General features: G+C 63.3%; 48 protein-coding genes and 6 pseudogenes (1 of these 54 running past the window's edge). 35 read left to right on the top strand and 19 right to left on the bottom strand.

Annotated features, from left to right (window positions below):
* The 6 genes from XANALMUS060_RS17515 to XANALMUS060_RS09845 all read right to left on the bottom strand — a co-directional run.
* On the bottom strand, positions 1-269 hold the 5' end (the start) of the coding sequence (locus XANALMUS060_RS17515) for a hypothetical protein (protein ID WP_052688141.1). 334 nt of this gene lie to the left of the window's left edge; 269 of the gene's 603 nt are visible here — the first part of the coding sequence; its start codon is at positions 267-269; the stop codon falls past the left edge of the window.
* Positions 262-720 carry a hypothetical protein gene (locus XANALMUS060_RS09865; RefSeq protein WP_045738251.1) on the bottom strand — a complete coding sequence of 153 codons (459 nt, stop codon included), beginning with the start codon at positions 718-720 and terminating at the stop codon, positions 262-264. The genes XANALMUS060_RS17515 and XANALMUS060_RS09865 overlap by 8 nt, the downstream gene beginning before the upstream one ends.
* Positions 720-980, bottom strand: a complete 261-nt coding sequence (locus XANALMUS060_RS09860; RefSeq protein ID WP_045738250.1) for a hypothetical protein — start codon at positions 978-980, stop codon at positions 720-722. Before XANALMUS060_RS09860 ends, XANALMUS060_RS09865 begins: the two co-directional genes overlap by 1 nt.
* A 46-nt stretch (positions 981-1,026) precedes the next feature.
* Positions 1,027-1,656 carry a DUF2589 domain-containing protein gene (locus XANALMUS060_RS09855; RefSeq protein WP_045738249.1) on the bottom strand — a complete coding sequence of 210 codons (630 nt, stop codon included), beginning with the start codon at positions 1,654-1,656 and terminating at the stop codon, positions 1,027-1,029.
* Positions 1,657-1,673: 17 nt separating this feature from the next.
* Entirely contained in the window at positions 1,674-2,252 is a 579-nt protein-coding gene (locus tag XANALMUS060_RS09850; protein WP_200894032.1) for a DUF2589 domain-containing protein, read from the bottom strand.
* 109 nt (positions 2,253-2,361) lie between these two features.
* Positions 2,362-2,901, bottom strand: a complete 540-nt coding sequence (locus XANALMUS060_RS09845; RefSeq protein WP_045738248.1) for a glycosyl hydrolase 108 family protein — start codon at positions 2,899-2,901, stop codon at positions 2,362-2,364.
* Between the two features lie 218 nt (positions 2,902-3,119).
* On the opposite strand from XANALMUS060_RS09845, the gene can reads away from it, so the two are divergent.
* From can to XANALMUS060_RS09790, 11 genes and pseudogenes are all read left to right on the top strand, one after another.
* Positions 3,120-3,782 (top strand): carbonate dehydratase, encoded by a 663-nt coding sequence (gene can, locus XANALMUS060_RS09840; RefSeq protein ID WP_045738247.1) that lies wholly within the window; start codon positions 3,120-3,122, stop codon positions 3,780-3,782.
* A 37-nt stretch (positions 3,783-3,819) separates the two neighbouring features.
* Positions 3,820-4,347: a 3-hydroxyanthranilate 3,4-dioxygenase gene (locus XANALMUS060_RS09835; RefSeq protein ID WP_045738246.1), complete on the top strand. Its 528-nt coding sequence runs from the start codon at positions 3,820-3,822 to the stop codon at positions 4,345-4,347.
* Between the two features lie 30 nt (positions 4,348-4,377).
* Entirely contained in the window at positions 4,378-6,513 is a 2,136-nt protein-coding gene (locus XANALMUS060_RS09830; protein WP_045738245.1) for an FUSC family protein, read from the top strand.
* Positions 6,514-6,544: 31 nt separating this feature from the next.
* Positions 6,545-7,159, top strand: a pseudogene (locus XANALMUS060_RS09825) (kynureninase); the annotation flags it as partial.
* Positions 7,159-7,485: pseudogene (locus tag XANALMUS060_RS09820) on the top strand (3-hydroxyanthranilate 3,4-dioxygenase); the annotation flags it as partial. The pseudogenes XANALMUS060_RS09825 and XANALMUS060_RS09820, both read left to right, overlap by 1 nt.
* A gap of 30 nt (positions 7,486-7,515) precedes the next feature.
* Positions 7,516-9,651 (top strand): FUSC family protein, encoded by a 2,136-nt coding sequence (locus XANALMUS060_RS09815; protein ID WP_045738245.1) that lies wholly within the window; start codon positions 7,516-7,518, stop codon positions 9,649-9,651.
* Positions 9,652-9,682: 31 nt separating this feature from the next.
* The gene (gene kynU / locus XANALMUS060_RS09810) at positions 9,683-10,954 is read left to right on the top strand and encodes a kynureninase (RefSeq protein WP_045738244.1); all 1,272 of its coding nucleotides are present in this window, start codon (positions 9,683-9,685) and stop codon (positions 10,952-10,954) included.
* 49 nt (positions 10,955-11,003) lie between these two features.
* Complete coding sequence (locus XANALMUS060_RS09805; protein WP_045738243.1) at positions 11,004-12,368, top strand: NAD(P)/FAD-dependent oxidoreductase; 1,365 nt, start codon at positions 11,004-11,006, stop codon at positions 12,366-12,368.
* A 174-nt stretch (positions 12,369-12,542) separates the two neighbouring features.
* Complete coding sequence (gene sbcB / locus XANALMUS060_RS09800; protein ID WP_045738242.1) at positions 12,543-13,982, top strand: exodeoxyribonuclease I; 1,440 nt, start codon at positions 12,543-12,545, stop codon at positions 13,980-13,982.
* Positions 13,979-14,665, top strand: a complete 687-nt coding sequence (locus tag XANALMUS060_RS09795; RefSeq protein WP_045738241.1) for a DUF2461 domain-containing protein — start codon at positions 13,979-13,981, stop codon at positions 14,663-14,665. The genes sbcB and XANALMUS060_RS09795 overlap by 4 nt, the downstream gene beginning before the upstream one ends.
* Positions 14,666-14,708: 43 nt before the next feature.
* Positions 14,709-15,245: a DUF2939 domain-containing protein gene (locus XANALMUS060_RS09790; RefSeq protein ID WP_045738240.1), complete on the top strand. Its 537-nt coding sequence runs from the start codon at positions 14,709-14,711 to the stop codon at positions 15,243-15,245.
* An 86-nt stretch (positions 15,246-15,331) separates the two neighbouring features.
* Here the strand turns inward: XANALMUS060_RS09790 and XANALMUS060_RS09785 are convergent, their stop codons facing one another.
* The 3 genes from XANALMUS060_RS09785 to XANALMUS060_RS09775 all read right to left on the bottom strand — a co-directional run bounded on the left by XANALMUS060_RS09785 (position 15,332) and on the right by XANALMUS060_RS09775 (position 22,461).
* On the bottom strand, positions 15,332-16,297 hold the full coding sequence (locus XANALMUS060_RS09785) for a 5'-nucleotidase (protein WP_045738239.1): 966 nt from the start codon (positions 16,295-16,297) through the stop codon (positions 15,332-15,334).
* A 122-nt stretch (positions 16,298-16,419) separates the two neighbouring features.
* On the bottom strand, positions 16,420-17,190 hold the full coding sequence (locus XANALMUS060_RS09780; RefSeq protein ID WP_152640463.1) for an NAD kinase: 771 nt from the start codon (positions 17,188-17,190) through the stop codon (positions 16,420-16,422).
* 336 nt (positions 17,191-17,526) lie between these two features.
* The gene (locus tag XANALMUS060_RS09775; protein WP_235430441.1) at positions 17,527-22,461 is read right to left on the bottom strand and encodes an NAD-glutamate dehydrogenase domain-containing protein; all 4,935 of its coding nucleotides are present in this window, start codon (positions 22,459-22,461) and stop codon (positions 17,527-17,529) included.
* Between the two features lie 543 nt (positions 22,462-23,004).
* Here XANALMUS060_RS09775 and XANALMUS060_RS09770 point away from each other — a divergent pair.
* Complete coding sequence (locus XANALMUS060_RS09770; protein ID WP_045738237.1) at positions 23,005-24,258, top strand: efflux RND transporter periplasmic adaptor subunit; 1,254 nt, start codon at positions 23,005-23,007, stop codon at positions 24,256-24,258.
* 12 nt (positions 24,259-24,270) lie between these two features.
* The gene (locus tag XANALMUS060_RS09765; RefSeq protein WP_045738236.1) at positions 24,271-27,447 is read left to right on the top strand and encodes a multidrug efflux RND transporter permease subunit; all 3,177 of its coding nucleotides are present in this window, start codon (positions 24,271-24,273) and stop codon (positions 27,445-27,447) included.
* Between the two features lie 104 nt (positions 27,448-27,551).
* On the opposite strand, the gene XANALMUS060_RS09760 is transcribed toward XANALMUS060_RS09765, so the two are convergent.
* Positions 27,552-28,700: an acyl-CoA dehydrogenase family protein gene (locus tag XANALMUS060_RS09760; RefSeq protein WP_045738235.1), complete on the bottom strand. Its 1,149-nt coding sequence runs from the start codon at positions 28,698-28,700 to the stop codon at positions 27,552-27,554.
* 124 nt (positions 28,701-28,824) lie between these two features.
* Between XANALMUS060_RS09760 and XANALMUS060_RS09755 the strand changes: the two genes are divergently transcribed.
* From XANALMUS060_RS09755 to XANALMUS060_RS09680, 16 genes are all read left to right on the top strand, one after another.
* Entirely contained in the window at positions 28,825-29,823 is a 999-nt protein-coding gene (locus tag XANALMUS060_RS09755) for a metalloregulator ArsR/SmtB family transcription factor (protein WP_045738234.1), read from the top strand.
* Positions 29,820-30,962 carry a homocysteine S-methyltransferase family protein gene (locus XANALMUS060_RS09750; RefSeq protein WP_045738233.1) on the top strand — a complete coding sequence of 381 codons (1,143 nt, stop codon included), beginning with the start codon at positions 29,820-29,822 and terminating at the stop codon, positions 30,960-30,962. The genes XANALMUS060_RS09755 and XANALMUS060_RS09750 overlap by 4 nt, the downstream gene beginning before the upstream one ends.
* 110 nt (positions 30,963-31,072) lie before the next feature.
* Positions 31,073-33,859: a methionine synthase gene (metH, locus tag XANALMUS060_RS09745; RefSeq protein ID WP_045738232.1), complete on the top strand. Its 2,787-nt coding sequence runs from the start codon at positions 31,073-31,075 to the stop codon at positions 33,857-33,859.
* Positions 33,860-34,285: 426 nt separating this feature from the next.
* Complete coding sequence (locus XANALMUS060_RS09740; protein ID WP_045738231.1) at positions 34,286-34,990, top strand: response regulator transcription factor; 705 nt, start codon at positions 34,286-34,288, stop codon at positions 34,988-34,990.
* Positions 34,987-36,405 carry a sensor histidine kinase gene (locus tag XANALMUS060_RS09735; protein WP_045738230.1) on the top strand — a complete coding sequence of 473 codons (1,419 nt, stop codon included), beginning with the start codon at positions 34,987-34,989 and terminating at the stop codon, positions 36,403-36,405. Before XANALMUS060_RS09740 ends, XANALMUS060_RS09735 begins: the two co-directional genes overlap by 4 nt.
* A complete protein-coding gene (locus XANALMUS060_RS09730) occupies positions 36,402-37,811 on the top strand; it encodes a TolC family protein (protein ID WP_045738229.1) in 1,410 nt (469 codons plus the stop codon). Before XANALMUS060_RS09735 ends, XANALMUS060_RS09730 begins: the two co-directional genes overlap by 4 nt.
* A complete protein-coding gene (locus XANALMUS060_RS09725; protein ID WP_045738228.1) occupies positions 37,811-38,944 on the top strand; it encodes an ABC transporter permease in 1,134 nt (377 codons plus the stop codon). Before XANALMUS060_RS09730 ends, XANALMUS060_RS09725 begins: the two co-directional genes overlap by 1 nt.
* Complete coding sequence (locus XANALMUS060_RS09720; RefSeq protein WP_045738227.1) at positions 38,941-39,705, top strand: ABC transporter ATP-binding protein; 765 nt, start codon at positions 38,941-38,943, stop codon at positions 39,703-39,705. The genes XANALMUS060_RS09725 and XANALMUS060_RS09720 overlap by 4 nt, the downstream gene beginning before the upstream one ends.
* Complete coding sequence (locus XANALMUS060_RS09715) at positions 39,702-40,610, top strand: HlyD family efflux transporter periplasmic adaptor subunit (RefSeq protein ID WP_045738226.1); 909 nt, start codon at positions 39,702-39,704, stop codon at positions 40,608-40,610. Before XANALMUS060_RS09720 ends, XANALMUS060_RS09715 begins: the two co-directional genes overlap by 4 nt.
* Positions 40,611-40,818: 208 nt before the next feature.
* Positions 40,819-41,646, top strand: a complete 828-nt coding sequence (locus tag XANALMUS060_RS09710) for an alpha/beta fold hydrolase (RefSeq protein WP_045738225.1) — start codon at positions 40,819-40,821, stop codon at positions 41,644-41,646.
* Entirely contained in the window at positions 41,646-42,008 is a 363-nt protein-coding gene (locus tag XANALMUS060_RS09705; protein WP_045738224.1) for an EamA family transporter, read from the top strand. Before XANALMUS060_RS09710 ends, XANALMUS060_RS09705 begins: the two co-directional genes overlap by 1 nt.
* Positions 42,005-42,403: a DMT family transporter gene (locus XANALMUS060_RS09700; protein WP_045738223.1), complete on the top strand. Its 399-nt coding sequence runs from the start codon at positions 42,005-42,007 to the stop codon at positions 42,401-42,403. The genes XANALMUS060_RS09705 and XANALMUS060_RS09700 overlap by 4 nt, the downstream gene beginning before the upstream one ends.
* Positions 42,393-43,721 carry a DegT/DnrJ/EryC1/StrS family aminotransferase gene (locus tag XANALMUS060_RS09695; protein ID WP_082065040.1) on the top strand — a complete coding sequence of 443 codons (1,329 nt, stop codon included), beginning with the start codon at positions 42,393-42,395 and terminating at the stop codon, positions 43,719-43,721. Before XANALMUS060_RS09700 ends, XANALMUS060_RS09695 begins: the two co-directional genes overlap by 11 nt.
* Complete coding sequence (locus XANALMUS060_RS09690) at positions 43,645-44,007, top strand: EamA family transporter (RefSeq protein WP_045738224.1); 363 nt, start codon at positions 43,645-43,647, stop codon at positions 44,005-44,007. Before XANALMUS060_RS09695 ends, XANALMUS060_RS09690 begins: the two co-directional genes overlap by 77 nt.
* The gene (locus tag XANALMUS060_RS09685; RefSeq protein WP_045738223.1) at positions 44,004-44,402 is read left to right on the top strand and encodes a DMT family transporter; all 399 of its coding nucleotides are present in this window, start codon (positions 44,004-44,006) and stop codon (positions 44,400-44,402) included. The genes XANALMUS060_RS09690 and XANALMUS060_RS09685 overlap by 4 nt, the downstream gene beginning before the upstream one ends.
* A complete protein-coding gene (locus tag XANALMUS060_RS09680) occupies positions 44,392-45,654 on the top strand; it encodes a DegT/DnrJ/EryC1/StrS family aminotransferase (RefSeq protein WP_045738222.1) in 1,263 nt (420 codons plus the stop codon). Before XANALMUS060_RS09685 ends, XANALMUS060_RS09680 begins: the two co-directional genes overlap by 11 nt.
* 128 nt (positions 45,655-45,782) lie before the next feature.
* Here XANALMUS060_RS09680 and XANALMUS060_RS09675 read toward each other — a convergent pair whose 3' ends face one another.
* Together XANALMUS060_RS09675 and XANALMUS060_RS09670 are read right to left on the bottom strand one after the other, a co-directional pair.
* Complete coding sequence (locus XANALMUS060_RS09675) at positions 45,783-46,670, bottom strand: arginase family protein (protein WP_045738221.1); 888 nt, start codon at positions 46,668-46,670, stop codon at positions 45,783-45,785.
* Position 46,671: 1 nt separating this feature from the next.
* Positions 46,672-47,739, bottom strand: coding sequence for a GNAT family N-acetyltransferase (locus XANALMUS060_RS09670; protein WP_045738220.1), 1,068 nt, complete (start codon positions 47,737-47,739; stop codon positions 46,672-46,674).
* A gap of 82 nt (positions 47,740-47,821) precedes the next feature.
* On the opposite strand from XANALMUS060_RS09670, the gene XANALMUS060_RS09665 reads away from it, so the two are divergent.
* Positions 47,822-48,085 carry an acyl carrier protein gene (locus XANALMUS060_RS09665; RefSeq protein WP_045738219.1) on the top strand — a complete coding sequence of 88 codons (264 nt, stop codon included), beginning with the start codon at positions 47,822-47,824 and terminating at the stop codon, positions 48,083-48,085.
* A gap of 7 nt (positions 48,086-48,092) precedes the next feature.
* Complete coding sequence (locus XANALMUS060_RS09660) at positions 48,093-49,331, top strand: beta-ketoacyl-[acyl-carrier-protein] synthase family protein (protein WP_045738218.1); 1,239 nt, start codon at positions 48,093-48,095, stop codon at positions 49,329-49,331.
* A gap of 69 nt (positions 49,332-49,400) precedes the next feature.
* On the opposite strand, the gene XANALMUS060_RS09655 is transcribed toward XANALMUS060_RS09660, so the two are convergent.
* Both XANALMUS060_RS09655 and XANALMUS060_RS09650 read right to left on the bottom strand, forming a co-directional pair.
* Complete coding sequence (locus XANALMUS060_RS09655) at positions 49,401-50,756, bottom strand: aminotransferase class III-fold pyridoxal phosphate-dependent enzyme (RefSeq protein ID WP_045738293.1); 1,356 nt, start codon at positions 50,754-50,756, stop codon at positions 49,401-49,403.
* Between the two features lie 86 nt (positions 50,757-50,842).
* Positions 50,843-51,535, bottom strand: coding sequence for an MtnX-like HAD-IB family phosphatase (locus XANALMUS060_RS09650; RefSeq protein ID WP_082065034.1), 693 nt, complete (start codon positions 51,533-51,535; stop codon positions 50,843-50,845).
* Between the two features lie 236 nt (positions 51,536-51,771).
* Here XANALMUS060_RS09650 and XANALMUS060_RS18560 point away from each other — a divergent pair.
* The 4 genes and pseudogenes from XANALMUS060_RS18560 to XANALMUS060_RS21975 all read left to right on the top strand — a co-directional run.
* A pseudogene (locus XANALMUS060_RS18560) lies at positions 51,772-51,948 on the top strand (IS3 family transposase); the annotation flags it as partial.
* Between the two features lie 124 nt (positions 51,949-52,072).
* Complete coding sequence (locus XANALMUS060_RS09645) at positions 52,073-52,561, top strand: hypothetical protein (protein ID WP_045738216.1); 489 nt, start codon at positions 52,073-52,075, stop codon at positions 52,559-52,561.
* A 22-nt stretch (positions 52,562-52,583) separates the two neighbouring features.
* Positions 52,584-52,730, top strand: coding sequence for a hypothetical protein (locus XANALMUS060_RS20545; protein WP_161795402.1), 147 nt, complete (start codon positions 52,584-52,586; stop codon positions 52,728-52,730).
* On the top strand, positions 52,727-53,368 hold the full coding sequence (locus XANALMUS060_RS21975) for a hypothetical protein (protein ID WP_052688140.1): 642 nt from the start codon (positions 52,727-52,729) through the stop codon (positions 53,366-53,368). Before XANALMUS060_RS20545 ends, XANALMUS060_RS21975 begins: the two co-directional genes overlap by 4 nt.
* Positions 53,369-53,758: 390 nt before the next feature.
* Here XANALMUS060_RS21975 and XANALMUS060_RS22655 read toward each other — a convergent pair.
* From XANALMUS060_RS22655 to XANALMUS060_RS23030, 5 genes and pseudogenes are all read right to left on the bottom strand, one after another.
* Positions 53,759-53,965, bottom strand: a pseudogene (locus XANALMUS060_RS22655) (AlpA family phage regulatory protein); the annotation flags it as partial.
* Positions 53,966-54,133: 168 nt separating this feature from the next.
* Entirely contained in the window at positions 54,134-54,325 is a 192-nt protein-coding gene (locus XANALMUS060_RS09630) for a hypothetical protein (RefSeq protein ID WP_045738215.1), read from the bottom strand.
* Positions 54,326-55,133: 808 nt separating this feature from the next.
* Positions 55,134-56,254: pseudogene (locus tag XANALMUS060_RS09625) on the bottom strand (integrase arm-type DNA-binding domain-containing protein).
* Complete coding sequence (locus XANALMUS060_RS21250) at positions 56,245-56,532, bottom strand: hypothetical protein (protein ID WP_200894031.1); 288 nt, start codon at positions 56,530-56,532, stop codon at positions 56,245-56,247. Before XANALMUS060_RS21250 ends, XANALMUS060_RS09625 begins: the two are co-directional and overlap by 10 nt.
* 30 nt (positions 56,533-56,562) lie before the next feature.
* Positions 56,563-56,816 (bottom strand): annotated as a pseudogene (locus XANALMUS060_RS23030) (Arm DNA-binding domain-containing protein); the annotation flags it as partial.
* Positions 56,817-57,671 lie beyond the last annotated feature (855 nt).

Raw genomic sequence — 57,671 nt, 5'->3', positions numbered from 1 at the left:
TCATCGCTACCGAAGCAGGCACGTAGCGCTTGCGCATGACGGACACGGCAACGGCACTGCGCATCCAATAATGCAGCCGATAGACCCTGCAACAACAAAACCAGTGCCAACAATGCCGCCATCGCCAACAGCGCGGCAACCCAACAGCCAAGCCGACGTCGAAATCGGCGCTGGCGCTGTGTCCGCGCCAGCGACAACACATCGATGTGTAATGTTCGGCACCAGTGGTCGGTCTCCTTGCGCGAGAGCATGAACACGTGTTTACGCATGTTCTGACTCCGCTGAGCGATCATCCGGGTTTGAATCGGCGGATAGATTCCATAACTTGACGCATTGTCCATCGAACAGCACCTCACCCACCGGCGCTTGGGTGCCATGAAACAGAACCTGCAGGCGATGACCTGGCCGCCGTGGCCGCTGGGAGAGTACATGAAGCAGCAAACGTGGAGCCTCTCCGGGAATCTCCAGCACGTCCAACTCCACATCGAACGACAACGCCAGTTGACCGATCTGCGGCAACTGCCAGACGCGCAATTCCCATAACGGGATCTGCAGTGGCGGTGCTCCAGGCTCGACCGCCGCGACCTGCAATACGTCATCGCTACCGAAGCAGGCACGTAGCGCTTGCGCATGACGGACACGGCAACGGCACTGCGCATCCAATAATGCAGCCGATAGACCCTGCAACAACAAATCGAAATCGCAGCGCAACTTGCGCATCATTCGCCCTTCATCCAGCCAGGCTTGCGCGGAAATCCCACGTGGTAGCACAGCCACTGCATCACCACCTGATGTTCACCGACTTGCAACACGGCGAAATTCTTTTCGGTACCGATGATCGCTCCTTTCGGCGAATCGCTCAGGCAACGATTGAGCAAGGCCCGCGCGGCCTCAATCTGTTCGGGCGTTTGCATCTGCGTCGGGTTGTCGCTACCGACCACGACCCGTTTGACGAACTTGACTTCAGTAAGATCGAACATCGTTGACGAGTTCCCCGACGAGATGGTTCAACAGACCGCTACGCCCTTAAGCGGCGACTGACACTGGCGCGCCGACCTTGCGCGGCGCCACCGAGCTTTGCAGGATGTCCATCACCCGCGCCAGGCCTTCGGGCATGCCCTTGTCCTCGGCGTGTACCGACACGTGGTACTTGGCCGAGTTGTCGGAGCTGCGCGTGTTCTCCTTGTGCGTGGCGACCGACCCCTGGATGTTGACCTTGGCCTTGAACATGCCCCAGCCGAATTCCATTTCCGCCGATAACGATGCCTGGGCGTCGGTGGAAGACTTCTCGGAAAAGGACGACTTCACTTCCATGTCGAAGGTGATGTCCACCGTCTGAATACTCAAACTCGGCACGTTGACGATGGCCAGCAGCGGCACCTCCAGCTCCACCTCTTCTTCGGCGATGCCGCCAGGGTGAGCCGGGTCGTCGACTGGTCGTTTGAAACGGAAGCTGGCGGTGCGCGTGCCGCCTTGCGCTTGTGGATCGGTGCTGCCGGCAGGCGGCGGCAGAAAGCCAATGACACGGATGAAATCGGCAGTGGCACGGGCCAGTTTGACCTGTGCTTCGCAGGCCGCATCCAGTGGACCGCCGATCAGGTCGCCCATCGGCAGACCCTTGAACTGGCTGGACATATTGACGAGTTCGTCAGGCATAGCAGTGACTCCTTAACTTAGGTAGTGGAATTGGTGACATCGTCCGTGCCCGCGACGTCTGGCTTGTCGGCCATGACCGTCTTGAACACGCCCTGCGTCTGCGCCAGATGGTTCAGCAATCTGGCCGCTCCGTCAGTGGGTTCGGTTCCTTCCACGCGCAGCACGACATGGACGGAACTCTGGCGCTGGCTCTTGGCGCTGGCGGAGGTATCCACGCGCACACTGGATTTCGTGGCGGTGCGCTTGGCCTGCCAGGCGCCGCGCGGAGTGGCCGGCTCCGGCGCGAAGAATCCATCGGCCGACTGCAGCCCACCCAGATCGCCGAGTTGCGCGTCGAAACTGATCTCCACATCCTTGATCCGCAACACGTTGGTCGAAACCAGCGGCAGCAACGGTGCGCGGTAATAGTCCTCGTCGCCCTCGGCGGCCTGCGGATGCTGCGACGGCAGCCGAATGATGACGCTCTTGGGCCGGTGATACTCGTCGAAGTAATCACCGAGATTGGCCATCTGGTGCTGTGCGATGCGGTCCTGCGCCTCGATCACCGCGCCGGCCAGCGCTTCGATCAAGTCGTTCAATGCGGTCGGTCCAGCCATATTCGCTCCTGGAAAAAAAAGGCCGCCATCGGCGACGACAACGGATCGGCAACACTCGCGGCACAGGGATGCGCGCGGATGTTGCGATCGGCAGTGACACTGCCGACACTCAACTCAGATCGACAAACGCATCCACCCTGGCCAACCAACCCTTGAGAAACTTGCCAAGTGGCGGTCTCGCCGCGACCAGATGCTGGTAGTAATCACGGCGTCCCCGCTTGTAACGCATGTACAGATCACGCTGATCGGCCGCCATCACCGCTGCCAGCGTGGCTGGGCCGAGCTTGCCGTCGTCGATGAGTTGCAGTGCCGGTTTCTGCTCTTTGAGCACGCGCTGTAGCAATTTGATGGCGTGATTGCCCGCATTGACATAGAAGTCGAACACGATGTCGGCCAGCGGCTGCAGCACGATTGCGTCGCCATGTATCGCGTCCCAGTAGCACGTCTTATAGATCCGTCCCGCCTGCGCATCGGTGAGTGCACGCAGATTCTCCAGCGTGGGTTCCACCTGCAACAGATTCTTGGCGTAGAGGCGGAAGGTGGCGAGCGTGATGCCCTTGTTGGTGGCGCCACCGGGATCCTGCGGATCGTTGACGAAGCCGCCCTCGTGCCTGAGCAAGGTGGGAAAAAACGCGTTGAAGTCGGCCATGTGATCCTCCTGGAGTGCGCCGTGACAGGGCGTGGAGGAAGTCTGGTGAGCGGCCACGCGCAAGGGGATCGGCAAATATCCGATCCGGTGGTGCGCTGAGGCTGAGGCCGCGCTGCGGCGGAGGCGAGCAACGGCGCTCCATACGCCGGCGTGTCTGTGAAAATATGCAAACGCCGCCGCCGCACATTCGCGACGAGGTTCTGGGATAATGCCCAGCCATGAGCAAAATCGACCAGCTACTGCAAAACAACCGTAACTGGTCCGAGCGCATCAACCGTGAGGATCCCGAGTTCTTCAGCCGCCTGTCCAAGCAACAAACGCCACAATACCTGTGGATAGGCTGCTCCGACTCGCGTGTGCCAGCGAATCAGATCATCGACATGGCGCCGGGCGATGTATTCGTCCACCGCAATATCGCCAACGTAGTCGTGCATACCGACCTCAATTGCTTGTCGGTCATCCAGTTCGCGGTCGATGTATTGAAAGTACGACACATTCTGGTCGTCGGCCATTACGGCTGCGGCGGCGTGCATGCCGCCCTGACCCAGGCGCGCCTGGGCCTGGTCGATAACTGGATCCGCCACGTCACCGATGTGGCCGAGAAACACGAAAACTGCCTGCAACAAGCCGGCGACCTCGGCATGCAGCACGCACGCTTGTGCGAACTCAATGTCGTCGAGCAAGTGGTCAACGTCAGCCGCACCTCGATCGTGCGCGATGCTTGGTCACGTGGACAGGAGTTGACCGTGCACGGCTGGGTTTACAGCCTGCGCGACGGCCGCGTCAACGACCTGGGCATGGAGCTGGACTGCATCGAAGAGCTGGAACAGCGCTACACCGCCGCGCTAGCACGCATCAGCCAAGACCACCAAGAGCACTGAACCGCTCGCCGAACCTCGCCACCCAGGAATCCCCCGCATGCTGCCTGCCCCGCTGAACCTACACGCATGGATCGACGAACACCGGCATCTGCTCAAGCCACCGGTCGGCAACAAGTGCATCCATGCCGAGGACTTCATCGTGATGGTGGTGGGCGGGCCCAATGTGCGCACGGAGTTTCACTACGACGAAGGTCCGGAGTGGTTCTACCAGCTCGAAGGCGAGATGGTGCTAAAGAAGATCCAGGAAAACGATGCGGTACGCGAGATCCCGATCCGCGCCGGCGAAACCTTCCTGTTGCCACCGAAAGTGCCGCATTCGCCGCAGCGGCGACCCGACTCGGTGGGCCTGGTGATCGAACGTCGGCGCCTTCCGCACGAGAAAGATGGGCTGCTATGGTTCTGCCAGCAGTGCAACCACTTGCTGTACGAGGAATACTTCCCGCTGCAGAACATCGAGACCGATTTCCCACCGGTGTTCGCACGATTCTACGCCTCCGAGACCCTGCGCACCTGCGCACGCTGCGGGCACGTGCACCCGCTACCGGCGCCCGCTGCCGCGCCGTGAATCTTCTGCGCCAACCGCTCTCGGGCAACGATGCTACGTAGCCTGATCGCACTGAAGCCGCGCGACGTCCCGATGCGGGTCGCGTTGCGCAATACCGTCGCGGTGGTGGCACCGCTGGCACTGGGCGTGGCCAGCGGGCATGCCGCAATCGGCCTGGCTGTGGCCACCGGTGCGCTCAATACCATGTTCTCCGATTTGCCTGGTCCATACCGGGCCCGCATGCAGCGCATGTTGATGGCCGCGCTGGCGGCAGGCGTGGCTGCCCTGCTGGGCATGCTGATCGGTACGCAGACCCTGACGCTAGCGCTGGCCGCACTGGTGATGGGCTTGGGCGGCGGCCTGTTGGTCGCGCTGGGGCCGGTCGCGGCCAGGGCCGGGCTGACCAGCATGATCCTGCTGGTGGTCAGCGCCGACGTACACCTGCCTGCGATGCAAAGCCTGGGCGTGGCCGCACTGATCTTCGCCGGTGGCGTGGTGCAGATGCTGATGGCGCTCGCGGCATGGCCCCTGCAACGGTATCGCCCCGAGCGCTTCGCCCTGGCGGACCTGATGCGGCAAATCGCCGGCATTGCGCGTCAACGGCCCAATGCGAGCACAGTGGCACCGGCAACCGAAGCCGTGCTCGAAGCAATGGTGATGCTGCACGGAGAGCACCGTTCGCGCGGACTGGCAGTGCAGTCGTTACGCATCATCGCCGAACTCTGCGAACGCACGCGGCAAGAACTACTGACCCTGTCCGACCTGCACGGGCGTCTGGAGACGACCTCCCCGGCGCGAGTACCGATCGAGCGCGTGCTCGAGCGCAGCGCGGTCGTGCTGGACCAACTGGCCTATGCCATGGATAACGCCGCCGATCCCAAAGCCGCAGCCGACGCGATGACCGGCTTCGACGATCTTGTCGCAACGCTGGCACAGGTGCAGGCGCAAACCGAAGACACCCGCGAGCGCCGCCTGCTGCGTATCGCGGTGGCCCGCGTACAAGGACTCGGCGGGCAGTTACGCGCACTGGTCCGCAACGGCCACTGGGCCAGCAGCCGCGGCGAGATCCAGGCTGAACTGGCCGAGGCACGCCTGCCGGCCGCGCTGCGGCCAAGGGCGCCACTGCAAACCTTGCGCGCCAACCTGCGCATGTCCTCGGTCGCGTTCCGGCATGCGTTGCGCTGTGGTGTGTGCCTGGCGCTGGCGGTGCTGTTCGCGCGCTGGCAGGCGATCCCGCACGGCTACTGGATCCCGATGACCACCGCGATCGTGCTCAAGCCGGATTTCGGTGGCACCCTGCGCTTCGGCGCACTCCGCGTGGCAGGCACCCTCGTCGGGCTGCTGCTGGCCACCGTCCTGACCCACGCCGTGATGGACGGGACGGTGGTGCGTCTGCTGTTACTCACCCTCTTTTGCCTGGGCTTCCGTCTGCTGACCCAGGTCAACTACGGCCTCGGCGTGGCCTCGCTGACCGGCATGCTGGTGCTGCTGCTGTCCTTCGAGGGGATGGCCCCAGGCCAGGCCATCGGCGAACGCATCCAGGCCACCCTGCTCGGCAGCGCCCTGGCGCTGGTCGCTTACGCACTGTGGCCGACCTGGGAACGCCAACATCTGCGCGCCACGCTGGCGCAATTGCTGCTGACCTATCGCGATCATTTGGTCGCAGTGCTGGAAGGCCGCCTGCAGGCCCTGCCGGAAACCCGCGCCGCCGCACGCACCGCGCGCACCAATGTGCAAGCCTCGATCGAGCGGCTGCGTGGCGAACCGCGGCGCAAGCGCAACCTGCGCGAACTCACCCTGGCCGAATCGGTACTGGCCAACGGCAACCGTCTGATCCGCGCCTCACTGATGTTGGAAGCCGTACTGCGGGAAGCACCAGCGCAACCGGCACTACCGGAGTTGCAGCACTTCCACGAACAGGCCCACAGCGCCTTGACCCAACTGGCCGACAGCCTGCACGAGGGCACCCCACCAGCGCCGGCGACGCTGCGTGCCGACGAACGTCGCCTGGCCGAAGCGCTGGCCGCACATGCACACGAGGGGGCCGAGAACAGCGTGCTATCGGCCCTGGCCGATACCAGCGACCGTATCGCCGACAGCATCGGCACCCTGACCCACGTGCTGCGCAGCGCGCTCTTGCCGGGTGCGCCCAGCGGCCTCGACAAAGCCGCACTGCGCCAGCGTTAAACTCTTGCCCTGTTCCCGGAAACCACCGCCGATGCACGCGCCCCTGTCCCGCCAGCACGCCATCGCCCTCGACGCCGCCGACCCACTGCGTGCGCTACGGCAGCAATTTCTGTTCCCACAGCATCAAGGTGCCGACCAGGCCTATTTCGTCGGCAACTCCCTGGGCCTACAGCCACGCGGCGCAGGCGCCGCCGTGCAGGAAGTGCTGGACACATGGTCGACCCTGGCCGTGGAAGGCCATTTCAACGGTGCGACGCAGTGGATGAGCTACCACGAATTACTCGCCGCGCCACTGGCGCGCCTGGTCGGTGCGCAACCGCACGAAGTGGTGGCGATGAACACGCTGACGGTGAACCTGCACCTGCTGATGGTCAGCTTCTACCGCCCGACCCGCGAGCGCCCGGCGATCTTGATCGAAGCCGGTGCATTCCCCTCCGACCGGCATGCGGTCGTCTCGCAGATCCGCTTCCATGGCTTCGATCCGGCGACCGACCTGATCGAAGTGCAGCCCGACAGCGCCGACGGCACGGTGTCGCTGGAGGCGATCGCGCGCACCATCGACGAACACGCACCGCGCCTGGCGCTGGTGCTATGGCCCGGCGTGCAGTACCGCACCGGTCAGGCCTTCGATCTGGCCGCAGTGGCATCCAGGAAAACGATGCGGTACGCGAGATCCCGATCCGCGCCGGCGAAACCTTCCTGTTGCCACCGAAAGTGCCGCATTCGCCGCAGCGGCGACCCGACTCGGTGGGCCTGGTGATCGAACGTCGGCGCCTTCCGCACGAGAAAGATGGGCTGCTATGGTTCTGCCAGCAGTGCAACCACTTGCTGTACGAGGAATACTTCCCGCTGCAGAACATCGAGACCGATTTCCCACCGGTGTTCGCACGATTCTACGCCTCCGAGACCCTGCGCACCTGCGCACGCTGCGGGCACGTGCACCCGCTACCGGCGCCCGCTGCCGCGCCGTGAATCTTCTGCGCCAACCGCTCTCGGGCAACGATGCTACGTAGCCTGATCGCACTGAAGCCGCGCGACGTCCCGATGCGGGTCGCGTTGCGCAATACCGTCGCGGTGGTGGCACCGCTGGCACTGGGCGTGGCCAGCGGGCATGCCGCAATCGGCCTGGCTGTGGCCACCGGTGCGCTCAATACCATGTTCTCCGATTTGCCTGGTCCATACCGGGCCCGCATGCAGCGCATGTTGATGGCCGCGCTGGCGGCAGGCGTGGCTGCCCTGCTGGGCATGCTGATCGGTACGCAGACCCTGACGCTAGCGCTGGCCGCACTGGTGATGGGCTTGGGCGGCGGCCTGTTGGTCGCGCTGGGGCCGGTCGCGGCCAGGGCCGGGCTGACCAGCATGATCCTGCTGGTGGTCAGCGCCGACGTACACCTGCCTGCGATGCAAAGCCTGGGCGTGGCCGCACTGATCTTCGCCGGTGGCGTGGTGCAGATGCTGATGGCGCTCGCGGCATGGCCCCTGCAACGGTATCGCCCCGAGCGCTTCGCCCTGGCGGACCTGATGCGGCAAATCGCCGGCATTGCGCGTCAACGGCCCAATGCGAGCACAGTGGCACCGGCAACCGAAGCCGTGCTCGAAGCAATGGTGATGCTGCACGGAGAGCACCGTTCGCGCGGACTGGCAGTGCAGTCGTTACGCATCATCGCCGAACTCTGCGAACGCACGCGGCAAGAACTACTGACCCTGTCCGACCTGCACGGGCGTCTGGAGACGACCTCCCCGGCGCGAGTACCGATCGAGCGCGTGCTCGAGCGCAGCGCGGTCGTGCTGGACCAACTGGCCTATGCCATGGATAACGCCGCCGATCCCAAAGCCGCAGCCGACGCGATGACCGGCTTCGACGATCTTGTCGCAACGCTGGCACAGGTGCAGGCGCAAACCGAAGACACCCGCGAGCGCCGCCTGCTGCGTATCGCGGTGGCCCGCGTACAAGGACTCGGCGGGCAGTTACGCGCACTGGTCCGCAACGGCCACTGGGCCAGCAGCCGCGGCGAGATCCAGGCTGAACTGGCCGAGGCACGCCTGCCGGCCGCGCTGCGGCCAAGGGCGCCACTGCAAACCTTGCGCGCCAACCTGCGCATGTCCTCGGTCGCGTTCCGGCATGCGTTGCGCTGTGGTGTGTGCCTGGCGCTGGCGGTGCTGTTCGCGCGCTGGCAGGCGATCCCGCACGGCTACTGGATCCCGATGACCACCGCGATCGTGCTCAAGCCGGATTTCGGTGGCACCCTGCGCTTCGGCGCACTCCGCGTGGCAGGCACCCTCGTCGGGCTGCTGCTGGCCACCGTCCTGACCCACGCCGTGATGGACGGGACGGTGGTGCGTCTGCTGTTACTCACCCTCTTTTGCCTGGGCTTCCGTCTGCTGACCCAGGTCAACTACGGCCTCGGCGTGGCCTCGCTGACCGGCATGCTGGTGCTGCTGCTGTCCTTCGAGGGGATGGCCCCAGGCCAGGCCATCGGCGAACGCATCCAGGCCACCCTGCTCGGCAGCGCCCTGGCGCTGGTCGCTTACGCACTGTGGCCGACCTGGGAACGCCAACATCTGCGCGCCACGCTGGCGCAATTGCTGCTGACCTATCGCGATCATTTGGTCGCAGTGCTGGAAGGCCGCCTGCAGGCCCTGCCGGAAACCCGCGCCGCCGCACGCACCGCGCGCACCAATGTGCAAGCCTCGATCGAGCGGCTGCGTGGCGAACCGCGGCGCAAGCGCAACCTGCGCGAACTCACCCTGGCCGAATCGGTACTGGCCAACGGCAACCGTCTGATCCGCGCCTCACTGATGTTGGAAGCCGTACTGCGGGAAGCACCAGCGCAACCGGCACTACCGGAGTTGCAGCACTTCCACGAACAGGCCCACAGCGCCTTGACCCAACTGGCCGACAGCCTGCACGAGGGCACCCCACCAGCGCCGGCGACGCTGCGTGCCGACGAACGTCGCCTGGCCGAAGCGCTGGCCGCACATGCACACGAGGGGGCCGAGAACAGCGTGCTATCGGCCCTGGCCGATACCAGCGACCGTATCGCCGACAGCATCGGCACCCTGACCCACGTGCTGCGCAGCGCGCTCTTGCCGGGTGCGCCCAGCGGCCTCGACAAAGCCGCACTGCGCCAGCGTTAAACTCTTGCCCTGTTCCCGGAAACCACCGCCGATGCACGCGCCCCTGTCCCGCCAGCACGCCATCGCCCTCGACGCCGCCGACCCACTGCGTGCGCTACGGCAGCAATTTCTGTTCCCACAGCATCAAGGTGCCGACCAGGCCTATTTCGTCGGCAACTCCCTGGGCCTACAGCCACGCGGCGCAGGCGCCGCCGTGCAGGAAGTGCTGGACACATGGTCGACCCTGGCCGTGGAAGGCCATTTCAACGGTGCGACGCAGTGGATGAGCTACCACGAATTACTCGCCGCGCCACTGGCGCGCCTGGTCGGTGCGCAACCGCACGAAGTGGTGGCGATGAACACGCTGACGGTGAACCTGCACCTGCTGATGGTCAGCTTCTACCGCCCGACCCGCGAGCGCCCGGCGATCTTGATCGAAGCCGGTGCATTCCCCTCCGACCGGCATGCGGTCGTCTCGCAGATCCGCTTCCATGGCTTCGATCCGGCGACCGACCTGATCGAAGTGCAGCCCGACAGCGCCGACGGCACGGTGTCGCTGGAGGCGATCGCGCGCACCATCGACGAACACGCACCGCGCCTGGCGCTGGTGCTATGGCCCGGCGTGCAGTACCGCACCGGTCAGGCCTTCGATCTGGCCGCAGTGGCGCAGTTGGCGCGCAAGGCCGGCGCGGCGCTGGGCTTCGACCTGGCCCACGCGATCGGCAACCTCCCACTGCATCTGCACGACATCGGCGCGGATTTTGCAGTGTGGTGCCATTACAAGTATCTCAACGCCGGCCCTGGTGCGATCGCCGGTGCCTTCGTGCATGAGCGGCACGGGCATGGCGATACGCCGCGTTTTGCCGGCTGGTGGGGCCACGACAAGCGCAGTCGGTTTCAAATGCAGCCCGACTTCGTCGCCGCGCCCGGTGCCGACGGCTGGCAACTCAGCAACCCGCCGATCCTGAGCATGGCGCCGCTACGCGCCTCGTTGGAATTGTTCGAACGCGCCGGCATGCCCGCATTGCGGCACAAATCGCAACAACTCACCGGTTACCTGGAAACGCTGATCCACGCACGACTGGCCAACACCTTGCAGATCCTCACCCCCTCCGATCCGGCGCAACGCGGCTGCCAACTGTCGTTACGCGTGGCCGGCGGTCGCGCGCGTGGCCGCTCGCTGTTCGAATACCTGCAATCGGTCGGCGTCCTCGGCGACTGGCGCGAGCCGGACGTCATCCGCATCAGCCCGGTCCCACTGTACAACCAGTATCACGATGTCTACCGCTTCGTCGAAGCCGTGGAAACCTGGGCAGGCCGCTGAGCCGCGCCTTCCTGCGCGGCACCTCGCCGCGTCTCTGTCGGACACCGAATTGAATCACTCTTCTCGCAACATCACTCTGATCGGCGCCGGCCTGGCCGGCTCCCTGCTTGCCATCCTGCTCTCGCGCCAAGGCTGGCAGGTCACCGTGTACGAACGCCGTGGCGATCCGCGCATCCACGATTACGAGCGTGGTCGCTCGATCAACATGGCCCTGGCCGAGCGCGGCCTGCATGCTTTACGCCAAGCCGGCGCGGACACCGCGGTGATGGCCAAGGCGGTGATGATGCGCGGGCGCATGGTGCACCTTGCCGATGGGCAAGCGCAGTTGCAGCGCTACGGGCGCGACGACAGCGAAGTGATCTGGTCGGTGCACCGCAAGGATCTCAACATCACCCTGCTGCAGTTGGCCGAGCAGGCCGGTGCGCGCATCCATTTCTACCACCGCCTGCACACGGTGGATTTCGACGCTGGCTACGCGCGCTTCATCGACGACCGTAACGACCAGCCGCACGACATCCATTTCGATAGCATGATCGGCGCCGATGGCGCCGGCTCGGCGCTGCGCAGGGCGATGCAACGTCAGGCGCCGATGGCCGAGCACATCGAATTCCTCGACCATTCCTACAAGGAACTGGAAATCCCTCCCGCCGCCGATGGCAGCTTCCGCATCGAGCCCAACGTCTTGCACGTGTGGCCGCGCGGCCATTACATGTGCATCGCCCTGCCCAATCACGAAGGTACCTTCACCGTTACCTTGTTTCTGCCCAACAAGGGCGAGCCAAGCTTCGCCAACATCCGTAGCGGCAAAGAGGCAGTGGCGCTGTTCGCGCACGACTTCGCCGATGCGCTGCCGCTGATGCCGCAACTGGCCGAACACTGGGAACAGCATCCGCCTGGTCTGCTCGGCACGCTGTGCCTGGAGCGCTGGCACCTGGGCGCACGCGCGGTGCTGCTCGGCGATGCAGCGCACGCGATGGTGCCGTTCCACGGACAAGGCATGAATTGCGCCTTCGAAGACTGCGTGGCCCTGGCCGCGCATCTACAACGCGAACCCGACCTTGCCCGCGCCTACGCCGCATTCGAAGCCGAGCGCAAACCCAACGCCGGGGCCATCCAACAGATGGCGCTGGAAAACTACATCGAAATGCGCGACCGCGTCGGCGATAGCGGTTTCCTGCTGCAACGCGAATTGGAACAGGCACTGCAAGCACGCTATCCGACCCGTTTCGTGCCGCACTACAGCATGGTCACTTTCCTGCGTACGGGATATGCGCAAGTGCTCGAACGCAGCCAGATCCAACGCGACATCCTGGTGCAGGCGACGCAGGGCCACTGCGATTTGAGCCGGATCGACTGGAACTGGCTGGAACGCACCGTGCATGCGCGCCTGACACCACTGGAGGGGGCACGCTGAGACGATCTGGCTTACCCTGATGGGCGCAATAGCGCCACAGCCTTGGCCGCGCGAGCAGCAACGTCCATCGCGACGGATCGCACCAAGGCCAGCCAGAATCCCACCAATCACCACACCTCCAAGGATTGGCTGGGTTCACGACGCACAACTCGCCCACACCATCACGATGCAACCATGCCAGACAGCTTTCTGTTCTACGACCTGGAAACCTTCGGTGCCGACCCACGACGCACACGGATCGCCCAGTTCGCGGCGGTGCGGACCGACGCGGCACTGAATCAGATCGAGGAACCAATCAGTTTCTTCGTGCAGCCAGCCGACGACCTGCTGCCCTCTCCGGTCGCCACCCTGATCACCGGTATCACCCCACAGCAAGCGCTGCGCGAAGGCATCAACGAAGCCGACGCGTTCGCGCGCATCGTCGAGCAGATGGCGCGGCCACAGACCTGCACCTTGGGCTACAACTCGCTGCGCTTCGATGACGAATTCATCCGCCACGGCCTGTTCCGCAACTTCCACGATCCCTACGAGCGCGAATGGCGCGGTGGTAATTCGCGCTGGGACCTGCTGGACATGTTGCGGCTGATGCACGCCCTGCGCCCGGATGGCATCGTCTGGCCGCAGCGCGAAGATGGCGCCACCTCGTTCAAGCTGGAGCAGTTGGCGCTCGCCAATGGCGTGCGCGACGGCGACGCGCACGAGGCGCTCTCCGACGTCTACGCCACCATCGGCATGGCCCGGCATTTCCGTCGCTGCCAACCGCGCTTGTGGGACTACGCACTGAAACTGCGCGACAAGCGTTTCTGCGCCAGCCTGCTGGACGTGACCGCGATGCAACCGGTCCTGCATGTATCGATGCGCTACCCGGCCTCGCGTCTGTGTGCCGCCCCAGTGCTGCCGCTGACGCGACACCCGCGCATCGACAGCCGGGTGGTGGTGTTCGACCTGGAAGGCGACATCGACGCGCTATTGCGCTGCACACCGGAAGAAATCGCCGACCGCCTCTACACCCCGCAAGCCGACTTGCCCGAAGGCGAACAACGCATCCCACTCAAGGAAGTGCATCTGAACAAGGCACCAGCCTTGGTCGCGTGGGCGCATTTGCGCGAAGCCGAATTCGAACGACTGGGCATCGACCCGGCACAAGCGCAGGCCAAGGCCGCGCGCTTGCGCGCGGCCGGCCCGAGCTTGGCGGAGAAGGTACGCCGCGTCTTCGCCAGCGAGCGAGCCAGCACACCCGCCGACGTCGATGCCTCCCTCTACGATGGCTTTCTGGCCGATACGGATAAGCGCGCAATGGCACAAATACGGGCGACGGCACCAACACAGTTGGCGCCACTGGAGCGCAGCCTGCGCGATCCACGCCTGCCCGAACTGTTGTTCCGCTACCGCGCGCGCAACTGGCCGCAGACGCTATCGAGCGCCGAACAGACGCGCTGGGACGATTACCGACGCCAGCGCTTGCAAGTCGACAACGGCCTGTCCGAGTTGACCTTCGAGCGCTATGCCGCGCAACTGACCGATTTACGTCTAGCTCACCCTGAAGATGCTACCAAGCACATTCTGCTCGACCAATTGGCCGCTTGGAGCCAAGACCTGCAACGCACCCTATGACCAGCTATTTCAGCGACGCCAGCCTCAAATTTCTGCGTGCCCTGGCCCGGCACAATGACAAGACCTGGTTCAACGCCAATCGGCATCAATACGAAGAACATGTGCGTCAGCCGTTCCTGCGCCTGATCGTCGATTTACAGCCTGACTTGGCCCAGCTCAGCGAACATTTCCGCGCAGACCCGCGCGGCGTGGGCGGCTCGCTGTTGCGCATCCACCGCGACGCGCGCTTTTCCCACGACAAATCGCCCTACAAGACCTGGCAGGGTGCGCGCCTGTTCCACGCACGACGCAAGCAAGTGCCGGCGCCATCGTTCTACATCCACCTGGAGCCGGGCGAGAGCTTCGTCGGCGCCGGGCTATGGCATCCGGAACCGGAGACACAGCGCAAGGTGCGTCAGTTTATCTTCGACAATCCCGGCAGTTGGAAGAGCGCCGCGCACGCGCCGGCGCTGCGTCGGCGCTTCGAACTTGAAGAAAGCGAAGTCTTGGTGCGACCACCGCGCGGCTTTCCTGCCGAATTTCCGTTCATCGACGATCTCAAGCACAAGAACTGGGTGTTCTGGCGCCACCTCGACGATGCGGCCATGACCGGGCCAAAGCTGCGCGCGCAGATCGCCACCGACCTGCGCACGCTGGGGCCGTTCGTGGATTACCTGTGCGCGGCGCTGGATCTGGAATTCTGAAAGCCCATCGCGACAACGACACCCGCACACCCGGAGACATGCGATGAAGAAATGGCTGGCGTTGCTGTTGTTCGCGATGTTGGGGCTCGGCGGCTACGTCGTCGCCGGTCCGTATCTGGCGATCCACGGGATCGAACAGGCGCTGCGCCAGCGCGATGCCGCCGCGCTGGAGAACTATGTCGACTTCCCTACGCTGCGGGTCAATCTGAAAGCACAATTGGACGATGCGCTGTTGCGCCGCGCCGGACCCGACATGCAAGCGAACCTGTTCGGCGGCGCGTTGTTGTCGCTGGCCGGCAGCGTCGGTGGCATGAGCGTGGATGCGCTGGTCACACCGGCCGGCATCGGCGCACTGCTGCAGGGCGATGCGCTGTGGAAACGCGCCAGCGGCGATACCGTCGGCGGCGACACCTATGCCGCGCCGCGTCCACCACAGCCACTGCAACAGGCCGAACAACGCTTCGAGTCGACCTCACGCTTCGTGGCCACGATACACACGACCGATGGCACTGCCGTGCCGTGCGTGTTCACCCGCGATGGCCTGCACTGGAAACTCAGCAACATCCTGTTACCACTGTAAATGGCGGGTTTGCTGCGACAGACCTCGGCAACCTCGCCTACACCACACACCAGCGCAATGTAGCGGACCCGCTCGCGCCGCAGCGCTCACGGCGTAGCGATATCGTTGGCTACCCCATGCGGCACATGACCGGCGGCGACCCGCTCGCGCGCGGCACTGTCGATGTTGTGCTGCGAATCGTCGAAGAAGATGTCCGCGCCGAACGCCTGCAAAAACGGCCCCTTATGACGGCCGCCGAGGAACAAGGCTTCATCCAAGCGCACGCCCCAGTCGCGCAGCGTGCGAATCACACGTTCGTGCGCTGGCGCCGAGCGCGCAGTCACCAATGCCGTGCGGATCGGCGAGGCATCACCGGCCGGAAATGCCGATTGCAAGGCCTGCAAAGCCGATAGGAAATTGCGGAACGGACCGCCGGTCAGCGGCTGGCGTGCGTTTTCGCGCTCGTAGCGACCGAATGCCTCCACGCCCTGCTCGCGCGCGAGTCGCTCGCCCTCGTCGCCGAAGATCACCGCATCGCCATCGAAGGCGATGCGCAACTGCGTGGACAGACGTCCAGCGTCCAGCGCACCGGCCGCCACAGCCGCTTCCTGCGCATGTTCGCCCGGTGGCTTGGGCAGGATCGTCGCCGCGGCAACCCCATGACTGAGCGCACGCCGCACCGATTCCGGATTGGCCGACAGGAACAAATCGGTACCGAACGGTTTGACATAGGGCCAGGTCGCTTCGCCGGAGGTGAAGGTCGCGCGGACGATGTCCAAGCCGTAATGCTGGATCGAATTGAAGATGCGCAGACCGGTGTCGGCGGAGTTGCGCGAGAGCAGGATCACCTCCACCGGCGGAGTCTCCGGCGGCGTGCCCTGGTTCAGCGCCAACAACTTGCGTACCACCGGGAAGGCCACGCCGGGCAGGAGCACATCGTCCTCGCGTTCGCGCTGATAGACGCTATACGCCTGAACCCCCTCGCGTTCGAACAAGGCATGGCCTTCTTCCAAGTCGAACAGCGCACGCGAGGTAACCGCGACAGTGAGCAGACGGGGAGCATTGTCAGGCATGGACTGGGAACTCGAAACTCAGGACTCGGAAAACATCCAACCGCACCAGTGTAGCCGAGCCTGCGCAATGGGCACCGAACGCACTGCAGCGCTTGAGCGAAGCTGCAGCTCCACGTTCACGCTCACACAATGAACTGCTCGCTCAGGATCCGCTCTTCCAAATTGTGTTCCGGATCGAACAGCAGCGTGACCAGCCGATCGCGCGATTCACGGATGGTCACTTCGACCACGTCGCGGGTTTCGTGCGAGTCGGCGGTGACGCTGACCGGACGCTTGTAGGGATCCAGAACCCGAATGCGCACTTCGGTATCGGCCTTGAGGATCGCACCACGCCAGCGCCGTGGCCGATATGGGGCAATCGGTGTCAACGCCAGGGTATGCGAGCCCAATGGCAGAATCGGCCCATGCGCCGAAGAGTTGTAAGCGGTGCTACCGGCCGGCGTGGCGACCATCACGCCGTCGCCGATCAGCTCATCGATCTTGGTCTGGCCGTTGAGATCGATGCTCACATGCGCCGCCTGACGGGTCTGCCGCAGCAGTGAGACCTCGTTGTAGGCCAGCGAGCCGGTGGTGGCGCCGGATTCAGTATGCGCCAGCATCTCCAGCGGTCGTAGCTTGGCCGGTTCGGCCAAAGACAAACGCGCCAGGAAGTCTTCGGCACGAAATTGATTCATCAAGAAACCGACCGTGCCCAACTTCATGCCGAATACCGGCTTACCCATTCCGCCGTGGCGATGCAGGGTTTGCAACATGAATCCATCGCCGCCGAGCGCACACAGCACATCGGCCACAACTGGCTCGTCATCGCCATAGCGCGCAACCAACTGCGCATGCGCCTGCTGCGCCTCCGGCGTGGCACTGGCGAGGAAACAGATCCGGGGCGAAGACGGCAATAAAGGGGCATTCATCGCGCCGATCATAACCGGCCTGGCATGACTGCGTCGTCGCATAAAACCATGTTTAGAACATTGTCGCACCGCGAGCGCAACCCGCATCACCACGACGTACCGAAACACCACAGCCGCCCACTTCCAGCAGCGGCGTGGGCGACTCAGCCAATCCGCCTGTGGACCGGATCATTGCACTCCACCTGGAGCAATGCGGCACTCTCCAGATACGCGGCAGGCAGCAACGCCGCGAGGCAGAGACAAAACGCCCGCCCCACGCTCACGATCGTCTACGAACGAACGCTCTGCGCAGACCCGCACGCACGGGCCTGAGCATGCGGGTTACACCGCATGCACCGCCAGTTGGCTCAGACGCTGCACCGCCACCGACAACGTCGGGTAATCCAGAGTTTTCTGCGCCGCCAACTCCTGCAGCATGCTCAAGGTGAAGCGCAGACTGCTGTCGTCGCGCTGTAACCACTGTTGCACCTTGACTTCGGCGGTGGCACCCGGCACGGCCAGCACTTGCCCAGCCAGCGCGCTGTGCTGCTTGGCCAATTCATCGCGGAGCACGCCACGGGCCACCGCATGCCAGCGCCCATTGACTTCCAACGCGTCGATTTGCTCTAACAACCACGGTAATTGCAGGGCCTCGCCGAGGCGGAAATGCACCTTCGACACCTCCACCGGCTTGAGCTTGCGGGTACGCGCCATTTCGATGATGTCAAATGCCGGCTCCAGGAAGCGCAGTTCGGACAACTGCTGCGCCAACGCCGCAGGCAACCCCTTATCCTGCCACTGCTGCACCAGCGCCTCGTACAGTGGCCGCTGCGTTTCGGGCAATACCCCGGAAGCGACACGAATGGCGTTGAACGGCTCGTGGTAGCGCTCTACCGCCGCCGTGATACCGGGCATCGTGCCCGGCCGGAACAACAGCCAGCGCACGAACGCTCGCTGCAAGGTCCAGATCACTTCCAGGGCATCGATCTGCACCGATTCGGGCACCTTGCCGTCGAGCGCATCGATCTGCGTCCACAACGCGCGCGCATCCAGCGTCTCGCGGCTGATGGTATAGGCCTTGGCGACCTCGGCAATGCTGCGGCCGGTGTCCTCCTGCATACGCATCAGGAAGGTGGCCCCCATGCGGTTGATGGTGGTATTGGTCACCGCAGTGGCGATGATCTCGCGCTTGAGGCGGTGCCGCTCCATCGCATCGGCATACTTTTTCTGCAGCGGCCGTGGGAAGTAACGTTGCAGCTCCTTGGACAGGTAAGGGTCCTCGGGGATGTCCGATTCCAGCAGTTGCTGGAACGTGACCAGTTTGGAGTAGGACAGCAGCACCGCCAACTCCGGCCGGGTCAGACCCTGACCGCGTGCCTTGCGCGCGGAAATCTCCGCATCCGAAGGCAGATATTCGATTTGTCGATCGAGCAGCCCCTGCGCTTCCAGGGTGCGGATGAAATGCTGCTTGGATCCCAGGCGTTTGACGCTCATCCGCTCCATCAGGCTAAGCGCCTGGTTCTGGCGGATGTTGTCCCACAACACCAGTTCGGCGACCTCTCCGGTCATCGAGGCCAACAGCGTGTTGCGTGCCTGCAGCGTCAGTTTCTTGGCCTGCACCACATCGTTGAGCAGGATCTTGATGTTGACCTCATGGTCGGAGGTGTCCACACCGGCCGAGTTGTCGATGAAGTCGGTGTTGAGCAGCACGCCGGCCTGTGCCGCCTCGATACGACCGAGCTGGGTCAGACCCAGATTGCCGCCCTCGCCCACGATGCGACAGCGCAATTGGCCACCGTTGACGCGCAGGCCGTTGTTGGCACGGTCGCCGACATCGCCATGGGTCTCGCTGGTGGCTTTGACATAAGTACCGATGCCGCCATTCCAGAACAAATCCACCGGTGCCTTGAGGATGGCGTGCATCAGCTCGTTGGGCGACAGCTGCTTGATCCCCGCCTCCAAACCGAGCGCGGCGCGTACCGGCGCGCTGATCTCGATCGACTTGAGTGTGCGCGGATAGACACCGCCGCCAGCACTGATCCGCTTGGCGTCGTAGTCGGCCCAGCTGGAACGTGGCAATTTGAACAATCGCTCGCGTTCGGCGAACGCCACCGCCGTATCCGGGTTCGGGTCCAGGAAAATATGCCGATGGTCGAATGCGGCCAGCAGGCGCAAATGCCGCGACAACAGCATGCCGTTGCCGAACACATCGCCGGACATGTCGCCGATCCCCACACAACTGAAGTCCTCGCTCTGACAATCGCGGCCCAGCGCGCGGAAGTGACGCTTGACCGATTCCCAGGCACCGCGCGCAGTGATGCCCATGCCTTTATGGTCATAGCCCACCGAACCACCAGAGGCGAACGCATCGCCAAGCCAGAAACCGTGGTCCAGCGCCAACCCATTGGCGATATCGGAGAACGTGGCCGTGCCCTTGTCCGCGGCGACCACAAGATACGGATCGTCCTGATCGTGGCGCACCACCTGCGGCGGCGGCACGATCTTGCCGCCCACGATGTTATCGGTAATGTCCAGCAGGCTCTGGATGAACAACTTGTAGCAGGCGATCCCTTCGGCCAGCACCGCATCGCGCTCGCCGCCAGCGGGCGGGCGCTTGCAGAAGAAACCGCCCTTGGCACCCACCGGCACGATGACCGTGTTCTTGACCATCTGCGCCTTGACCAGACCAAGGACCTCGGTGCGGAAATCCTCGCGACGGTCCGACCAACGCAAGCCGCCACGCGCTACCGCACCGAAGCGCAAGTGCACGCCTTCCACGCGCGGGCTGTAGACGAAGATCTCGCGATACGGACGCGGCTTTGGCAGGTCCGGCACCATCGACGAATCCAACTTGAAGCTGATGCAATGCCCCAACCCACCCTCGGCGGTGCGCTGGTAATAGCTGGTGCGCAGCGTCGCTTCGATCACGCCCTTGAAGCTGCGCAGGATACGATCCTCATCCAGGCTGGCGACCTGATCGAACAACTTCAACAGCGCCGCACCGACCGCCTCCAGTTGTGTCTCGCGGCTGCCGCTGCGCGCGTCGATCACTGGCTGTAGCGCTTTCAGCGCGATCTCCTCGCCCTTGGCAAGCCGCCACAATTGCGCCGACAGTGCCGCCTGACCATCGGTGATCTGCGCCTTGCTCTGGCCGCCGGTCGCCGGATCGAAGCGTGCCTCGAACAATTCCACCAACAAACGCGCCAACAGCGGGTAGCCGTTGCAGGTCGTCTCGACGTAGACCTGCGAGAACGGCACGCCGGTCTGTAGCAGATATTTGCAATAACCGCGCAGGATCGCCACTTGGCGCCAACTCAGGCTTGCGCCGACGATCAAGCGATTGAAGCCATCGTTCTCGGCCTCACCGCGCCAGATCCGCACGAATGCCTCGCACAGCGGCGCATCGGCAGTGTCCACGTCGATCATGCCAGCCAGTGGCACAACCTCGAAATCCTGGATGGACAATGGCGTTCCATCCACGGTGAGCCGATAGGGACGCTCGGAAATCACCCGCAACCCCAGGTTCTCCAGCATCGGTAACACGTCCGACAGCGGCAAATCGTCGTGCTGACGATAGAGTTTCAGACGCAGGCTGTCGCTGCCGTCGCGGTACAACGCCTGCAAGCTCAGATGCAGGTCTTCCGGACCACGCAGCGCGGCCAGGCGTTCGACATCGCGTGCGGCGATCTGCGCGGTCGATTCCTCGATATAACCGGCCGGCAGCGCACGACCATAACCGGCCGCCAGACGCAAACCATCGCGCTCGCCGCAGTTGGCAACCAACGCCTCGCGCAAATCGTCGTGCCAGTTGCGCAACAGGTGCGCCAGGCGCGACTCCAATTCGGTGGTATCAAATTCCAACGCCTCGCCCAGCTTTGGCCGCGCAATCAGGTGCAACTGCGCCAATGGCGATTCGCCCAGCACCACGTTGGCGTCGATGTACTCGGCATGCAGCGCGTCCTTCAGCAGTGCCTCGATGCGTAGGCGCACATCGGTATTGAAGCGTTCGCGCGGGATGTACACCAACGCCGAAATGAAGCGACCGTACTTGTCGCGGCGCAGGAACAAGCGACTACGCACCCGCTCCTGCAGGCCGAGGATGCCCATCGCGGTGCGGTACAGTTCTTCCTCATTGGATTGGAACAGCTCCTCGCGCGGCAGCGTCTCCAAAATGTGGCGCAAGGCCTTGCCACTGTGGCTGCTCGGAGTCAGCTCGGATTTGCGCATCACGTAGTCGTAGCGCTCGCGTACCAGCGGGATTTCCGATGGGCGGCGGTTGTAGGCGCTGGAAGTGAACATGCCGAGGAAACGCTGCTCGGCGACGATGCGTCCCTTGGCATCGAACTCCAACACGCCGATGTAGTCCATGTAGCCACTGCGGTGCACCCGCGAGCGCGCGTTGGTCTTGGTCAGGATCAACGCATCCTTGGTACCTGCCTCGCTGAGGCCCTGCGCGGCAAGCGTGCGCACTGGACGCGCCGGCGACTTGTCCTGACCACGCAGAAGACCCAGGCCACTGTCTTGCAACGGCGCCAGCATGTCTTCGCCGCCCTGCTTTTCCACCCGGTACTCGCGGTAGCCGAAGAAAGTGAAATGATCGGCCGCAGCCCACCGCAGGAACTCCTGCGCCTCGCGCCGGCCCTTGTCGTCTACCGGCAAACGCCGCGTGGTCAGGTCATCGGCCAGGGTCAGCATCTTCTCGCGCATGCCACCCCAATCGCGCACGATGGTGCGCACCTCGCCGAGAATGCGCTGGATCGCCGCCTGCACCCGTGGCATTTCCTCCGGCGGATGGCGATCAATCTCCAGCGCCATCAGCGATTCCGGCTTGCCTTCGCCGATGCTTTCCAACGCGCCGTTCTTGTCGCGTTGCATGCGCAACACCGGATGGCCAAGGACATGCACGCCGATGCCCAGGTCCGAGAGCAAAATGCTCACCGAATCGACCAGAAACGGCATGTCGTCGTTGACGATCTGCAGCACGGTATGCGTGGACTCCCAGCCATCGTCTCGCAGCGTCGGATTGAACATCCGCACGTTGGCCGTTCCGGGTTTGCGCTTGCGCGCGAATTCCAGCATCGAGGCGGCCAACGCGGCCCACTCTGGCGGGGTATGGTGAGGGAATTCGTCCTCCTCCATACGCCTGTAGAACGCCTCGGCAAAGGCCTGCGCCTGCTCCTGGCGAGCGGCGGGGTAGCGCTTGCGCAGCGCGGCGAACACCGGCCCCAAACTGAAACCCACCGCCGCCATCGGTGCGGCATCGATCACCTTGGCCATGGCCTCCACGACCGGCACCGACTTGCGCGAAGTCGCCGCAGGCTTGGCTTTCGACCTGGATGTTGGTTTGGCAACGGATGGGGTCGCTGGCTGACGGGCGGCAACCGAGGATTTGCTGGAACCGGGAGCGACGTTTTTAGGCTTCATGGCGGAGAGCTGCAACGATGCTCGATAGTAAGGCCAAAATTGTAATAGCGACACCTGCCAATCACGTGCTGGATCGCGAACCGGATCGGTCCATACCGCCAGGCGCCAGCGCACCACAGAACAGCCACAATCGCCCCATCACACTCATCCTTCGTCATGATCGAGCGCGACTATCTCCATCCGGATGAGGGGTGAAACGTATGGTGGTCATGGCTATCCAAATTATAAACTAGACGGTATAGTTCAAAATTATGAGCCTCTTTTCATGCTCCCGCCACCGGTTGTGTCAAGCGAACGACCACCGCATCCGCGAGGCTGTGCACAGCCTGTGCTCCGGGCAAGATATAGCCCTGATGGCGGCTTGCATCTTCACATTCTGACCGGAGTATCGCCCCCATGACCTCCACATTCACATTGCGCTCTCTCGCCCTGGCCTGCGCCGTCGTGGTGTCCCTGGCATCGTGCAAGAAGCAAGAACAACAGCAGGCCATGCCACCGCCTGAAGTGGGCGTGTTGCAGGCCCAGCCGCAGACCGTGCCGCTGCAACGCGAACTGGTCGGTCGGCTGACCGCATTCCGTAGCGCCGACGTGCGCGCACGCGTTGCCGGCGTGCTGGAGAAACGCATCTACATCGAAGGTAGCGACGTCGAGCAAGGCCAGCCGCTATTCCAGATCGATCCTGCACCGCTGCATGCGGCGCTGGCCTCGGCACAGGGGCAACTGGCGGCGGCCGAAGCCGACTACGCCAATTCCAAAGCCGCCGCCAGCCGCGCCCGCAGCCTGGCGCCAAAGGCCTACGTGTCCAAGTCCGACCTGGATACCGCCGAAGCCAGCGAACGCCGTGATTCGGCGGCGGTGCAGCAAGCCCGCGCGGCCGTGGAAACCGCGCGCATCAACCTCGGCTATGCCACCGTGACCGCTCCCATTGCCGGCCGCGCCGGCAAGCAGCAGGTCACCGAAGGCGCGCTGGTCGGCCAGGGCAGCGCCACCTTGCTGACCACCATCGACCAACTCGATCCGCTGTATGTCAATTTCTCGATGAGCGCCGACGAGCTTGCCCAACTGCGTCAGGCACAGAGCAACGGCAACGTCACCCTGAGTGCAGAAGACCAGTCCACGCTGCAGGTCAAACTTGGCGACGGCAGCACCTACGCGCATACAGGCACCCTGGATTTCTCCGGCGCCACGGTCGACCCCAGCACCGGCTCGGTGACGCTGCGCGCGCAGTTACCGAACCCCGAGCGGGTGCTGTTGCCGGGCGCCTTCGTCAGCTTCACGGCCAACTTCGGCCAGCGCAAAGACGTCTATCTGATCCCGCAGGTCGCGGTGTTGCACGATGCCAAGGGCGCCTACGCCATGGCGGTGGGCAAGGACGGCAAGGTGCTGCGCAAGGATCTCACTCTGGTCGGCCAACAGGGCGACCGTTGGATCGTCGGCGCCGGCCTACAGGCTGGCGATCAGGTCGTGGTCAGCGGCCTGCCCAAGGTCAAGGAAGGCGGAGCGGCCATCGCCAAACCGTGGACAGCGGACACCCCAACCCAGCCGGGAGGCCCCGCGTCGGCCAAGCCGGGCAGTGGCCAACCGCAGGGCGCGGCGCACGGCGACACGCCGGCCGCCGCGACCGCTTCCGCCCAGCCGAAACAGCAGTAACGGACCTTCACCATGCCTAAGTTCTTCATCGAGCATCCGGTCTTCGCCTGGGTGGTGGCGATCTTGATTTCGCTCAGCGGCGTGATCGCCATCCTCAACCTCGGCGTGGAGTCTTATCCGTCGATCGCACCGCCGCCTCAGGTCACCGTCAGCGCGAGCTACCCCGGCGCCAGCGCCAGCGCCACCGAGCGCTCGGTCACCCAGGTGATCGAGCAACAACTGACCGGCATCGATCACCTGCTGTACTTCAATTCGTCCTCGTCCTCCAATGGCAGCGCCAGCATCACCCTCACCTTCGAGACCGGAACCAACCCGGATATCGCGCAGGTGCAGGTACAGAACAAGGTCTCACTGGCGACGCCGCGCCTGCCCTCGGAAGTGACCGCCCAGGGCGTGGTGGTGGCCAAGGCCAACGCCGGCTTCCTCAGTGTGATCGCACTGCGTTCGGACAATCCTTCGATCGACCGCGATGCGCTCAACGACATCGTCGGCTCGCGGGTCCTGGAACAGATCTCGCGCGTACCCGGTGTCGGTAGCACCCAGCAGTTCGGTGCCGAGTACGCCATGGACGTCTGGCTGAACCCGGAGAAATTGCAGGGTTACCACATGTCCGCCAGCGACGTGTTCAACGCGATCCGCGCGCAGAACGTGCAGTTCGCCGCCGGTTCGATCGGCTCGGATCCGGCACCGCAAGGGCAGTCGTTCACCGCGACGGTCAGCGCCGAGGGCCGCTTCAGCTCGCCCGAGCAGTTCGAGAACATCATCCTGCGCGCCGATGGCAACGGCACCGTGGTGCGACTGAAGGACGTGGCACGGGTCGCGTTCGGCCCGACCACCTTCGGCTTCGACACCCAGTACAACGGCAAGCCGACCGGCGCCTTCGCCATCCAGTTGCTACCGGGTGCCAATGCGCTGAACGTGTCCGCAGCGGTCAAGGCGAAGATGGACGAACTGCAGCCGAGCTTTCCGCAAGGCGTCACCTGGTTCACGCCTTACGAGAGCACCACCTTCGTCAAGATCTCGATTGAGGAAGTGGTCAAGACCCTGGCCGAGGCAATCGTGCTGGTGTTCCTGGTGATGCTGATATTCCTGCAGAACTTCCGCGCCACCCTCATCCCCACGCTGGTGATCCCGGTGGCGCTGCTGGGCACCTTCCTCGGCATGTGGATCATCGGCTTCACCATCAACCAATTGACCCTGTTCGCGATGGTGCTGGCGATCGGCATCGTGGTCGACGATGCGATCGTGGTGATCGAGAACGTCGAACGCATCATGTCCGAGGAGCATCTGGCGCCGAAAGCGGCCACGCACAAGGCGATGAATCAGATCACCGGCGCGGTGGTGGCGATCACCGTGGTGCTGGCGGCGGTGTTCATCCCCTCGGCCATGCAACCTGGCGCTGCCGGCGCGATCTACAAGCAGTTCGCGATCACCATCGCGATGTCGATGGGCTTCTCCGCATTCCTTGCACTGAGCTTTACTCCGGCGCTATGCGCGGCCTTCCTCAAGCCGACACACAACGCCAATCCGAACTGGCTCTATCGCACCTTCAACACTTACTACGACAAGCTATCGCAGCGTTATGTCGGCGCGGTCGGCGGCAGTATCCGGCACACGCCACGCTGGATGGCGGTGTTCGCCCTGCTGGTGGTGCTGTGCGGCTTCCTGTTTACGCGCATGCCGGGCAGCTTCCTGCCGGAAGAGGATCAGGGGTTCGCTCTGGCAATCGTGCAGTTGCCGCCGGGTGCGACCAAAGCACGTACCAACCAGGTGTTCGCGCAAATGCGCGGCATATTGCAGCAGCAGAAAGCGGTCGAAGGAATGCTGCAGGTGGCTGGCTTCAGTTTTCTGGGACGCGGCGAAAATGTGGGCATGGGCTTCATCCGGCTCAAGCCCTGGGAAGAGCGCACGGTCACCGCAAGCGAACTGATCCAGCAATTGAACGGAATGTTCTACGGCATCAAGGACGCGCAGATTTTCGTGGTGAACCTGCCCACGGTGCAGGGACTTGGCCAATTCGGTGGCTTCGACATGTGGCTGCAGGACCGTAGCGGCGCGGGCCAGGAGGCGCTGCTGCAGGCCCGCAACATGCTGCTCGGCAAGGCTGCGCAGCGTCAGAACACGCTGGCCGGAGTCCGCCCGAACGGCCTGGAGAACGCGCCGCAGTTGCAACTCAAGGTCGATCGCGTGCAGGCGCAGTCGATGGGCCTGTCGATCAACGATATCTACCAATCCATCCAGTTGATGCTGGCGCCTGTCTACGTCAACGACTTCTTCTACGAAGGTCGCATCAAGCGCGTCAACATGCAGGCTGACGCACCGTTCCGCATCGGTCCGGAGTCGCTGCGTAATTTCTATGTACCCAGCAGCACCGCCACCGACGATAGCGGCCTGCGCCAGATGATCCCATTGAGCACCGTGGTGAAGTCGGACTGGGAATACGGCTCGCCATCGCTGAGCCGCTACAACGGCTATTCGGCGATGAACATTGTCGGCAACCCGGCCCCGGGCAGCAGCTCCGGCCAGGCGATGAGCGCGATGGAAGACATCGTCACCAACGATCTGCCAAAGGGCTTCGGCTTCGACTGGAGTGGCATGTCCTACCAGGAGATCATCGCCGGCAATACCGCCACGCTGCTGCTGGTCCTGTCGATCGTGGTGGTGTTCCTGTGCTTGGCAGCGTTGTACGAGAGTTGGTCGATTCCGGTCTCGGTGCTGTTGGTGGTGCCGATCGGCGTGCTCGGCGCAGTCGCGTTCTCGCTGCTGCGCGGGCTGCCCAACGACATCTACTTCAAAATCGGTCTGATCACGGTGATCGGCCTGGCGGCGAAGAACGCGATTTTGATCGTGGAATTCGCCGTGGAGCAGCGCGCGATGGGCAAGACCTTACGCGAGGCTGCGGCAGAGGCGGCGCACCTGCGCTTCCGTCCGATTCTGATGACCTCGTTCGCGTTCATCCTCGGCGTGCTGCCGATGGCCATCTCCAGTGGCGCGGGCGCCAACGCACGCCACGCGATCGGCACCGGCGTGATCGGCGGAATGCTGTTCGCCACGCTGTTCGGCGTGTTGTTCATCCCGCTGTTCTTCGTGGTGGTGCGGCACATGCTCGGCGACAAGCTGGACGCGCCTTCGCAGGAATACGTCACCCGCCAGGAGCAGGGCATGAACCTGCATCAGCAGGATCGGTAAAGCGTCGCGCGCCTGGACACCGGGCACGCGCAAAACCCTCCGTGCAGCGACAAAAAAGCGGCTGAAACGCCGCTTTTTTGTCTGTAGACATCAGCGACTGCGGCTCAACGCAATCCCGTTTCGTTGCGCGCGATCACCAGCCGTTGGATTTCCGAGGTTCCTTCGTAGATTTCGGTGATCTTGGCGTCGCGGAAATAGCGCTCCAGTGGCATTTCCTTGGAATAACCCATACCGCCATGGATCTGCACCGCCTGGTGGGTGATCCACATCGCCGCTTCGGAGGCGGTCAGCTTGGCCACCGACGCTTCGGTGGTAAATTGCTGTCCCTGCCCCTTCAACCAAGCGGCACGCAGGGTGAGCAGCAATGCCGCATCCAGCTTGCACTTCATGTCGGCGATCTTGGCCTGGGTCATCTGAAATGTGCCGATCGGCGAACCGAATGCCTTGCGCTCCTTCACGTAGTCCAACGTCGCCTGGTAGGCCGCCCGCGCAAGACCGATGGCCTGCGAGGCAATGCCGATACGCCCTGCGTCGAGCACGCTCATCGCGATTTTGAAACCCTCTCCCGGCGTCCCCAGCACCTGGTCCGCCGTCGCCAGATAATCCTGGAATTCGATCTCGCAGGTGGCCGAAGCGCGGATGCCCAGCTTGGGTTCGGTCTTGCCACGATGGAACCCCGGCTTGTCGGTGTCGATCACGAAGGCGGTGATACCGCGTGCGCCCCGCTCCGGTTCACTCATCGCAAATAGCACGATGTACTTGGCAACCGGACCGGAGGTGATCCAGCTCTTCTTGCCGTTGATCAGGAAGCTGCCATCGTCCCGACGCAGCGCACGGCAGCGCATCGCGGTGGCATCGGAGCCGGACTGCGGCTCGGTCAGCGCAAAGGCACCGATCTGTTGTCCCTGCGCGATGGCGCGCACGTATTTCTGCTTCTGCGCCTCGTCGCCGTTCTTGAGGATGCCGCCGCAAAACAGCGAATTATTGACCGACATGATGGTGGAATGCGCCGCGTCGCCAGCGGCGATCTCGATCATGGCCAGCACATAGGCGATGGGATCCATGCCAGCGCCACCGTATTGCTCCGGTACCTCGATGCCCATCAAACCGTTCTCGCCCAGCAGGCGAATATTTTCCAGTGGAAACTCACCGGTACGGTCGTAGTGTTCGGCGCTGGGTGCGATCCGTTCCTGGGCGATGCGCCGCGCCACGTCCTGGATCATCAATTGCTCATCGCTAAGTTTGAAATCCACCTCGCGCCTCCCGGTCGTGTTGGTACGCACATCTTAACCACCGACCATACGCCAGCGTTTGCCTGACTTGACCCGACCTACTTAGCAACCGAAAATATCTCTATATCGCGATATGGAGATATTTATGGATCTGGAGGACTGGTCGACCAGATTGAAGGTGTTCGCCGATGCGACCCGGGTACGCCTGTTGGCGCTACTGGAGCAAGAAGAACTGACCGTGGCCGAACTCTCGGCGATCACCCGCCTGGCGCAACCGCGCGTCTCGACCCATCTGGCCAAACTCAAGGAGGCCGGGCTGGTCCGCGACCGCCGTGCTGGCGTGTCGGCCTATTATCGCTTCGACGAAAGCCTGCTGGACCCGGCGCAACGCGCACTGTGGCTGGCGCTGAGCACCGGCAGCGACGACCCGCTGCTGCGCCAGGACGCCGAACGCGTGGCAGCAGTCCTGGCCAACCGCGCCACCGACCAGAACTGGGCCGACTCGGTCGCCGGCGACATGGAACGCCACTATTCGCCCGGGCGCACTTGGGAAGCGCTGGCGCGCACCGCACTGCCGCTGCTGGAGACCGGAGACGTCCTGGATATCGCCTCCGGCGACGGCGTCCTGGCCGAGCTGGTCGCTCCGCATGCGCGGCGCTACGTGTGCATCGACACCAGCGCGCGCGTGGTGGCCGCGGCCAGCGAACGCTTGCGGCGGCTGAGCAACGTGGAGGTGCGCGAGGGCGACATGCATGCGCTGCCGTTCGCAGATGCCAGCTTCGACCTGGTGGTGATGATGCACGCGTTGACCTACGCCACCAAACCGGCGCACGCTGTCTGGGAATCGGCGCGCGTGTTGCGCCCCGGCGGTCGCCTGTTGCTATGCAGCCTGGCCCACCACGAACACAAGGCCGCCGTGCAGGCCTACGGCCATGTCAATCTCGGCTTCTCGGCCAAGGAACTGCGCAAGTTCATCCACAAGGCCGGACTGGAGGTCTCCAGCCTGGAAACCGTGACCCGGGAAAAGCGCCCCCCGCATTTCGAGGTGATTTCGTTGATCGCGGTCAAGCCGGGAGAACCGAGCACTCCCCCGCATGCGGAAAATCTCCCATCATCCAAGATCAGTACGGGAACCCTGTCATGAACGCCTCCGCCTCTCCTCAAGGCCCAAGCCTGCCCTGGCTGCATCCGCAGCGGGCGCAGGCGCTGCTGCAGGCGCTGTCCGAGCGCATCCTCATCATCGATGGCGCGATGGGCACCATGATCCAGCGCCATGGCTTGCAGGAAGCCGATTATCGCGGCGAGCGTTTCGCCGCCGGCTACGACAGCGCGCAAGCTCAGCATGTGCATGGCCCTGGCTGCGATCATGCGGTGCATGGTCACGACCTGAAAGGCAATAACGATCTCTTGCTGCTGACACGCCCGGAAGTGATCGCCGAGATCCACCGCGCCTATCTCGAAGCCGGCGCCGACCTGCTGGAAACCAATACCTTCAACGCCACCGCGATCAGTCAGGCCGATTACCATCTGGAACACTTGGTCTACGAACTCAACAAAGCCGGCGCGCGGGTCGCGCGCGAGTGCTGCGACGCGGTGGAAGCACAACAAGCCCGCGACGGTGGACCGGACAAACCACGCTTTGTGATCGGCGTCCTCGGCCCGACCAGCCGCACCGCCTCCATCAGCCCCGACGTCAACGACCCCGGCTACCGCAACACCAGCTTCGACGAACTGCGCGCCACCTACCGCGAAGCCATCGATGGCCTGATCGACGGCGGTGCCGACACGCTGATGGTCGAGACGATCTTCGATACGCTCAACGCCAAGGCCGCGCTGTACGCGATTGAGGAGGTGTTCGACGCGCGCGGCGGACGCCTGCCGGTGATGATCTCCGGCACCATCACCGACGCCTCCGGACGCACCCTGTCCGGACAGACCGCCGAAGCGTTCTATGCCTCGGTCGCGCATGGTCGGCCACTGTCGGTCGGCTTGAACTGCGCGCTAGGGGCCAAGGATCTGCGACCACACGTGGAGACCCTGGCACGGATCGCCGACGGCTACGTCAGCACGCACCCCAACGCCGGCCTACCCAACGCATTCGGCGAATACGACGAAAGCCCAGAGGAAATGGCCGCCACGCTCAAAGAATTTGCCGAAGCGGGGCTGTTGAATCTGGTCGGTGGTTGTTGTGGCACCACCCCCGCTCACATCCGCGCGATCGCCGAGGCAGTGCGCGGGCTGCGTCCACGCCTGCCGCTGGCAGCGCAGCGGCAGGCCGCCTGAGATGTACACACAGCGCGCCGCTGTCGCCACCGCCTTACCGATGGCTCGGCGCCTGCGCGCCGCCGCGTCTGTGCGCTCGTGCACCTCCCCGCTCCTGGAACGCTGATCCAATGTCTTCCGCTCGCATCACCCGCTTGTCCGGTCTGGAACCACTGCTGCTGACTCCGGACCTGCTGTTCGTCAATGTCGGCGAGCGCACCAACGTCACCGGTAGCGCACAGTTCCGCAAGCTGATCAAGGAAGAACGCTACGAGGAGGCTGTGGAGGTGGCGCGCCAGCAAGTCGCCAATGGCGCGCAAATCCTCGACGTCAACATGGACGAGGGTCTGATCGACTCGGAGAAAGCGATGGTGCGCTTTCTTAACCTGATCATGTCCGAGCCGGACATCGCACGCATTCCGGTCATGGTCGACTCGTCCAAGTGGAGCGTGATCGAAGCCGGACTGAAGTGCCTGCAGGGCAAGAGCGTGGTCAACTCGATTTCGCTCAAGGAAGGCGAAGCGGTGTTCCTCGAACAGGCGCGCAAAGTGCTGCGCTACGGCGCCGCGACGGTGGTGATGGCGTTCGATGAAGTCGGTCAGGCCGATACTTGCGCGCGCAAAGTCGAGATATGCACCCGCGCCTACCGCATCCTGACCGAGCAGGTTGGCTTTCCACCTGAAGACATCGTGTTCGACCCCAACATCTTCGCTGTCGCCACCGGGATCGAGGAGCACGACAACTACGCGGTCGACTTCATCGAAGCCACCCGCATCATCAAGCGCACCCTGCCCCACTGCCACGTCTCCGGCGGCGTCTCCAACGTCTCCTTCTCCTTCCGGGGCAACGAGAGCGTGCGTCAGGCGATTCACTGCGTGTTTTTGTACCACGCGATCTCCGCCGGCATGGACATGGGGATCGTCAATGCCGGCGGCATGCCGATCTACGACGAGCTGGACGCCGAACTGCGCGAGCGAGTGGAGGACGTGATCCTCAATCGTCGCCGCGACGCCACCGAGCGACTGCTGGAAATCGCCGAGCGTCACAAGAAGACCGGCACGCGCGAAACCGGACTTGCCACGCGAGAAAAACTGGCATGGCGCGAGAAAACCGTGCGCGAGCGCCTGAGTCACTCGCTCGTGCACGGCATCGACGAATTCATCGAGCTGGACACCGAAGAAGCCCGGCAACAGTCATCGCGGCCGCTGGACGTCATCGAAGGGCCGTTGATGGACGGCATGAACGTGGTCGGCGACCTGTTCGGTGCCGGCAAGATGTTCCTGCCGCAAGTGGTGAAATCGGCACGGGTGATGAAGAAGGCCGTCGCCTACCTGCTGCCGTACATCGAAGCGGAAAAGCGGCGCAGTGGCGATACCGCCAAGTCCAACGGCAAGATCATCATGGCCACGGTCAAGGGCGACGTGCACGACATCGGCAAGAACATCGTCGGCGTGGTCCTGGCTTGCAACAACTTCGAGGTGGTCGATCTTGGTGTGATGGTGCCAACCCAGACCATCCTCGACCGCGCGCGCGCCGAAAACGCCGACATCATCGGCTTGTCCGGGCTGATCACGCCATCGCTGGAAGAGATGACCCACGTCGCGCGCGAGATGCAGCGGCAAGGCTTCTCGATTCCGCTGTTGATCGGCGGCGCCACTACCTCGCGTGCGCATACCGCATTGAAAATCGACCCGCACTATGCCGCACCAACCGTGTGGGTGAAGGACGCCTCGCGCGCGGTCGGCGTGGCCCAATCGCTGATTTCGCGCGAACTGCGCGCCGCATTCATCGCCTCCAACGACGCCGACTACGCCGAAATTCGCCAACGCCACAAGAACCGCGGCGACGCCAAACGCCTGGTCACACTGCAACATGCGCGCGCACAACGCTTCGACGGTGGCTGGGACACCTACACGCCCCCCGCGCCGCTACAACCGGGGCTGCATGTATTCGAGGACTACCCGCTACCCGAGCTGATCGAACTGATCGACTGGACCCCGTTCTTCCAGGCCTGGGAACTGGCGGGCAAGTTCCCGGCGATCCTCACCGACGAGATCGTCGGCCAGCAGGCCAGCGAGCTGTATCAGGACGCACGCGTCATGCTCAAGCGCATCGTCGAGGAAAAATGGCTGACTGCCAAAGCCGTGTTCGGACTATGGCCGGCACAGTCGGTGGGCGACGATGTGGAGGTCCTGATTGCCGACACGCACTGCGCGACTGGTAACGCGGCAGGAGCCGATGCGCCGAGCGGCTCCGCTCTTGGCGCATGCGCATCGTCAGCCTCGATTCCAGCGTCCCAGCATGTGCTGCACTTTTTGCGCCAGCAAGTGGACAAACCCGTCGAGCGCCCGGACTTCTGCCTGGCCGATTTCATCGCTCCGCGCGATAGCGGCAAACAGGACTGGATGGGTGCGTTCGCGGTGACCGCCGGGCTCGGCATCGAGCCGCATGTGGCCCGCTTCGAGGCCGCACACGACGATTACAACGCGATCCTGCTCAAGGCACTGGCAGACCGCCTGGCCGAAGCACTGGCCGAACGCCTGCATCAGCGCGTGCGCACCGAATTCTGGGGCTACGCCAACGACGAGACGTTGGACAACGACGCCCTCATCTCCGAACGCTACCGTGGCATCCGCCCTGCGCCCGGCTACCCGGCTTGTCCCGACCACAGCGAGAAACACACCTTGTTCGCCCTGCTCGACGCCGGACGCAACGCGAGCATGTCGCTGACCGAAAGTTTTGCCATGCTGCCGACCGCGGCGGTATCGGGTTACTACTTCAGCCACCCGCACAGCCAGTATTTCGTGGTGGGACGGCTGGGCAAGGAACAGGTCGCCGACTACGCCCGGCGCAAGAACGTGCCGCTGGCGCAGGCTGAACGCTGGTTGGCCTCGAACCTGGACTACGATCCGGAATAAAAGCGGACATCCAAATTCAGCAAAGCGATTCCGGGCAAAGCCAGCAGCGCAAAGGGCATCCGTCGCCTGGTGTGCCCACAATGGCATCGATACGGGGTACACCGGCCGCTCCCAACAGCAGCGCTGGACGAAACAGCCTTGTGAAGCTGGAGCTGCGCTGGAGCGGGCATGTCAAAAGCGCGCGGTGTCGTTGTAAACGACCTGGCATGTCAATGACCATCGCGCCTGACGATCAGCCAACCAGGCGTGCATGTTCAGGCTTTTCCAACGCCCCACAGCACGCAAGGCGGACCTTACCAGGTGACAGCAGCGCGGAACGCAAGCACAATTATCGTCTGCGTTAAGTGAAAAGAATCCATCATAACGGTTCCGTTAACGCCAATTACGACGGTTTCCCAACACCCTGGCTGCAATCATTCACAGGTTATGCGCATCTTGGTCGCCGAAGACGATACTTCCATTGCCGTTGCGCTACGCGATTCGCTTATCGAATGTGGCCATGTGGTCGACCACGTCAGCGATGGTGCCGCTGCCGATCACGCGCTCCTGGCCGAGTCCTACCATCTTCTGGTGCTGGATCTAGGCCTGCCACGACGCGACGGGCTGCAGGTGCTGCAACGCTTGCGCGAACGCCGCGACAAGATTCCGGTTCTCGTCGTGACCGCACGCGACGCGGTGGAAGACCGTATCCAAGCACTCGACCAGGGCGCTGACGACTATCTCATCAAGCCATTCGAACTGTCCGAATTCCTAGCCCGCACGCGCGCACTCCTGCGTCGCAGCAGCAGTGGCGGCGTCCCTGAGCTGGTCATGGGTCAATTGCGGATCAACTTGGCCGGGCGCCGCGTCTGGCTGCAGGATAAGCCACTGGATCTGACCGCACGCGAATTTGCCTTACTGGAAACCCTGCTGCTGCGCAGCGGGCGCGTGATCAGCCGTGGCCAGTTGACCGAAGCGCTGTGCGATTGGCAACAAGAAATCACCGACAATGGCCTGGATATCTCCATGCACCGCCTGCGCCGCAAGCTGCATGGCACAGGGGTCGGCATCCGCACCATCCGTGGGCTAGGTTACATGCTGGAAGAATCGAACGCTGCCGCATCCACCACTGACGCGCCGCCTCAGCAGTGAGCACAGCCGCAGCGGCGCGACAGCCGGCATACCGCCATCCCAGCCTACGTCGACGATTGCTGGCGTTCCTGCTGATTCCAACACTGCTGTTGATGCTGCTGGTGTCGGCGCTGTTTTATGTGGCGATGCTCAAATACAGCAACCATGTGCACGACATGGACTTGAAGGAAGAGGCGCAAGCCCTGGCGAAGGCCATCAACGACACTGGCGAACACCTGCCATTATCGCTGCAGACACGGCGACTGTTGGAGTACAGCAACAGCAGCCGGATCTTTTTCGAGGTGCGCAGCCGCCGCTATGGTGTCATCAGCAGCAGCGCACAGCATATTCCCGAGCACCCCGCTCCTACCCAGACGGGGCGAGTGATGCTGTACAGCACGCGTATGGCCAACGGCGTGCCGGTGCGCGCCGCCAGCCTGTTGCTACCCTCGACCCGCAGTACAGAGGACTGGCTGACGGTTTCCGTCGCCGAAACCCTGGACGACCGCCAACGACGCGCACGCGAGATCCTGTTGTTGATGCTCCCCACCGAACTCCTGCTCACCTGCTCCCTGTTCGTCCTGGTCTGGCATGGCGTGAAAATTGGCCTGCGTCTGCTGGGACCGGCGGTGCAAAGGCTCGACGACAGCCAGCGCGACTTCAGCCCGATCTCCGGCCCGGACATCCCGCTGGAGGTGCTACCGCTGACACAGGCCATCGATGGCCTGCTCGGGCGGATCAAACAATTGATGGCACTGCAGGAACGCTTCGTCGCCGACGCGGCGCACCAATTGCGCACACCGCTGGCAGGGCTGAGCATGCACGTACAACGCGCCCAAGCCAGCAAAAGCCCGCAAGACAGCGCACAAGCACTGCAGCACATCCGCCGACTCACTGACCGTGCCACTCGCACCTCCACCCAGTTACTGGCGCTCACACGCACCCTGACCCCACGCGAAAGCATCCGGCCTTTGCTGCCACTGGACCTGACGCAATGGCTGCCGCAGGCCCTCACCGAACGCATCCCCGACGCACTGCACGCGGATGTGGACCTGGGCTACGACGGCGGAGACAGCGACACCGCCTGGGTGGCCGCCGATGCCTGGGCACTGCGCGAATTGCTCGATAATCTGCTGGACAATGCCTTCCGACACGCCGCCAACAACATGGTCACCGTCAGCCTGCGCTGCGATGGGCAACACGTCCTGTTGGCGGTGGACGATGCGGGCACGGGCGTAGAAGAAGCCTTGCTGCCACGTCTGGGGGAGCGTTTCTTCCGCGCGCCCGACGCGCCCGAAGGCGGGACCGGGCTGGGCCTGGCGATCGTCGCCAACATCGCCGCGCGGCATCATGCGAAAATCCGCTATACGCGCTCGGCACTTGGAGGCTTACGCGCCGAACTGGATCTGCCAGCCAACACGGAACCAAAGGCATGAGTGCGCAGCACACGTTTTTGCACAGCATCCTGGCACTGCTCGTCATCGCACTGGGCGGCTGTGCCAGCACCCCATTACCGGATCTGACTCAGCCACTGCCAACGCACTGGTCCGATGTACCGGAAGCAACCAACCCGCGTCCCGCAGGCAGCGCCTGGTGGCAGGACTTCCACGACCCGCAACTCGATGCACTGGTCGCACAAGCGCTGCACGAGGACCTCGACGTGGCCCAGGCACTGGCCAAATTACGTGCGGCGCGGCGCATGAATTCGGTCGTCGACGCTCCTCTTCGCCCGCAACTCCATATCCGCACCGAAGAACCGATCGACCCTGACGCGAGCGCCTCGTTCCTGGTCGCCGGTGTCAACGCCGAATGGGAACTTCCCCTATTCGGACGCGACAAGGCGAACCATCTCGTGGCCAGCGGCGATCTGCAGAGCGCGCAAGCCAATCTGGCACAGGTACGTGCCTCCACCATTGCCGATGTGGTGCGCTACTGGATCGATCTGCGTCACGCGCAACAGGCCGAACGTCTGTCGCAGGACATCGCCACCGCACGCCAGCAGCAGGCGACACTGCAGGCGGCACTGGTCCGGTTGCAACTGGCCGCTCCAGCCACCGAGGCGCAGGCCCAGGCCGCCGCCGCGCAGGCGCAAACCGCAGTGGAGGAACCGCGCCGCGCTGCGGCCGCCGCCGCGCAGCGACTGGCGGTGCTGTTGGGACGCTCCGTGCCGGATCCAGCCTGGACCGCGACGACCGCCACGACGGCTCCACCAGCGTTGCAGATCGCCGCAATCGACAGCGTGCCGGCCGACCTGCTGCGCCGACGGCCCGACATCGCCGCGCATGAGGCCGATGTGCTCAGCGCCGCGGGCAGGCTCGGCATCGCCAAAGCCGACCGCTACCCCAGCATTGGCCTGGGCGGTGCGATCCGCTGGTCAACCAGACTGGTGAGCTACCGACGCACTTCCACCCACGGCATCGCCTCATTAGGGCCGCTCGTCGACATTCCGCTATTCGACTGGGGTCTGCGTAAGGCCAAGGCACAGGCGCACGGCGACTTGCTGGAAGCGGCCGCCCTGGCCTATCGGCAAAATGTGCTGGAAGCGGTGGCGGAGGTGCAGAACGCCCTGGGCACGTTCGAACAGCAACGACAGAACGCCCAGACCCAACAGCAAACGCTGCAGGCCCTGCAACAGGTTGCCGACGCCATGCAACAAAGACGGCGGCTGGGACTGGTCAGCGATCTCGACGTGGCTGCGCAGCAGAGCGAGCGTGACCAGGCTGCCTTAGCGTTGTCGGAAACACAGCGCCAGCGCGACTTGGCCTACGTCGCCCTGCACATGGCGCTGGGAAGTTCGAACACACCGATGATGGCAAGCGTCAACGAAGGTACCAAGCACTGATGGTCGCGCTAGCCCGCCAGACCCTGCGTTACGAATGGCGCCGTTTCATGCCGGTGGTCGTGTCGGTCGGCTTCGCCAGCCTGCTGCTACTGCTACAGACAGCGCTGGTGCTGGGCATCTTCGGCAGCGCCAGTGTCTACATCTCCGCCTCCAAGACCGATCTATGGCTGGGCTATCCGGGCACACAGAGCGTGGACCAGGGCCGCCAGATCGATCCGGACGCGGCCATGCCGCTGTATCTGGACCCACGGGTGGCGCAGATCGAACCATTCGTGTGGCTCGACGGCGACTGGCGTGGCCCAAGCGATAATGGCGCTGTGTCGATCTACGTCTCCGGCATCGATACCCGGGATGACGGGCTGATGTTCGCGCGACTGCTCAGTCCAGCGCAACGCGCAGCCCTGCGCGAGCCGGACACGGTGATCGTGGACCGCTCGGAACTGGACAAACTCGGCGTCGGGATCGGCAGCAGCGCGCGCATCAACGGCCACCGAGTCCGGGTGATCGGCGTCGGTCGCGGCCTACGCACGCTAGGTGGGGTCAACATCCTGACCTCGCTGGATACCGCACGCGTCCTCAACAGCGACGCCGCGCATCCGGATTGGCCGACCTACATCGTGGCGCGGCTGCGTCCAGGTACCGATCAGCAAACGGTGGCGCAAGCCATCGCCGGCATGACGGCTCCCAGACGCGTCCAGGTCTGGAGCGCGAACGATTTCGCCCGGCGCACCATCTTGTTCTGGATGTTCAACACCGGGGCCGGTTCCGGTGTGCTGTTCATTGGCGGCATCGTGCTCCTCGTCGGCATGGCGGTCACCAGCCAGACGTTACTGGCGACCGTCCTCGGTGCCACCCGCGAATACGCCACGCTCAATGCGCTGGGAGTGAGCATGCGTGCACTGCGCTGGGTGGTGCTGGAGCAAGCCGCCTGGGTTGGCGCGCTGGGGCTGGCCGGAGCCAGTGTCCTGGGCGCGGCGCTGGTGGCACTGGGGCGTGCGCACGACGTGCCGGTGGCATTCGACGCTAGCGGCTGGGCCCTGTGTATCTGCGCGGTACTCCTACTGACCTTCGTCTCGGCCTTGGCCGCGCTGCGCGGACTGCGCCGCGCCGATCCCGCGTTGCTGCTGCGATGAGCCAGATCTTCTCTCCCACCAAGTTGCATCAAGCCACCGCTTCGCTAAGCGGCAGTGGACTGTGCAAAAGTTTCACCTCCGGCAAGCTGCGCACAACGGTGTTGCATGACGTGGCACTGCAGGTCTGGCAGGGCGAACTCACCCTGATTTCCGGCCCATCCGGTTGCGGCAAGAGCACCTTGCTCTCGATCCTCAGCGGCTTGCAACCCACCGATGCCGGCCAGGTGATTGCGCTGGGCGAAGACCTGGGGCTGCTCGGTGCGACCGCGCTGGAACACTTCCGCCTGCGCCACACCGGCTTCATCTTCCAAGGCTTCAATTTGTTTCCAGCGTTATGCGCACTGGACCAGGTCCGCCTGCCTCTGCAGTACATGGGCATGGCCGCAACCGAGGTACGCACGCGCGCCGAGGAAGCACTGGCCGAAGTCGGCATCGCCCACCGCCAGCACCTGCGTCCAGCAGAACTCTCCGGTGGCGAGAAGCAGCGCGTGGCGATCGCCCGCGCCCTGGCCAAGCATCCGGCGCTGTTGTTCGCCGACGAACCGACCAGCGCGCTGGATGCCGGCAATGGCCAGATCGTGATCGACTTGCTCCACCGCATCGCCCGCCGCCACAACACCATGGTGCTGTGTGTGAGCCACGATCCACGCCTGATCCGCCATGCCGACCGCGTGCTGTCGATGGAAGACGGCCGCATCCTCGACGACCGTCGCATGACCCAACCCCCCTCGCCCCTGCCCTCTCGGAATCCCGGACCATGAAAGCGTTTGCCATTGCGCCCTTGCTGAGTTTGTTGCTGGTCGCATGCGCGCCGTCGGACCGTGCCTCAGAGACCACGTCGGCATCGGCATCGCCGCCAGCCTATCTGGCGGTCGCACGTGGTCGCATCGATGTGGAAGGCGGCGTACTGAAACTTGGCCTGCCGGTCAGCGCAACGCTACGCGAAGTCGCGGTTCACGAAGGCGATGCCGTACAGCGCGGCGCACTCCTGGTTGCCGCCGACGACCGCGCCGCCGCCTTGGCACTGGACATCGCCCACACCCACGCACAGGCCGCCGCGACACATGTGCACCAATTGCAACAGCGCCTGGGACATGTCCAACAACATCAGCGACGGCTGGCAGAAGCCGCGCGCCTGGGCGCAGGCGACGAACAGAGCGCCGACGACGCCAGCGACGCGGTGCAGAGCCTGGACGACGAGTTGCAAAACGCCCGCAGCGACGCCGCACTGGCCGATGCGCAAGTGCGCGCAGCCGAATTACAGCGTGCGCAATACCAGTTGCATGCGCCTGTGGCCGGCCGGGTCCTGCAACTATCGGCTGCAGTCGGCACACGCAGCGAGGCCAACACCCCGCTGCTCACCCTGCTACCGGACGCGCCGCGCCTGGTGCGCGCAGAATTAAACGAAAGCTATGCGGGCAGCGTTGCACCCGGCATGAGTGCAGAGATCATCAGCGACGACGGCCGCCAGAGCATTCTCGGCGAAGCGGTCGTGCGCTGGCTGGCACCAGCCTACGGCCACACGCAACTGCACGACGATACGGCACCGGCCGGCAATGATCGCAGCGTGGGCTGCGTGCTGGCGTTCACACAGCCCTCGACGCTGCGTCTGGGACAGCGCGTTCTAGTGCGTTTCCGCAATCCGGCCGCAACGCAGCGGCACTGAACACAGGCGACACCGATGACGGTGTCGGCACAGCAAGCACAAGCGCACGCCCCTCAAACACAGCGGACCTGGGATATCGGCACGATGCCCAACGCGTTGCAGCTCCACGCGCATCTCAGGTTATCAAGGCACCACCGATGAAAGGCTGCTGAAACGCGCAGAGGCGAACCTGCGCGGATTACCGATACTGCGCAACCGCGCCCTTGCGATGACTCAATCTGCGGAATTTCACTTCGAAGGCGGCCGTAACGGCGTGCTGCTGATCCACGGCCTGACCGGGACTCCCAACGAAATGCGCCTGCTCGGCAAGAGCCTGCAACGGGAGGGCTTCAGCGTACACGGCGTGCAGTTGGCCGGACATTGCGGCAACGAAGACGATCTGCTCGCCACCAGTTGGCGCGATTGGTACACCAGCGTCGAACAGGCAGCGGCACGCATGCGCCCGCAGTACGACAAGCTATTCGTCGCGGGGTTATCGATGGGTGCACTGCTGGCCTTGCAACTAGCGGTCGAACGCCCGCAGTGGGTGGACGGGGTCGGCGTCCTCGGCGCCACCTTCCGCTACGACGGGTGGAACATTCCCAAGCGTGCGCGGCTGGCGTTCATGCTACTGGTCTTCAAACGCCTGGGCATCGGCAAACGGCGTATGTTCATGGAAGAGCCGCCCTACGGCCTACGCGATGAACGCATTCGCGCCCAGGTCAGCGGTGCCATGCTCGGTGGCGATAGCAGTGCAGCCGGCCTCCCCGGCAACCCCTGGTATGCCCTGGCCGAAATGTATCTGCTCTCGCGCCAGGTGCGGCGAAATCTGGCCAAGGTCAAAGCGCCGTGCCTGGTCGCACACGCGGCCGATGACGACATCGCCAATCCACGCAACGCGCATCTGGTCGTGGCCAATGTCTCCGGTCCGACGGAATTGCTCCTGCTACACGACAGCTACCATATGATCACTCTGGATCGGGAACGGCGTGTCCTCGGTGCACGCCTGGCGCAGTTCTTCTCCGCACTGACCAACAAGCCACAGCAGGGAGCGTGATGGCGATGCAGACCTCCGTGATCGGCGTCTGGCTGGCAACAGTGGCTCTGGACACGGCCGGACAGTTGGCTTTTAAGCATGTCGCCAGCACCGCGCACAGCAGCGGAGGTGCGCGGTGGCGAGAGATGGCGCGACAACCACAACTGTGGCTAGGGGTTAGCTGCTACGCGCTCGAATTCCTGGCCTGGACCGCGTTCCTGTCGTTGGTACCACTGGGCCACGGCGTGCTGCTCGGCTCGATCAACATCGTGGCGATCATGTTGGCCGCGCGCTGGCTGTTCGGGGAGCGACTCGAGCGCATGCAGATCGCCGGCATCTGCCTGATCAGCGCTGGCGTGGCCGTAGTCGGATTGGGCACATGAATCGAGCATCGCTGCATCGCTACGCGGTGGGTTTCACCCTGCTGTTGAGCTTCGACACGCTGGCCCAAATCGGCTTCAAACTAGCCGGTAGCCATGCGTTTCCGCCCCAGGCCGAGCTGGACTGGGTATTGCGACTGATGGCAAGCCCATGGCTGTACGCAGCGCTGTTGGGCTACGTGGGCGCCTTCTTCACCTGGATGAAACTGCTCGAACATGCACCGATCGGCCCCGCCTTCGCCGCCTCGCACTTGGAGGTGGTCAGCGTGATGGTGTTGTCGGCGTGGTGGTTCGACGAACACATCGGCATCCTGCAGGCACTAGGTGCAACGCTCATCGTCGCCGGAATCGTGTGCTTGGCGATGGGCGAGCGCGCGGACACCGCCCATGCGCATTGAGGTACCACCGACCGCAGGATTGCCACTGCGCTTGCACGACTTGTGGCCGGTCCGCAGCGACACACGTCTGGCCAGCGCGGTGGGACTGCCCGACGCGCTGCTTACATGTTCGGGCACAGCAGCCCTGATCATCGCCCTGCGCACACTGGCGGCGGCCAGTCGACGTCGGCAAGTGTTGGTCTCCGCCTACACATGCCCGCTGGTGGCGCTGGCGGTCGCGCATTGCGGCCTGCAACTGGTGTTGTGCGATCTATCGCCCAACTCTCTCGAACTGGACCCGGCACAACTGGCACAGCGCTGCAGCAACGACACCCTGGCAATCATCGCCACCCATCTGGGCGGACGCTTGATCGACCTTGCGCCACTGAGGCGTGCCGCAGAGACGTGCAACGCGATGCTGATCGAAGATGCCGCACAGGCACTGGGTGGTATCCACGCCGACGGCACTCCCGCTGGCATGGGCGGCGACATCGGCTTTTGCAGCCTGGCCGCAGGCAAGGGCCTTACCCTGTACGAAGGCGGCCTGCTCATGTCCCGGCATGCGTCATTGCGCCGCGCACTGGCCAACACCGCCGCACGCCTTGGGCCGCGGGACTGGAACTGGGAACTACGGCGTAGCGTCGAATTACTCGCTTACGCTGCGTTGTACCGACCCTATTGGCTGCGTTGGGTGTATGGCGTACCACTGCGTCGCGCACTGCGTCGTGGCGACCGAGTGGCTGCCGCCAACGAGCGCTTCGGAACCACGATTCCACAGCATACCGTCGGAGCGTGGCGTGAGGCGGTGGGGGTACGCGCCAGCGCCCGCTGGCCGGCATTCATGGCCCAGGTACGCGAACAAGGCCGGCAACGCAGCGCACGCCTAGCCACAATCCATGGATTGCACGTCATCGCCGACTCACCCGGCGCACAGGGCAGTTGGCCGATCCTGATGGTCCTGCTGCCCGATGCCAACACACGCGAACACGTGCTGACCGCACTGTGGCCGCGCGGCCTGGGCGTGACGGTGCCGTTCGCACATGCCCTGCCCGACTACGACTACCTGGAGACGCTCGTCGAGCGCACCGCGATGCCCAACGCTGACGATTTCGCCGCACGCTGTCTGAGCATCAGCAACAGTCCATGGCTGGATGATGCGCGCTTCGAAACAATCGTGGCCACACTTCAGGCCGCCTGCGCCACCGCAATACAGACGCGCGCCGCAGCCGACATGCAAACCATGAGCCACAGCAGGGAGCGTGATGGCGATGCAGACCTCCGTGATCGGCGTCTGGCTGGCAACAGTGGCTCTGGACACGGCCGGACAGTTGGCTTTTAAGCATGTCGCCAGCACCGCGCACAGCAGCGGAGGTGCGCGGTGGCGAGAGATGGCGCGACAACCACAACTGTGGCTAGGGGTTAGCTGCTACGCGCTCGAATTCCTGGCCTGGACCGCGTTCCTGTCGTTGGTACCACTGGGCCACGGCGTGCTGCTCGGCTCGATCAACATCGTGGCGATCATGTTGGCCGCGCGCTGGCTGTTCGGGGAGCGACTCGAGCGCATGCAGATCGCCGGCATCTGCCTGATCAGCGCTGGCGTGGCCGTAGTCGGATTGGGCACATGAATCGAGCATCGCTGCATCGCTACGCGGTGGGTTTCACCCTGCTGTTGAGCTTCGACACGCTGGCCCAAATCGGCTTCAAACTAGCCGGTAGCCATGCGTTTCCGCCCCAGGCCGAGCTGGACTGGGTATTGCGACTGATGGCAAGCCCATGGCTGTACGCAGCGCTGTTGGGCTACGTGGGCGCCTTCTTCACCTGGATGAAACTGCTCGAACATGCACCGATCGGCCCCGCCTTCGCCGCCTCGCACTTGGAGGTGGTCAGCGTGATGGTGTTGTCGGCGTGGTGGTTCGACGAACACATCGGCATCCTGCAGGCACTAGGTGCAACGCTCATCGTCGCCGGAATCGTGTGCTTGGCGATGGGCGAGCGCGCGGACACCGCCCATGCGCATTGAGGTACCACCGACCGCAGGATTGCCACTGCGCTTGCACGACTTGTGGCCGGTCCGCAGCGACACACGTCTGGCCAGCGCGGTGGGACTGCCCGACGCGCTGCTTACATGTTCGGGCACAGCAGCCCTGATCATCGCCCTGCGCACACTGGCGGCGGCCAGTCGACGTCGGCAAGTGTTGGTCTCCGCCTACACATGCCCGCTGGTGGCGCTGGCGGTCGCGCATTGCGGCCTGCAACTGGTGTTGTGCGATCTATCGCCCAACTCTCTCGAACTGGACCCGGCACAACTGGCACAGCGCTGCAGCAACGACACCCTGGCAATCATCGCCACCCATCTGGGCGGACGCTTGATCGACCTTGCGCCACTGAGGCGTGCCGCAGAGACGTGCAACGCGATGCTGATCGAAGATGCCGCACAGGCACTGGGTGGTATCCACGCCGACGGCACTCCCGCTGGCATGGGCGGCGACATCGGCTTTTGCAGCCTGGCCGCAGGCAAGGGCCTTACCCTGTACGAAGGCGGCCTGCTCATGTCCCGGCATGCGTCATTGCGCCGCGCACTGGCCAACACCGCCGCACGCCTTGGGCCGCGGGACTGGAACTGGGAACTACGGCGTAGCGTCGAATTACTCGCTTACGCTGCGTTGTACCGACCCTATTGGCTGCGTTGGGTGTATGGCGTACCACTGCGTCGCGCACTGCGTCGTGGCGACCGAGTGGCTGCCGCCAACGAGCGCTTCGGAACCACGATTCCACAGCATACCGTCGGAGCGTGGCGTGAGGCGGTGGGGGTACGCGCCAGCGCCCGCTGGCCGGCATTCATGGCCCAGGTACGCGAACAAGGCCGGCAACGCAGCGCACGCCTAGCCACAATCCATGGATTGCACGTCATCGCCGACTCACCCGGCGCACAGGGCAGTTGGCCGATCCTGATGGTCCTGCTGCCCGATGCCAACACACGCGAACACGTGCTGACCGCACTGTGGCCGCGCGGCCTGGGCGTGACGGTGCCGTTCGCACATGCCCTGCCCGACTACGACTACCTGGAGACGCTCGTCGAGCGCACCGCGATGCCCAACGCTGACGATTTCGCCGCACGCTGTCTGAGCATCAGCAACAGTCCATGGCTGGATGATGCGCGCTTCGAAACAATCGTGGCCACACTTCAGGCCGCCTGCGCCACCGCAATACAGACGCGCGCCGCAGCCGACATGCAAACCATGTCCATCGATGTGATCGACACCTGCAGCTAAAAGAGCACATGTCCATCAGGCTGCGCTACCTGCGGACGCGCCCGATTGGCATCTCGATGCTGTTTTTCTGCTCGCCAACTGGATCTTCTGCGATCACTCGCAGACAACAAACACCGACACGCTAACGTTTACGCAAGCCTAGGGCTGCCTGCATCTGCTATCGCCTGCAACAAGCGTTGGTTCAACGCATGTTGTTGCGCCTGCCAAGCCGACAGATCAGCGGGGGACGGCGATGGTTGCGCGTCTAACGCCGCCAGCCTGCGCTTCCACCACTGCGGATAATGCGCCAGCGACACCTCGCCGGTGATGTCACTGCCGCACAAATGCCCATGCAATACCTGAATCGCAGCCAGCAAATGCGGCACACGCAGTTCGCCCTGATCCCAGTTGGTACGCACGTCCTGAGGATCCAGTACGTCCTTGTCCAGCGATAAGTAGGTCGGCATTGGCGTGGCCCGCAGATGCTCGAGGAAAGCATCGATCATCTCGGCACTACTGGCAAAACCACGCACCGCCCGCCCCAAACCCAGCCCACGTGCCCAACGCACGTCCACACCACTGCACCAATAGCGCAGCTTGCCGCGATACAGTGGCAGCAGGTGGTTCTCCCAGGCATGCGCAAGACCGACGTCGCCGGAAGTGATACCGGCCACTTCGATCCGCTCCACCTGCGGCAACGCGGCGATCCACTTCACCCACGAACCACAGTGCACCGCGAAAGGCAAGCGCATATTATCCGGGTGATTATCGAACACCACCACCCGCAAAGGCTTCTGGGTATGCTGGGCCAGCCGCGTGATCAGCGGCAAACTCAGATGATGGAAATCGCCGCTACCAAGCAACACGGTGCCATGGTGCACGGGCAGCGCGGCGTCGAGCATAGCGCCGAAACGGCGTAATCGCGCCAGCGAACAGGCAAAGCGTAGACCATCGCACCAATCGCGTAACGACAGGCGCAACGCATCGGGCACCACGCCCTGCGAACCATCAAGATCCAAGACGACCGGAGCGTGCATTTCATCCCTCCTCAGCAACGCCATCGTGCAAGCCCACATCCTCGGACTCGAACAACGGCCGCAACAGCCGCAGCAACAAGCGCAACAGTGGGTTGCGCACGTAGACGGCGTGCCATGTATAGGTGAAGCTGGCACCAAGTTGTGCCTTCACCTCTGGATCGGTCCAGCCAGCGACGTAGGCACGTAGCCCATGGCGGCAGGCGTAGTCGAGGTTCTCCATCCAACTCAGCGCGTACAGGTTGTGCTCGTGCGAGGCCGGGTAGTGCAGACCGATGTACTTGTCCAGCAAACGACCATCGTGCACGTAGCACAGATTCCAACCGATGATGCGCCCATCGTGGCGGTACACGAACATGAGACCACCGGAATCGGAATCGGTCAGTAAAGCATCAAAAAACTCTGCAGTCAGCAGGTCGAAATGCACCTCGCTCTGCGCGTAGACCTCCTCATACAGCGCATAGCACTGCGCGCGCAGCACCGGGTCGGCGAAGGCGGCCCCCGTCTGTAGCACCTCTATCTGCAGATCGGCACGAGAGCGCAACTTGCGACGAATGTTGCGCCGGCGCGCACGCGACAGACGCGCCAGATATTCGTCTGTCGAGGCAAAATCGATCGGAACCCAAGCCAATGCCTGTCCGCGTAACAGCAAGTAGCCACTGCGCTGGCAGGCGTCCAGAAACGCCTGCACCCAAGCATTATCGGCCGCATCCAGAAGCGGGGAAGCTTGCGCGACATCCTTGACGATCAACAGCGGGCGACGCCGCCCCAACTGCGCCCGCCATTGACATGGCAACTGTGCAGGATCGGCCGCACGCGGCAAGCAGGCATATTCGGTGACGGTGCTACCGACGAAACTGGTGCGTGGCCGCAGCAGACGTTGCCACAAGCGCTGCAACGGCAGACGCGCCACCCACGCACGCAGGGTCGGGTCGGCTGTGGTGAGTAAGTCGAAGTCGGCCTCGAAGGCCGGCACCCCATGATCCAGCGGGCGAGCCAGGAAACCGACCGGCGGATGTTGCAAGAAGTGCTGCAAGAGTACCGGCGGCTCGAGTTGATTGACGAAAGGCATTTGCAAGATTGATCATTTAACGTGAAGGTGAACGTCACGGCAATAAGCCGCTGTGCGCCATATCATTCACTGCGGAGACCCCATGACCGAGTCCATAGAGTCGCAAATTTACAGCATCGTCGCCAAACACGTCGACATCGATATGGGCAACCTGACCCCGGATTCCAAACTGCAAGAGCTGGGCGTCAAATCGCTCGAGGCGATCGAAATCATGTTCGACATCGAAGAACACTTCGACATCACATTCCAGGAGCGCGATCCCAACCTGGACGACGGCTCGCTCGGCAAGCTATTGGAGGCGGTGGAAGAAGCACTCGCGGCTAAAGCAGCCAAAGCAACACCGTGACCCAAGCATGACATTTTCGACGTCCAAGCAAGCGCAGCGCGTCGTCGTCACCGGCATGGGCGCGGTCAGCGCACTCGGCATCGGCACACAAGCACTATGGCACGGGGTACGCGAGGGCCGCAGCGCCATCTCCGAACTGATATCGCCGCATCCAGATTTTAGCCTGAAGATGCGCGTGGCCGCCTCTCTGAAGGAGTTCGCGCCGGATAAGACCCAACTGCGGGGCATCGACCCCAACCAGCTCGACCGCATGACCAAGATGGCCTTGATCGCGGCGCAGGAAGCAATCATCCAATCCGGCTTGCACATCGACGCCGCGCTCAGCCCGCGTTGCGCGACGATCATCGGCACTGGCACTGGTCCCGAGGCCTCGCGCGAGGAGCAATTACTCCGGGTGTACCGCGACGGAGAACGCATGCACCCGTTTTCGGTCTTGCGCAGCATGATCAACGCTGCGGCCAGCCAGATCAGCATCGCATTCGGCCTGAGGGGTCCAGCATTCGCCATGTCCAGCGCTTGCGCTTCGGCCAACCATGCGATCGCACAAGCGGTGCTGATGATCCGTCATGGCCTGGCCGACGTAGTCATCGTCGGCGGTAGCGAAGCACCTCTGAGCGTGGGCGTCATCCGCGCCTGGGAAGCGATGCGGGTGGTCAGCCAGGACACCTGCCGGCCATTTTGTGCGCAACGCAGCGGGATGGTGCTGGGTGAAGGCGCTGGCGTGTTCGTGCTGGAAAGCGCCGCGCATGCCGCCGCGCGTGGTGCCGTCGTGTTGGCGGAACTGGCCGGTATCGGCATGAGTGCCGACGCTGGCGACATCGTCGCGCCCAGCGTCGACGGTACCGCGGCGGCAATACAACTCGCGCTGCAGGATGCGGGTCTGGCGCCGGAACAAATCGACTACGTCAACGCCCACGGCACTGGCACAAAGGCCAACGACCGCTGCGAAACCAAGGCGCTGCACCAAGTGTTCGGCGCACACGCTCAGACACTGGCGATCAGCTCGACCAAGGCCGTGCATGGCCATGCCCTCGGCGCCTCCGGCGCGCTGGAACTGGTGGCGACGATCAACGCGTTGCGCGAGCAGGTGGTTCCCCCCACCGCCAATTTCCTCGAAGCCGATCCCGAGTGCGATCTGGACTATGTTCCCAGTCAAGCACGCGCACGCACGGTACGCGCGGCAGTCAGCAACTCGTTCGCTTTTGGCGGACTCAACGCGGTGCTCGCACTGCGCGCGGCGGACTGAAGCTTTCACCGCACGTCACCGCAAATCATGAGAGACGACGCGATCAGGACGCGTCGTCTCTCACTCTGCTTAAACAGCCTGCTTGGCGCGGGTCAGCAACTGATCCAGCAGCGACAGACCCAGATCGATTTCCTCGTGGCTGATATGCAGCGACGGCGCCAGGGTGATGACGTTCTTGTAGTAACCGCCCACGTCCAGCACCAAGCCGATGCGCTTGCCGTTATGGCGTAGCTCACCTTCCAGCCCCATATCGACCATGGTGTCGAGCAACTTGCGATTGGGGGTGAAGCCATCGGCCTGGCAGATTTCCGCACGCAGCGCCAAGCCCAGACCATCCACATCGCCGATTTCCGGATGACGCCGCTGCAGGTCGCGCAGGCCATCGAGGAAATGCGCGCCCTTGGCCATCACCATTGCCTCGTAGTCGGTCTCGGCCAACATGCGCATGGTTTCGAGACCGACCGCAGTTCCCAGCGGGTTGGAGGCGAAGGTGGAATGGGTCGAACCCGGCGGGAACACGGTCGGGTTGATCAACTCCTCGCGCGCCCAAATGCCGGCCAGCGGATTGAGGCCGTTGGTCAGCGCCTTGCCGAACACCAGCACATCCGGGGTCACGCCGAAATGCTCGATCGCCCACAGCTTACCGGTGCGGAAGAAGCCCATCTGGATTTCGTCCACGACCATCAAGATGCCGTACTGATCCAACACCTTCTTCAAGCCAGTGAAGAAATTTGGCGGTGGAATCACGTAACCGCCGGTGCCTTGGATTGGCTCGACGTAGAACGCCGCGTATTCGCACTGGCCGGCCTTGGGATCCCACACACCGTTGTATTCGGTCTCGAACAGGCGCGCGAACTTGGCCACGCACTGCTCGCCGTATTCCTCCTTGGACATGCCCTTGGGGCCGCGGAAGTGGTAAGGGAATTCGATGAACTGGGCGCGGTCGAAATGACCGAAACGACGACGGTAGCGATAGGAAGAGGTGATCGCCGAGGCACCCAGGGTGCGACCGTGGTAGCCGCCTTCGAACGCGAACACCAGGCTCTTGCCAGCGCTGGCATTACGCACCAGCTTCAGCGAATCCTCCACCGACTGCGCCCCGCCCACGTTGAAGTGAACACGGCCCTTGCGGCCCCACTTGCGCTCGGCATCCTGAGCGATGGTCTTGGCCAGTTCGATCTTGGTCGGGTGCAGATATTGGCTGGCAACCTGCGGCAGACTATCGATCTGTCGCTTCAGCGCATCGTTCAAGCGCGGATTGGCGTAACCGAAATTGACCGCCGAATACCACATCTGCAGGTCCAGATAAGGGACATCGTCGGTGTCGTACAGATAGCTACCATCGCAGCGTTCGAAGATGCGCGGCGGCTCGCTGTAATGGACGGTATCGCCATAGGAGCAGTACAGGGCTTCGTCGGCCAGCATCTGCGCGTCGTCGAGCGCGCGCGCGTGATCAGCGCCAGCGTGTGGCGCAAGCGGCGTGGAAAGCGAAACATTCCGGTTCATCAGGATCAGGCTCTTTGGGTAACGGGAAGAGGAAAGGACACCCTGGGCGCAGCGGGCGCGACGAGTGTGGGTAACAACGCGATGGCGTCATCGAAGCCGGTGATTGCGCAATGGGCAATGCCGTTGGCGCGGCAATGGCGCAGCAGACCGTCCTTGGCGAATACCAGATCGGCCTTGCCGGCAAGACAAAAATCCGAGCGACCGTCACCGATAAGCAAGGTCTGGTGCGCTGGCGTCTGCTGCGCCATCACCGCGCACTTGCAGGTGCCGCTGGGGCAGTCCGGCTGCGCATGCGGAGAAGCCATCCGCCACTGCCCGGCGTCGGTACGCAACAGGCGGTTGGCGATGATCGGCAACTGGTGCAATCCATGCCGGGCCAGGATCCGCGCGATGGCATAGTCCAGGCCATCGCTGACGATGCTCAACGGCATGCCCAGACGCTCGGCGAGATGGACGAAGCGCACGAAAGCCGGATCGATGCGTACTGCGTCGAGCACTTGGTGCAGTGCCTCCACATCCCCGCCGATCAAGGCGACCTGTCCAGTCATGCACTCGCGGGCACCGATCCGTCCGGCCACCCAATCGTCTTCCAGCTCGTGCCAGCCAGGCTGCCCGAGATGCTCAAGCAGGCTGTCGGTTACGTCCTGCAATGACACGGTACCGTCAAAATCGCAAAGAATGTTCCACTGGTGGTACAAATCGGCTCTCCTGCTAGTGGATAGAGAGCCTAGAGCGACAGTCTTTCACAGTCCTTTCGCAACAATGGAAGTCCGTGGAGAAAACTGAACCACCCCGGTTTACCGTCGTGCTCCCCCAAGCACACATGTCCGGTTAGGTGCGGCCGGCGAAGAAGTGGAGTTACCAGGATTTAGTGGACACCTGAGCGGCGTGGCCGATGTGCCGCCTCGAACTCGACGGGGCTAACGCCACCGAGTTCGGCCGCCTGAAGACAGAGCTGTTCTGAGCGCGCAGCTGGTTGTCCACGACCAGCGAGGACTTCGTCGCGGCGTTGCACTCCTACATCCTTTGGTACAACGCAGACCGGATCAAGATCTCGCTGGGAGCCCGTAGCCCCATCGAGTACCGGCGAGACCTTGGGCTCGCCACATAACCCGTCCAAGTTTTCTGCCTCCCCCCCCCCTTGCGGGCGCTGCGCGCTTGTGTCAGGGTCAATTGCGGGGGGAGTGAGACTAGGTTTAGAGGCGGAGGCTTTCTAACGTCAATAGAGGTTCCCCATGATTATAAAAGAACGCAGGTGTAATCTGGGCAGCGGCTGGTGGCGGTTTACGGCCGGCGCGGCCCTGGTGGTGACGGTAACGCCGCAGGGTTGGGGTGGAGGAGATGGCGGCGCGCCCATATCCGCAGTCCCGGCAGCAGCCCCGGCGGCGGTCCTTCTCAGTGTCACGCCCAGCAATATCAACGCCGTGGCGTCCGATGCTGACGTGCGCCAGAAGGTTTATTTCGCCGGCCCTACACAAGGCTTCGTCGCCAAGGCGCTGTCGGCATCTCTGCCGTCCGGCACTGAAAGCAGCTATGACATCTTGGTGATCGGCGATGCCGACAAGGGAGGCAGCGCCATGCTGGAGCTGGCCCGCAAGGCGCTGGCTGAAGGCAAAGAAGTGGTACTGGACGCCGCCAGTGACGGTTCGGCTCAGTCGGCCCACGCAAATACGCTAAGGGCCCTGGTGGGAACCAGCATCGACTCAGGCGCAGTGCGGGTTTAAAAAGGGCGATCGCGGCTACTATGTGACGCCGATCGACACCCCCGCAGTGGTGCTGAAGAAACTGCAGATCACCGCGGCCGATGCCCAATCGCAAGAATCGGGCAGCGAGCCCAGCATTAATTCCGTCCAGAACATTTTCGGAATTCAGAGCAAGGAGTCCGCGCAATGAAAGGCACCCATATCGCCAGTGCCTTGGCTTTCGTGCTGCCAGCGACAACTGCCCTACAGATCGCCCATGCCGGCGATGCCTGTTTTCCGAGCAACGACGGCAAAGGGGGGTTCGTGAACCTGCTGGGCGACCATACCTCGTGGGGAATCCCCACGATCCAGGCTCGCAATACGTGGGACGACTGGATCTGGCGAGGCCCGTCGTTCTACTGCAATCCGAAGGGCTTGGCTTGCACCTACATCTGGACCCAGGCGAACACCTCGGGGTACCAATGGTCGGTCGGTGTGAACCTGGATGTGAGCAAAATCCCCGTCGTCGGAGACTTCTTGGGAATGTTCAACATCAACGGCCAGTACCAGCAAAATAAAAGCTACACGGAGACCTTCGGCTGGAGCCAGATTATCGAACCCGGCCTTAACGCTCAGCCTGTGCAGGTTGTTGTGCGTCGCTGGAAGACCGGTTACTTCCAGGGTGGCTGGTGGAGGGTCAATGGCGGATCATGCCAGATTATCCATCACCTCGGAAAGCTCGTATCCTATGAAGACGGCAACCGCTATTGGTGGGACGGTACCGCCCGCTACGGCACTTGGAATGCCGATGTGGAAGAGCGGCGCTACGCCATGTACTACATCTGGTGATCGTCCATTGCCCATCATACCTTGGCATCCGCGCGTGATGCCGCCTGAAAGCCGCCTTGACCAGGCGGCTTTTTTCGGGTGTTTGACCCGTCCGATCCAGAGTTGACCCCTCGACCTTGCGCCAAGCGCAGGTATCATGGACGCGAGTGTCAAACGCATGTAGTCGGCCCCCCAGCCGCCGCGTGGGTTTGCCAAGTTGACGCCCAGGGACGCATTGCGGTCCTCGTGGAACGGGCAGCGGCCTTGCGCCCAGCCATTGCCGTGGGGCTTGCCCAGTTTATCGACGTGCTGGCCGAAGTAGCGGGAAGGATCTGGCAGGCGATCGCGCCAGTTGTCCGGCAGGGACGCGCGGCCCCTGTCGGCCTGGCCGTACACTCGCCATGCATCCAGGATATCCTCCACACGCCAGGCGGTACAGCGTTCGCCCAGCTTGACAAGCTGCGGGTAGCGATTGGATCGCATGCCCGCCCACCAAGTACTACGGGAGACAGGGATCAAGGCCGGGATGGCTGGAGTATTGCTGTCAGGGTCGGCAGCTTTGCCGACGATTTGAGGGAGTCGCAGGAAGCCGGTTTCGGGCAAGGTGTGCAGGGGCATCGTCTTTATCCTTCGCCGCTCAGGGATCGGCGGCGCTGAACAAAGAAGTATTCACATGGGCACGATTGAGATAAGCCCGTCTGCCTGTATAGCGCACGCTATGCCTGGAAGGTGTGCGCTCTGCCGGCAGGGCGCATGCTAGTTGCCCTTCAAGTACTCGCGTACGGTTCACCAGCCAATCGAATACTGCGATGCGAGCACCGACGCGGCCTGATCCTTGGATTTCCATTCCCCAGCCTTGTAATCGGCGACAATTTCTTCCTTTCTTGCGCGGTTCACGGCATGACGGGCGTCCGCTCCCTTCTTAGCGAAGGCGCCACCTTCTTCGGCTACGTATTCTTCGGAACCTTTCCAATCCATTATAAATCCATTGCAAGAAGCCGTATTCACCGCAAGCGCCATTCATTAACTCCAATGACCGATCAGAATCAAGCAGGGCTTCATCAAGCCACACAAGCGCCATCGCCGCACGCAAAGATACCTCGTCGGGCTTAGGCTCCATGGTTGCGATTGGCTCGCGCCGCTCATAATTAAGGCACTCATCGCCACGGTAAATCCATTCGTCAAAATTATCGACTGCCGATTCTCTGAACCATGTGGCACTTCTTGGGGCGCGCGCTATTGAATCCGCATCGTACCACTGCCTTTCGATCATAATTTCTGGAATACGCTTTGCTTCATCTACTACCCAAGCGCGAACTGACTTATCTAGTCCAAACACAATCCCGGCCAGCGCGCTGTTAAACTGCGAGCATGCGAACTCAACGCATGCCGCTGCAATTACGGACGTGGCAAGGATCGGGCTTTTGTCGCCTCCAACCCTGCACCATAAGTAGTAAGCCATTAGGCAGACTTCGGGACCAGTAGGACGTTTCGGTGCCAACTCAAAAAGACCCTTTCGATACTGATCCGGTACAACATCGAAAGAGCTCAGCAACCCGGATGCTCTTGTATCCCACTCGCTCGTTAACTTGCTTTTTTTCTTCAAAAACGCGCCATCCGGACTCTCCTTCAACGGGCGCAACAGCAATCATTTTTTGATTGCATCTTTCAGAAATGCTTTCTCTTCCATCACCCACCTTCGCGCCCCTGAAAAGAACCCGTAACAGGCCGGCAGGGTGTCCGGCTTTTCGCCCCATCGGGCTAGGTGCAGGTGTTCTATAAAAGCTCAGCCCGCCTTGGCTCGCAACGGCACGATGTCGCCGCCGACGCGCAGGCCGTCCAAATAATCCGCCCATGCCTGCATCATGCGCACGCGCTCGGGCAGGTACTGCGCCGCGTGCGTATATGCCTCGCGGACCTTGTTTGTCTCGGCATGCGCAAGCTGCCGTTCGATGGCGTCAAGATTCCAACCCATTTCATTGAGCCGCGTGGCCGTCATGCTGCGGAAGCCGTGGCCGGTCATTTCATCACTCGCATATCCCAGGGCGCGCAGTGCGGCATTAATCGTGTTCTCGGACATCGGACGATTCGGGCGCAGACCCGGAAACACATGGAGGCCACCACCGGTCAGTNGTCGATTTCCCCCCACTCCGCCGCCCGTAGCTCACCGGGACGCACGAACACCAGCGGGGCCAGCTTCAATGCCGCATGGGTCACGGGCTGCCCAATGAAACCCTCGATGGCACGCAACAACTGTCCGATCTTGACTGGATCGGTGATGGCGGCATGGTGGCGGGCCTTGACGGTTTTGAGCGCGCCTCGCAGGCTGGCGGTGGGATCAATCTCCCTCCGCCTTGCCTTCCAGCATGGCGTAACGAAACACCTGGCCGGCCTTGATCTTGGCACGGCCAGCAGTTTCCAGCTTGCCGGTGGCTTCAATCTTGCGCAGGGCATCCAGCAACTCACGGGGCGTGATCTCGCCAATGGGCCGACTGCCGATCTCGGGGAACAGGAAGGTTTCCAGCAACCAGCGATTCTTCTCCGCCGTGACGCGCGCGACGGTCTGCCGGGCCATCCACGCGCGGGCCACGGTCTCGAACGTCTCCCCAGCGGGAGCCACCATGGCCGCCTGCTCCTTGGCCCGTTTCCGTTGCTCGCCTGGGTCCACACCAGCAGCCAGCAGCTTGCGCGCGGCGTCGCGCTTATCCCGTGCATCGGCAAGGCCGGTATCGGGGAGGTGCCAAGGCTCAGCATGTTGCGCTTACCGGTGTTCGGTCGGCGGTAATCCCAGCGCCACCAGCGGGCACCATCCGGCCTCATCAGCAGGTACAGGCCGCCGCCATCGCGCAGTTTAAGCGGGGCAACTCCAAACTTGGTCTTGCCGATGGCGGTATCCGTCAGCGGCATGGCGGTAACTCTTGGCCGCAACGTGCGGCAACAACCGCTGTTACCGCCAAAGCTTTGGCACGGCCAGCAGTTTCCAGCTTGCCGGTGGCTTCAATCTTGCGCAGGGCATCCAGCAACTCACGGGGCGTGATCTCGCCAATGGGCCGACTGCCGATCTCGGGGAACAGGAAGGTTTCCAGCAACCAGCGATTCTTCTCCGCCGTGACGCGCGCGACGGTCTGCCGGGCCATCCACGCGCGGGCCACGGTCTCGAACGTCTCCCCAGCGGGAGCCACCATGGCCGCCTGCTCCTTGGCCCGTTTCCGTTGCTCGCCTGGGTCCACACCAGCAGCCAGCAGCTTGCGCGCGGCGTCGCGCTTATCCCGTGCATCGGCAAGGCCGGTATCGGGGAGGTGCCAAGGCTCAGCATGTTGCGCTTACCGGTGTTCGGTCGGCGGTAATCCCAGCGCCACCAGCGGGCACCATCCGGCCTCATCAGCAGGTACAGGCCGCCGCCATCGCGCAGTTTAAGCGGGGCAACTCCAAACTTGGTCTTGCCGATGGCGGTATCCGTCAGCGGCATGGCGGTAACTCTTGGCCGCAACGTGCGGCAACAACCGCTGTTACCGCCAAAGCTACCGCCAATTGCCACCGGATTCCAACGCCCCCCCTGGACACCAGCGGATTAGCGTGCACGAAAAAACCCGCCAAACTGTGGGTTTTGTTGAATTTTTTGGACGTCACCGGACGTCATGAAACAATATGTTGGTGCCCGAGGCCGGAATCGAACCGGCACGCCTTGCGGCGAGGGATTTTCTTACCACTTCGGCTTTCGCCGCCAGCGCATGCGCTGTTGGTGGTCTGGAGCACGCCTTCACCATGGCCTTGCGACCGTAGGTGCCCGCCGTCTGCTCTCTACACCTTCCCAGACGTTGGGTCTGGACTTGGCTCGGCATTGGCTCGGATACCAGGGCATCCAGGGCTTTCACCGACTTTGACGGGCTTCACTTCGGACGTTTCCCTCCGAAGGCTCAAATTGTTTAAGTCCCTTGTGTCTACCTATTTCACCACTCGGGCAGTGCATGGCGTGCCTGCACACACCATTGCTTCTGCTGACTCGCGCTTGGCTCCTGCCAAGCCGCGAAGCTACATCTTGGGCACTCTCAGACTTCTGTCAACCCTGATCTTTTGCATCGACAGCAAAAGCTCGCAAAACTTGACAAAACGGATCTGAACTCCAACGCGCCCACAAGCCTGATCATCCTGACCAAGTGATGCTAGCGTGCCTGATTGCGTGCGAATTGAAAACTAGGACGCGTTCGTCCATGGCGTCAAATTCAGCTCGGGTTCTACCCCGATATCACGGACGGTTGTAAAAGAGCTGCAACTTTCTGATCCTGCTTGGCCGCCCTTCGCCGCATCCTTGGGTTGTGGCGTC

This window comes from Xanthomonas sp. MUS 060 (assembly GCF_000963215.1).
Lineage (GTDB): Bacteria > Pseudomonadota > Gammaproteobacteria > Xanthomonadales > Xanthomonadaceae > Xanthomonas_A.
This window is presented reverse-complemented; position numbering and strand designations above follow the sequence as displayed.

What these genes read in the sequence shown, in the direction of transcription:
- XANALMUS060_RS09655 (WP_045738293.1), bottom strand. Translation starts at nt 50,756, where the DNA reads ATGCTGGCCGACGAAGCCCTGTACTGCTCCTATGGCGATACCGTCCAT.
- metH (WP_045738232.1), top strand. Translation starts at nt 31,073, where the DNA reads ATGTCTTCCGCTCGCATCACCCGCTTGTCCGGTCTGGAACCACTGCTG.
- XANALMUS060_RS09835 (WP_045738246.1), top strand. Translation starts at nt 3,820, where the DNA reads ATGCTGCCTGCCCCGCTGAACCTACACGCATGGATCGACGAACACCGG.
- XANALMUS060_RS09865 (WP_045738251.1), bottom strand. Translation starts at nt 720, where the DNA reads ATGCGCAAGTTGCGCTGCGATTTCGATTTGTTGTTGCAGGGTCTATCG.
- XANALMUS060_RS21250 (WP_200894031.1), bottom strand. Translation starts at nt 56,532, where the DNA reads ATGGTGGCTCCCGCTGGGGAGACGTTCGAGACCGTGGCCCGCGCGTGG.
- XANALMUS060_RS09710 (WP_045738225.1), top strand. Translation starts at nt 40,819, where the DNA reads ATGACTCAATCTGCGGAATTTCACTTCGAAGGCGGCCGTAACGGCGTG.
- XANALMUS060_RS09830 (WP_045738245.1), top strand. Translation starts at nt 4,378, where the DNA reads ATGCTACGTAGCCTGATCGCACTGAAGCCGCGCGACGTCCCGATGCGG.
- XANALMUS060_RS09795 (WP_045738241.1), top strand. Translation starts at nt 13,979, where the DNA reads ATGACCAGCTATTTCAGCGACGCCAGCCTCAAATTTCTGCGTGCCCTG.
- XANALMUS060_RS09680 (WP_045738222.1), top strand. Translation starts at nt 44,392, where the DNA reads ATGCGCATTGAGGTACCACCGACCGCAGGATTGCCACTGCGCTTGCAC.
- XANALMUS060_RS09790 (WP_045738240.1), top strand. Translation starts at nt 14,709, where the DNA reads ATGAAGAAATGGCTGGCGTTGCTGTTGTTCGCGATGTTGGGGCTCGGC.
- XANALMUS060_RS09695 (WP_082065040.1), top strand. Translation starts at nt 42,393, where the DNA reads ATGCGCATTGAGGTACCACCGACCGCAGGATTGCCACTGCGCTTGCAC.
- XANALMUS060_RS09660 (WP_045738218.1), top strand. Translation starts at nt 48,093, where the DNA reads ATGACATTTTCGACGTCCAAGCAAGCGCAGCGCGTCGTCGTCACCGGC.
- XANALMUS060_RS09850 (WP_200894032.1), bottom strand. Translation starts at nt 2,252, where the DNA reads ATGGCTGGACCGACCGCATTGAACGACTTGATCGAAGCGCTGGCCGGC.
- XANALMUS060_RS09630 (WP_045738215.1), bottom strand. Translation starts at nt 54,325, where the DNA reads ATGGATTGGAAAGGTTCCGAAGAATACGTAGCCGAAGAAGGTGGCGCC.
- XANALMUS060_RS09705 (WP_045738224.1), top strand. Translation starts at nt 41,646, where the DNA reads ATGGCGATGCAGACCTCCGTGATCGGCGTCTGGCTGGCAACAGTGGCT.
- XANALMUS060_RS09860 (WP_045738250.1), bottom strand. Translation starts at nt 980, where the DNA reads ATGTTCGATCTTACTGAAGTCAAGTTCGTCAAACGGGTCGTGGTCGGT.
- XANALMUS060_RS09715 (WP_045738226.1), top strand. Translation starts at nt 39,702, where the DNA reads ATGAAAGCGTTTGCCATTGCGCCCTTGCTGAGTTTGTTGCTGGTCGCA.
- XANALMUS060_RS09685 (WP_045738223.1), top strand. Translation starts at nt 44,004, where the DNA reads ATGAATCGAGCATCGCTGCATCGCTACGCGGTGGGTTTCACCCTGCTG.
- XANALMUS060_RS09645 (WP_045738216.1), top strand. Translation starts at nt 52,073, where the DNA reads ATGATTATAAAAGAACGCAGGTGTAATCTGGGCAGCGGCTGGTGGCGG.
- XANALMUS060_RS09675 (WP_045738221.1), bottom strand. Translation starts at nt 46,670, where the DNA reads ATGCACGCTCCGGTCGTCTTGGATCTTGATGGTTCGCAGGGCGTGGTG.
- XANALMUS060_RS09750 (WP_045738233.1), top strand. Translation starts at nt 29,820, where the DNA reads ATGAACGCCTCCGCCTCTCCTCAAGGCCCAAGCCTGCCCTGGCTGCAT.
- XANALMUS060_RS09720 (WP_045738227.1), top strand. Translation starts at nt 38,941, where the DNA reads ATGAGCCAGATCTTCTCTCCCACCAAGTTGCATCAAGCCACCGCTTCG.
- XANALMUS060_RS09815 (WP_045738245.1), top strand. Translation starts at nt 7,516, where the DNA reads ATGCTACGTAGCCTGATCGCACTGAAGCCGCGCGACGTCCCGATGCGG.
- XANALMUS060_RS09700 (WP_045738223.1), top strand. Translation starts at nt 42,005, where the DNA reads ATGAATCGAGCATCGCTGCATCGCTACGCGGTGGGTTTCACCCTGCTG.
- XANALMUS060_RS09730 (WP_045738229.1), top strand. Translation starts at nt 36,402, where the DNA reads ATGAGTGCGCAGCACACGTTTTTGCACAGCATCCTGGCACTGCTCGTC.
- XANALMUS060_RS09845 (WP_045738248.1), bottom strand. Translation starts at nt 2,901, where the DNA reads ATGGCCGACTTCAACGCGTTTTTTCCCACCTTGCTCAGGCACGAGGGC.
- XANALMUS060_RS09690 (WP_045738224.1), top strand. Translation starts at nt 43,645, where the DNA reads ATGGCGATGCAGACCTCCGTGATCGGCGTCTGGCTGGCAACAGTGGCT.
- XANALMUS060_RS09725 (WP_045738228.1), top strand. Translation starts at nt 37,811, where the DNA reads ATGGTCGCGCTAGCCCGCCAGACCCTGCGTTACGAATGGCGCCGTTTC.
- XANALMUS060_RS09770 (WP_045738237.1), top strand. Translation starts at nt 23,005, where the DNA reads ATGACCTCCACATTCACATTGCGCTCTCTCGCCCTGGCCTGCGCCGTC.
- XANALMUS060_RS09755 (WP_045738234.1), top strand. Translation starts at nt 28,825, where the DNA reads ATGGATCTGGAGGACTGGTCGACCAGATTGAAGGTGTTCGCCGATGCG.
- kynU (WP_045738244.1), top strand. Translation starts at nt 9,683, where the DNA reads ATGCACGCGCCCCTGTCCCGCCAGCACGCCATCGCCCTCGACGCCGCC.
- XANALMUS060_RS09765 (WP_045738236.1), top strand. Translation starts at nt 24,271, where the DNA reads ATGCCTAAGTTCTTCATCGAGCATCCGGTCTTCGCCTGGGTGGTGGCG.
- XANALMUS060_RS09855 (WP_045738249.1), bottom strand. Translation starts at nt 1,656, where the DNA reads ATGCCTGACGAACTCGTCAATATGTCCAGCCAGTTCAAGGGTCTGCCG.
- XANALMUS060_RS09785 (WP_045738239.1), bottom strand. Translation starts at nt 16,297, where the DNA reads ATGCCTGACAATGCTCCCCGTCTGCTCACTGTCGCGGTTACCTCGCGT.
- XANALMUS060_RS09775 (WP_235430441.1), bottom strand. Translation starts at nt 22,461, where the DNA reads ATGGCCAAGGTGATCGATGCCGCACCGATGGCGGCGGTGGGTTTCAGT.
- XANALMUS060_RS09665 (WP_045738219.1), top strand. Translation starts at nt 47,822, where the DNA reads ATGACCGAGTCCATAGAGTCGCAAATTTACAGCATCGTCGCCAAACAC.
- can (WP_045738247.1), top strand. Translation starts at nt 3,120, where the DNA reads ATGAGCAAAATCGACCAGCTACTGCAAAACAACCGTAACTGGTCCGAG.
- XANALMUS060_RS21975 (WP_052688140.1), top strand. Translation starts at nt 52,727, where the DNA reads ATGAAAGGCACCCATATCGCCAGTGCCTTGGCTTTCGTGCTGCCAGCG.
- XANALMUS060_RS09740 (WP_045738231.1), top strand. Translation starts at nt 34,286, where the DNA reads ATGCGCATCTTGGTCGCCGAAGACGATACTTCCATTGCCGTTGCGCTA.
- XANALMUS060_RS09670 (WP_045738220.1), bottom strand. Translation starts at nt 47,739, where the DNA reads ATGCCTTTCGTCAATCAACTCGAGCCGCCGGTACTCTTGCAGCACTTC.
- sbcB (WP_045738242.1), top strand. Translation starts at nt 12,543, where the DNA reads ATGCCAGACAGCTTTCTGTTCTACGACCTGGAAACCTTCGGTGCCGAC.